Raw genomic sequence first — 57,671 nt, 5'->3', positions numbered from 1 at the left:
CCACGGCCCCGTCGTACCGCCTGTTCACGAGCCGCGTGCGCCGTCGGCGCAAGGCGTTGTTCGCTCGCTACCTGCGAGCGATCTCGCCGCTGTACTCGTCCTGATGGGCGGTCCGCTCCCGCTCGGAGACCCGGCCCCCGCCGACGGACGCCTGCCCGCCGACCTCGAGATCGACCCCACCGCCGACTTCGGTGTCTACCTGCACGTGCCGTTCTGCCGCGTGCGGTGCGGGTACTGCGACTTCAACACCTACACCGCCAGCGAGTTGCGCGGCGCCCGGCAAGACGACTTCGCCGACACGCTGAACGCCGAGGTGCGTCTGGCGGGGGCAGTGATGGATGCCGCGGGCGGTCGCCGCTCGGCATCCACCGTCTTCTTCGGGGGAGGCACGCCCACCCTGCTGCCGCCGGGGGATCTGGCGCGCATGCTCGACGCGGTGCGCGGGGAGTTCGGCATCCGCGACAACGCCGAGGTCACGGTCGAGGCCAACCCCGACACGGTCGACGACGCCATGGCGCGCACCCTCGCCGACGCCGGCGTGAACCGTCTGTCGATCGGCATGCAGTCGGCTCGGCCGCACGTGCTCGCCGCCCTCGACCGCACGCACGATCCCGCCAACGTGGCCACGGCCGTCGCCGCGGCCCGACGCGCGGGTCTCGACGTCTCGCTCGACCTCATCTACGGCGCGCCGGGGGAGTCGCTCGACGACTGGCGCGCCTCTCTCGAGGCGGCCACGGCCCTCGAACCCGACCACATCTCGGCCTACGCGCTGATCGTCGAAGACGGCACCAAGCTCGCTCGCCAGATCCGCTCCGGCGTGGTCGCTGAGCCCTCCGACGACCTGCAGGCCGACATGTACGAGCTCGCCGACGACCTGCTCGCCGCCGCCGGCTACGACTGGTACGAGGTGTCGAACTGGTCGCGCGGCGTCGAGCACCGCTCGCGCCACAACCTCGCGTACTGGCGGGGGACCGACTGGTGGGGCTTCGGGCCGGGCGCGCACAGCCACGTCGCGGGGCTGCGCTGGTGGAACGTCAAGCACCCCGCCGCCTACGCCCAACGCCTCGCCGCCGTCGAGTCGCCCGCGGCCGCGCGGGAGCGCCCCGACGAGACCGCGCGTCGGCTGGAGTCGGTGCTGCTGCGCAGCCGCATCCGCGAGGGTCTGGCGGTGTCGGAGATCCTCGGCGAGGGCCGCAAGAGTGTCGCCGCGCTCATCGCCGACGGGTTGATCGAGGGGGCGGATGCCGTGCACGGGCGCATCGTGCTGACCCGGCGCGGACGCCTGCTCGCCGACGCCGTGGTGCGGGCGCTCACGGTCTGAGCGTCGCGCGGGCGCTCCCGCGGCGGCCTCCGCGAGCCGCCCGGCGCAGTGTCGGGGCTATCCCGTAGAATTGGCACTCAAGAGACGCGAGTGCCAGACGGGAGGAGCATCGCATGGTGTCGGAACGTGGCCTTCAGGTGCTCCGCGCGATCGTGCAGGACTACGTCGACACGCGTGAGCCGGTCGGCAGCAAAGCCATCGTCGAGCGCCACGCCTTCGGGGTGTCGGCCGCGACGATCCGCAACGACATGGCCCTGCTCGAAGACGAAGACCTCATCGTCGCCCCGCACACCTCGTCGGGGCGCGTGCCCACCGACAAGGGCTACCGCGTGTTCGTCGACCACCTCGCCGAGCTCCGTCCGCTCTCGGGTGCACAGCGCAGCGCCATCACGTCGTTCCTCGACGAGGCCGGCGACCTCGACGACCTCCTCGCCCGCACGGTGCGCGCACTCACTCAGCTGACCGGTCAGGTCGCCATCGTGCAGTACCCCTCGTTCGCCCGGGCCAACGTCTCGCACGTCGAGCTCGTCGCCCTCGGCGGCCCCCGCGTGCTGGTCATTCTCGTGACCGACACCGGCCGTGTCTCGCAGCGCATCTCGTTCGTGCCCGTCGAGCCGAGCGAGGCCGACGTCACCCAGCTGCGGGCCCGCGTGAGCGGTCTGCTGGTTGGCCGCAGCGTCGCCGACAGCTCCCAGCGGGTGGCCGCGGCCCTGGCCGACGGCCCCCGCCCCGGGGTCGTCGTCGACGCCCTCGCCGACGCCGTGCTGCGCGTGGTCGGCGAAGAACTCGAGGAGTTCCGGCAGGATCGCCTCGTCATGGCCGGTGCCGCGACGCTCGCCAAGCGCGAGCAGGACTTCCGCGGCAGCATCTACCCGCTGCTCGAGGCCATCGAAGAGCAGGTGACGCTGCTGCGCCTCATGAGCGAGATGGTCGCCGACGAGCAGGGCCTGTCGGCCAGCATCGGGCGGGAGAACGAGCCGTTCGGCCTCGTCGAGGCCTCGGTGCTCGCCAGCCGCTACGACGGCTCCACCGGCGGAGCGCGCGTCGGACTCCTGGGTCCCATGCGCATGGACTACTCCTCGAACCTCGCGGCGGTCCGTGCCGTCGCGCACTATCTGACCCGGATGCTCGAAGACGACGACAGCTCTCGTTGACTTTCGAGAGATCGAGCACCCCAAAGAGAACAACCCCGCGTGAGCGGGCAGGAAGGCGATTGTGGCTGACCACTACGAGGTCCTGGGTGTCGAACGCGACGCCAGCCCCGAAGACATCAAGAAGGCGTACCGCCGTCTGGCGCGCCAGTTGCACCCCGACGTCAACCCGGGAGAAGACGCCTCCGAGCGCTTCAAGCTCGTCACGCACGCCTACGACGTGCTGAGCGACCCCGAGCAGCGCCGCCGCTACGACATGGGCGGCGACCAGAGCCCGTTCGGTGGCGGGGGAGCAGCCGGCTTCGGCGGCTTCAGCGACATCTTCGAGACGTTCTTCGGCGGCGCGCAAGCGGGCGGCGGCGGTCGCGGTCCCCGTCCGCGCTCGCGCCGGGAGCGCGGACAGGACGCCCTCGTGCGCGTCACGCTCCAGCTCGGCGACGTCGTCTTCGGCGCCCACCGCGACCTCGAGGTCGACACGGCGGTGCTGTGCGAGACCTGCAAGGGCGCGTGCACGCAGCCCGGCACGAGCGAGGTCACCTGCGACATCTGCCACGGCTCGGGTCACGTGCAGCGCACCGTGCGCAGCCTGCTCGGCAACGTCGTCACCAGCGCCCCCTGCACCGTGTGCCAGGGCCACGGCACGACGATCCCGTACCCCTGCGGAACATGCCAGGGCCAGGGCCGCGTGCGCGCGCGCCGCACGGTCTCGGTCGACATCCCCGCCGGCGTCGAGTCGGGCCTGCGCCTGCAGCTGCCCGGTTCGGGTGAGGTCGGCCCCGCGGGCGGACCCAACGGCGACCTCTACCTCGAGATCACCGTCGAGGCTCACGAGGCGTTCAGCCGCGAGGGCGACGACCTCGTCGCAACCCTCGAGGTGTCGATGCCGGATGCCATCCTCGGAGCAAACGCGACGATCGAGTCCCTCGACGGAAGCGTCGACCTCGAAGTGCGCCCCGGCGTGCAGTCGGGCGACGTGCTGACCATCAAGGGCCGCGGAATCACCCCGCTGCGCGGCACCCAGCGCGGCGACCTCAAGGTCGGCGTGCACGTGGTGACGCCCACGCGCCTCGACAACCGCGACCGCGCCCTCATCGAGGAGTTCGCCAAGCGCACCAAGGCTCCCAAGCCGCGCCTGGCCGAGCACCAGCAGGGCATGTTCAGCAAGTTCCGCGACCGCTTCCGGCACTGACCGTGGCGCTGCACTTCGTCACCGACGAGGCGGGTGGCGCCCAGCCCGGCGACACCGTCGAGCTCACCGGATCCGAGGCGCACCACGCCGCCGCCGTGCGTCGCGTGCGCGTCGATGAGGCGGTGACGCTCGGCGACGGCCGCGGAGCCTGGCTGTCGGGCGTCGTCACCGCGGCGTCGCCGAAGCAGGTCGAGGTGCGGGTGACCGGCCGCGAGGTCGTACCCGCGCCGTCACCGCGCTTCGTTCTCGTGCAGGCGCTGGCCAAGGGCGACCGCGACGAGCTCGCCGTGCAGGCGGCGACCGAGCTCGGCGTCGACGTGATCGTGCCGTGGCAGGCGTCGCGCAGCGTCTCGCGGTGGGATGCGAAGGCCGATAAGGGCCTCGCCCGCTGGCGCACGATCGTTCGCGAGGCGGCCAAGCAGGCGCACCGGGCGTGGATCCCCGAGGTCGAGACGGTGGCCCGCACGGCCGACCTCGTGCGTCTCGCCGAGACCTCGCTCGTGCTGGTGCTGGAGCCCTCGGCATCCGACCGTCTCACGTCCGTCGCGGCGGAAGCCTCCGACGGGCGCGACGTCGTGCTCGTGGTCGGCCCCGAGGGGGGCATCGCACCCGAGGAGCTTTCGGCATTGGCCGACGCCGGCGCTCGACTCGTGCGCCTGGGCGACACGGTGCTGCGCACCTCGACCGCGGGTGCCGCGGCGATCTCGGTGCTGTCGGCGGCGCACGGGCGCTGGTGACCCGACCCTCCGCTCGCGATCTCGGCGGTTCGCGGTCCTCTCTCCGGTTCAGGGCGGATTCCGCATGTCGGGGCGTGAATTGTGCGCCCCGCAAAACAGATCCCGCCCCGAACCAGCGGTGTCGGCGCCCGGCTCTCTCATCTCCCGGTTTGGGGCGGATTCCGCATGTCGGGGCGTGAATTCTGCGCCCCGAACGACGGAATCCGCCCCGAACCGCGCGAGGAAGCCACGCGCCGCGCATCGGCGCAACGGCCCCGCCTCGATGTCGGAGGCCCTCACTAGACTGGATGCCATGAGCGAACCGTCGATCTTCACGCGCATCCTGCAGGGCGAGATCCCCGCCGAGATCGTCGCCGAGACCGAGAACGCCTTCGCGATCCGCGACATCGCGCCGCAGGCGCCGGTGCACCTGCTGGTGATCCCCAAGACGCAGCAGTACCGCAACGTCGTCGAACTCGCCGCGGGCGACCCCGACCTGCTCACCGAGGTCATCGGCCTCGCGAACTCCGTCGCCGCGGAGCACTCCGACGGCGACTTCCGTCTGATCTTCAACACCGGCGAGGGCGCCGGTCAGACCGTCTTCCATGTGCACGCCCACGTCCTCTCGGGTGGCCTGAACGAAAAGAGCCTGGGTGGCTGATTCCCCCGAAGAAACCGTCTCCGACCGCATCGAGGTCGACGGCGTGGCCATGGTGCAACTGCTCGGCCCGCAGGACCGCCTGCTGCGCGTGGTCGAGAAGGAGCACCCCGACGTCGACGTGCACGTGCGCGGCAACGAGATCACGCTCTCGGGCACGCCCGACGCGGTGCGCGCCGCCCGCGGCCTCGTCGACGAGCTGCTCAGCATGACCCGCTCGGGTCACGGCCTCGACCCGGCCGACGTGACCAGCTCGAACCGGATGCTGCGCTCCGACGGCGGACCCCGTCCGTCCGAGGTCATGGGCGAGGCGATCCTGTCGTCGCGCGGAAAGACCATCCGGCCCAAGACCGCGGGCCAGAAGGAGTACGTCGACGCGATCGACGAGAACACGATCGTGTTCGGCATCGGCCCCGCCGGTACCGGCAAGACCTACCTCGCGATGGCCAAGGCCGTGCAGGCGCTGCAGCGCAAAGAGGTCACGCGCATCATTCTCACGCGTCCCGCCGTCGAGGCGGGGGAGCGGCTCGGGTTCCTCCCCGGCACGCTCACCGACAAGATCGACCCCTACCTGCGGCCGCTCTACGACGCGCTGAACGAGATGATGGATCCCGAGATCGTCCCCAAGCTCATGGCGACGGGCACGATCGAGGTCGCACCGCTGGCCTACATGCGCGGGCGCACGCTGAACGACTCGTTCGTCGTGCTTGACGAGGCGCAGAACACCACGCCCGAGCAGATGAAGATGTTCCTCACGCGCCTCGGCTTCGGCACCCGCATGGTCGTCACCGGCGACATCACCCAGGTCGACCTGCCGCAGGGCGCGTCCGGTCTTCGTCTGGTGACGCGTGTGCTCGACGACATCGACGACATCCACTTCTCGCGCCTCACCAGCGACGACGTCGTGCGCCACAACCTCGTCGGGCGCATCGTCGACGCGTACAGCGAATACGACGAGAAGCGTCTGGCCGCTCGACGCGAGCGCGACGAGGCCTCCGAATTCGCCACCCGTGCGGAGCGACGCGGCCCCGGTGCCGCCGGTCCCCGCGATCACCTCCCGAGACGAAACCGCTCATGACGATCGAGATCAACAACGAATCCGACCACCAGGTCGACGAACAGGTGCTGCTGCGCCTCATGGAGTACAACCTCCAGGAGCTGCACGTCAGCCCCGACGCCGACGTGGCCATCGTGCTCGTCGACGAGGGCGCCATGGAGTCCCTCCACGTGCAGTGGATGGACGAGCCCGGCCCCACCGACGTGCTGAGCTTCCCGATGGACGAGCTGCGTCCGGGATCCGAAGACGCTCCGACCCCCGCGGGTCTGCTCGGCGACATCGTGCTGTGCCCGGCGGTGGCCGAGACGCAGGCCGTCGCCGCCAAGCACTCCACGCTCGACGAGCTGATCCTGCTCACCACGCACGGGCTGCTCCACCTGCTCGGATTCGACCACGCCGAGCCCGACGAAGAACGCGAGATGTTCGGCCTGCAGCGCGAACTGATCACCGGCTTCCAGGCCGTCGAGCGCCAACGCCGCGCATGACCGAAGCACTGCTGCTCGTCGCGGCACTGCTGCTGGTGGCCTTCGGCGGTCTCATGGCGGCCTCCGAGGCGGCGCTGGGCGTGACCTCGCGCACCGACCTGCTCGAGCTCGGCTCTTCGGGGCGCAACGCGCGCTCGCTGCGCCGCATCGCCGACGACCCGAGCGCGCACGTGACGGCGGTGGTCTTCATCCGCGTGCTCGCCGAGACGACGGCCGCGGTGCTCGTCACGGCCGCCTTCATGCTCATCTTCGACAACATCTGGCTCGCGGTGATCACCGCGGCCGTGCTCATGACGGGCATGTCGTTCGTCGCGGTCGGAGCGAGCCCCCGGTCGGTGGGTCGCCAGCACGCGCGCGGCCTGCTGCGCGGGGCGTCTCCGGTGATCCGCGGCATGCGCATTCTGCTCGGCCCGCTCGCCCACGGCCTCGTGGCGGTGGGCAACCGGGTGACCCCGGGCGTTCCACACTCGACCTCGTTCGCGTCGGAGGAGCAGCTGCTCAGCATCATCGACGAGGCCACCGAGAACGAACTCATCGAAGAAGACGATCGCGAGCTCATCCACTCGGTGTTCGACTTCACCGACACGTACGTGCGCGAGGTGATGGTGCCGCGCATCGACATGGTGAGCGTGGATGCCGCGGCCTCGTCCCGCGAGGCACTCGCACTGTTCCTCGAGAAGGGCGTGTCGCGCGTGCCCCTCACCGACGACGAGGCCGACGACGTCGTGGGCGTGCTGTACCTGAAAGACCTGGTGCAGTTCGGTTTCCGCGACGAGGCGGGGTGGCGCGACGCGCCGATCCGCCGCATCGCGCGTCCCGCCGTGTTCGTGCCCGAGTCGATGAAGGCAGAGACCCTGCTGCAGCAGATGAAGAAAGACGCGGTGCACGTGTGCCTCGTCGTCGACGAATACGGCGGCGTCGCGGGCCTCGTGACCCTCGAAGACCTCATCGAAGAGCTCGTGGGCGAGATCGCCGACGAGTACGACGCCCCCTCGACCGAGGTCGTGGAACTGCCCGACGGCCGCTATCGCGTGAATGCGCGTCTGGGCCTCGACGAGGTCGGCGACCTGTTCGGCCTCGAGCTCGACGACGAGGAAGTCGACTCGATCGGCGGTCTGCTGGGTAAGGCCCTCGGCCGCATCCCGCAGCCCGGAGCCACCGCCGAGCACGACGGCCTCATCATGACCGGTGGAGCCTCGCGCGGCCGCAACCGCGGAATCGCGACGGTGATCGTGGAGCGGGCTGAGACGATGGACGATGAAGACGCCGAGGCCGACGCCTCGTCGCGTGAGAGGAACGACAGATGACCGACACCCGATCTGGTTTCGTGACCTTCGTGGGCCGGCCGAACGTCGGCAAGTCCACGCTGACCAACGCCCTCGTGGGCGAGAAGGTCGCCATCACCAGCGAGAAGCCGCAGACGACCCGCCGCGCCATCCGCGGCATCGTCAACCGTCCGGGCGGCCAGCTCGTGGTGGTCGACACCCCTGGCATCCACCGTCCCCGCACCCTGCTGGGGCAGCGACTCAACGACCTCGTCGAGCAGGTGCTCGGCGACGTCGACGTGATCGCGTTCTGCGCCCCGGCGACCGAGAAGGTCGGCCCCGGCGATCGCCGCATCGCCGAGTCGCTCTCGGGCTACCCGCGTGCGAAGAAGGTCGCCCTGGTGACGAAGACCGATGCCGCGACGCGTGATCAGATCACCGAGCGCCTCGTCGAGGTCGACGCGTTGCGCGAGGACTGGGCGGCGGTCATCCCGCTCTCGGCCGTGACGAACGATCAGCTCGACGTGTTGAGCGACGAGCTCCTCGCGCTCATGCCCGTGGGCCCCGCCCTCTACGCCGACGACGTCACGACCGACGAGACGCTCGAAGACCGCATCGCCGAGATGATCCGCGAAGCCGCCCTGCACGGCGTGCGCGACGAGCTGCCGCACTCGATCGCGGTGACCGTCGACGACGTGGCCAAGCGCGAAGACAGCGACCTCACCGACGTGTGGGCCAACATCGTCGTCGAGCGCGACAGCCAGAAGGCGATCATCATCGGCAAGAAGGGCTCGCGCCTCGCCGATGTCGGAGCCCGCGCACGCGCCGGCATCGAGCCGCTCGTCGGCGGCCGCGTCTACCTCTCGCTCCACGTCCGCGTGGCCAAGGAGTGGCAGCGCGATCCGAAGCAGCTGGGGCGCCTCGGCTTCTGAGCGCTTCCGCAGGACATCCGACGCCGGGGGCTACGCTCAGCGGCGACGACCCGAAACGAAAGGCGTGACCATGGCGAAGAGGTGGACGGCTCCGGCTCCCGGGCCCATCGATCAGTGGAGCTTCGACGAGGTCGAGGTCGCGGCCCCCGGCTCGGGCGAGGTCACGATCCGCGTCCACGCGGCGGGCGTCAACCCGGCAGACGCGAAGCACGTCGCCTCGGCGCGTCCCGGCGCCGAGTTCCCCGTGCCGATCGGCTACGAGCTCTCGGGCGAGGTCACGGCCGTCGGCCCCGATGCCCTCGGCGGCTCCGGTGAGCTGACGGTCGGCGATGAGGTCGTCGCTTTCCGCGTGCAGGGCGCCTACGCGACCGACATCACGGTTCCGGCCCGCGACGTGTTCGCCAAGCCCGCGGCCCTCTCTCACCCCGAGGCGGCGAACCTCCTGCTCGCGGGCACCACCGCGGCCGAGATGATCCAGGTCACCCGCGTCACCGAGGGCGAGACGGTGCTGTTGCACGCCGCCTCCGGCGCGGTGGGTGTGAGCCTCCTGCAGCAGGCGCGCGAGCTCGGCGTCCGCGTGATCGGCACGGTGGGTCCGGATGCCGAGGACTCGGCCGAACGCGTCCGTCGCTACGGCGGCATCCCGGTGGCCTACGGTGACGGCCTGCGCGAGCGCGTCGAAGAGGCGGCCGAGGGCGCTCCGATCGCCGCCGCGTGGGACGCCGTGGGCACCGACGAGGCCATCGACGTCTCGCTCGCCCTCGTGGCGGAGCGCGACCGCATCGTGACGATCGTCGATCCCGAGCGCGCGAAGGCCGACGGGTTCCTCTGGATCGCCGGAGCACGGCCCGAGAGCGCCCGCTTCCGCGACATCGCGCGTGCGCGGGTGCTGGAGCTCGCGGCATCCGGAGCCCTCGAGGTGCCCGTCGCGCGCACCTACCCGCTCGACGAGGCCGTCGAGGCCGTGCGGTTCGTCATGGACGGCCACCCGGGCGGCAAGGTCGCCCTGCTGCCGTGAGCGCGTCGCCGTTCGTCCTCCCGCCGGCGCCCGAGACCCTCGAGGTGACCCGCGAGCGGGTGCGCCTGCGCCCGTTCGAAGAGCGCGACCTCGACGCCATGGCGACGTACCGCGGTGACGCCGATGTGTGCCGCTACCTCCCGTTCCAGCCGCAGACCCCCGACGACATCCGGCACCGCAACGGTCATCTGATGGGCGGGACGAGTCTCGAGGGCGAGCGTGGCGGCGTGATGCTCGTGATCGAGCGCGTCGACGATGGCGCGGTGATCGGCGACCTCGTGCTCTTCCACCTCGACGCCGAGGCCGGGTCGGCCGAGGTGGGCTGGGTCGTCAGCCCCGCGGCATCCGGTCAGGGCCTGGCGACCGAAGCGGTGCGCGCGCTCATCGACACGGCCTTCGAGGTGTACGGCCTGCGCCGGCTCGTCGCACAGATCGACGCCGACAACCTCCGCTCCACGGCCCTCGCCGAGCGCCTCGGCATGCGACGCGAAGCGCACTTCGTCGAGAAGGAGTGGTTCAAGGGCCGCTGGAGCGACCTGCTCGTGTACGCCGTGCTCGACCACGAGTGGGCGGCCGCCCGACGGAGCGCCTCGTGAGGGACTGCTACGATCGCTGCATGCGCTTCGGTGGCCAGCTTCTTCTTAGTTGCCGCGACGAGTCCTCGATCTAAGGGCCTTCCTCGTCGCGGAGATCGTCGTCGGCCCCACCGAACGAATCTAAAGAAGCGACACATCATGAAGAACACCCAGAAGCCCACGTCCGCTCCGGTGCACAAGTACCGTCCCTTCCACGAGCAGATCCGGGTCGACCTGCCCGATCGCACGTGGCCGTCCAAGCGCATCGAGGTCGCACCCCGCTGGTGCGCCGTCGACCTGCGCGACGGCAACCAGGCGCTGATCGACCCGATGAGCCCCGAGCGTAAGCGGGTCATGTTCGACCTGCTGGTCAAGATGGGCTACAAGGAGATCGAGGTCGGGTTCCCGAGCGCGAGCCAGACCGACTTCGACTTCGTCCGTCAGCTCATCGACGAGAACCTGATCCCCGACGACGTCACCATCCAGGTGCTGACGCAGGCGCGCGAGCACCTGATCGCCCGCACCTATGAGGCGATCGCCGGCGCCAAGCAGGCCATCGTGCACCTGTACAACTCCACGAGCGTGCTGCAGCGCGAGGTCGTGTTCCGCACCGACGAGCAGGGCATCGTCGACATCGCGCTCGAGGGCGCGCGCCTGTGCAAGAAGTACGAGGCGACGATTCCCCAGACCGAGGTCTACTACGAGTACTCGCCCGAGAGCTACACGGGAACCGAGCTCGAGTTCGCCCTGCGCATCTGCAACGAGGTGCTCGAGGTCTTCGAGCCGACCCCCGAGCGCAAGGTCATCCTGAACCTGCCCGCCACGGTCGAGATGGCCACTCCCAACGTCTACGCCGACTCGATCGAGTGGATGTCGCGTCACCTGAACCACCGCGAGAACGTCATCCTGTCGCTGCACCCGCACAACGATCGCGGCACCGCCGTGGCCGCCGCGGAGCTGGGCTACATGGCCGGGGCCGACCGCATCGAGGGCTGCCTGTTCGGCAACGGTGAGCGCACAGGCAACGTCGACCTGGTCGCCCTGGGCGTCAACCTGCTGACGCAGGGCATCGACCCGCAGATCGACTTCAGCGACATCGATCAGGTCAAGCGCACCGTCGAGTACTGCAACCAGCTGCCGGTTCCCGAGCGCAGCCCCTGGGCCGGCGACCTCGTTTTCACCGCGTTCAGCGGGTCGCACCAGGACGCCATCAAGAAGGGCTTCGAGGCGATGGAAGCCCGCGCGGCCGCCGAGGGCAAGACCGTCGACGAGATCGAGTGGGCGGTTCCGTACCTGCCGATCGACCCGAAAGACCTGGGCCGGTCGTACGAGGCCGTCATCCGCGTCAACTCGCAGTCGGGCAAGGGCGGCGTCGCCTACCTGCTGAAGGCCGACCATGCGATCGACCTGCCCCGCAAACTCCAGATCGAGTTCTCGGGTGTCGTGCAGGCCCGCACCGACGCCGAGGGCGGCGAGGTCTCGAGCGCGCAGATCTGGGACATCTTCAACGACGAGTATCTGCCCTCGACGGTCGACGACCAGCGCTGGGGCCGCTTCGAGCTGCTGTCGACGCGCTCGTCGAGCGACATGTCGGGCGACGTGCACCTCGACGTCTCGCTGCGCGACGGTGACACCACGCACCCGGCTTCGGCCGTTGGCAACGGTCCCGTCGCAGCCTTCCTCGAGATCGTGCGCGCGCAGGGGTTCGATGTGACTCTGTACGACTACGTCGAGCACGCTCTCAGCTCGGGCGGCGACGCGCAGGCGGCCGCCTATGTCGAGCTGCAGGTCGACGACCAGCGCCTGTGGGGCGTCGGCATCGACGGTGACATCTCGACCGCGTCTCTCAAGGCGATCGTGTCGGGCGTCAACCGCGCGATCCGCACCCGTCAGGACTCGGGCGCCCTGGCCGGCGTCTGACCCGCACCGAAGAGAAGACGACCGTGGCCTACGCCCACGGACACCACGAGAGCGTGCTGCGCTCCCACGCGGTGCGCACCGTCGCCGACTCGGCGGCCTACCTGGTGTCTTCGTTGTCCGCCGGCACCCGCATCCTCGATGTGGGTGCCGGCCCCGGCTCCATCACCGTCGACCTCGCCGACCGGGTCTTCCCGGGAGAGGTCGTCGGGGTGGATGCCGCGTCCGACGTCGTCGAGGTGGCCCGCGCCGCCGCGGGGGAGCGCACGAACGTGACCTTCCGCACGGGCGACGCCTACGCCCTCGACGTGCCCGACGCCTCGTTCGACGTCGTGCACGCCCACCAGGTGCTGCAGCACCTCGAGCGGCCGGTCGACGCCCTGCGGGAGTTCTGCCGCGTCGCCGGGCCGGACGGCCTCGTCGCGGTGCGCGACGTCGACTACGGCGGGGTGATCTGGCATCCGCTCATCCCCGCCCTCGACGACTGGCTCGAGATCTATCACGGCGTGCACCGCGGGTCGTCGGGCGAGCCCGATGCGGGTCGGCGTCTCAAGGCATGGGCGCGCGAGGCGGGGTTCACCCGCATCGAGGCGAGCGCGAGCGTGTGGGTGTTCGACACGCCCGAAAAGCGCGCGTGGTGGGGCGGCATGTGGGCCGACCGCGTACTCGCCTCGGCGTTCGCCGGGCATGCGAAGCGGCTCGGTCTCGCCGACGACGCGCAGCTGCAGCGCATCTCGGACGCGTGGCGCGAGTGGGCCGAGCACCCCGACGGGTGGATCCTGCTGCCGCACGGCGAGGTTCTCGCCCGCTGGTGATCGCGAGGGGGCGTCGATGCGAGGATGAAACCGTGATCCGCGTCGACGCCCTCTACCGCTATCCCGTGAAGGGCTTCACGCCCGAGAAGCGCGACAGCCTCGTCATCCAGGACGACGGCCGCGTGCAGGGCGACCGCTCGCTCGTCTTCCGCTTCGCCGATGCCCTCGAGCCGGCGGATGCCACGTTCCCCAAGAGCCGCGGACTCGCGCTCATGACCTTCCCGACGCTGGCGCGCGTCGACCTCACCCTCGACGACGAGGCGCTGACGCTGCGGCTGCAGGTCGACGACATCGACGTCACCGCCGATCTCAGCGACGAGGGCCGTGCCCGACTCAGCGCGGCGATCACCGCCTACCTGCGCACGACGAGCGATGCGAAGCTGCTCGAGGCCGACGGCATCCTGCCCCTCGGTCTTCTCGGCGACGGCCGCACCGCACGCTTCCAGGACCGACCGCGCGGATTCATCTCGCTGCACGGCGCGGCCTCGGTCGAGGAGGTGGATGCCGCGGTGCCGGCGCCCGTCGACGACCGCCGCTTCCGCTCGAACATCGTCCTCGGCGGCACCGCGCCGTGGGCCGAGCTCGAGTGGCACGGCCGCGTGCGGATCGGCGAGGTGGAGTTCGAGGTGCAGAAGCCGATCAAGCGCTGCGCTGCGATCACCGCGAACCCCGACACGGGTGTGCGCGACGCCCGGCTGCTGCGGGTGCTGACGACGGAGTTCGGTCAGTCCGAGCCGACGCTGGGAATCCTGTTGCTGCCGGTCGCCGATGGGGGCACGATCCGGGTCGGCGACGAGGTCACGCCGCTCGGCTGACGCGCGCGGGGGTCAGAGCCCGGCTCACTCCGGCTCATCCATGCGGATGATCGGGATGCCGGTGGTCTCGACCGCGACCTTGCGGCGGTAGAGCTTGCGCTGCTCGGGCAGTGATAGGTCGAACAGCACGGCGAGCACGCGGATGACCGTCGTGACCGCCACGCCGATCACGGCGGCGACCGGCAGCGGCACGCCGAACGCCGCGACGGTCGCCAGCACCGCGCATCCGCCGCCGGCCGCCACGGCGTAGAGCGAGCCGACGTGCATGATGGCGACCGGCAGGCCCATGAGCACGTCGCGCAGCACGCTGCCCCCGGCCGCGGCGAGCACGCCGACGAACACCGCGGGCACGGCCGGCATGCCGAGGGCGAGCGCCTTCGAGGTGCCGAACGCGCCGAACAGCCCGATCACCACCGCGTCGAGCATGACGATCGCACGGTTCAGGCGTTGGAAGATCCCCGACAGCAGCATGCCGACGATCGAGGCGAGCGTCGCGGTGATGAGGTACCAGTTGCTCTGCAGGGTCGCGGGGGTGAGCCCCAGCAGCAGGTCGCGGATGAGACCACCGCCCATTCCGAGCAGGATGCCGATGATCGCCACCCCGAGCAGGTCGAGGCGCCGCTGGCCCTGGAAGCCGGAGGCGAACAGCGCACCCTGCACACCGCCCAGGGCGACGGCGGTGAGATCCGCCCACAGCGGGATGACGAAGACGGACTCGTTCACGGTATCCATTCTCCGGGACGCGCGCGATCGGCGTGCGGAGGCGCGTGCGCGGCGATGGAGATACGCGGGTCACCGTGGTGCCCGCGGTGTGTAGCACCCGGGCCGCGTCGCCGTCCAGCGAGAGCGCGAGCAGCTGGGATGCGTTTTCATCGAGGGCAGGGGGCCGATTCGGTGCGCCCGGAACGTCGATGCGACCACGAGTCGCCGGGGGAGACTGCAGATGCACTGGGGGGCGAATTCGAGCGTGGCGGTGGCCATGCTCATCGCGGGGGCCATCACCGCGATCGTGACGGCGATCATCCGACGTTCACCGTCGGCGGCGACGGCGCGGGCGACACGAGAGGGCGTGCTGTTCGTCGTGTCGACCCGGAAGTGGCAGCGCGTCCTGATCCGCACGGTCGGCATCGCGGTCATCGTGCTCGGCAGCATCCTGCTCCTGGCCGCGGCGGGGGTGAAGGATCCCGAGACGAGCATGGTCATCGCCGGGGCGGCGATGTTCGTCGGCGGCACCCTCTTCGTGTTCCTGGCGCGGGGGATGAAACGCATGCGACTGGAGGTCGCCCCCGACCTGGTGTGGTCGTTCGGTCTGGTGCGCGGACCGAACGCGGTGCCGGTGGCCGAGATCACCCGGTTGGAGCCCAACCCCGGCGACCGGTTCGGCGGCATCCTCGCGAAGACGGAGGGCACGACCCGATTCGGCGCGACCCGACTCATGCTGGGCTACCCTCAGCTGATCGACTTCCTGCAGCACACCCGCCCCGACCTGCCGATTCCCGACGGGTCGTGGCCCCTGCAGCAGAGAGCGGCGACCCCCCGCTGATCCAAGCGGCGCGCCACGGCGCTGCGCAGGCCGCTCACGGGTGGGCGGGCCGATAATGGACTGTGCCCACCTACCGCGACGAGGTCGTGGTCCTGCGTACCCACAAGCTCGGGGAGGCGGACCGCATCCTCACCCTGCTCAGTCGCCGCAACGGCAAGATCCGTGCGGTCGCGAAGGGCGTGCGCCGCACCTCGTCGAAGTTCGGGTCGCGTCTCGAGCCGTTCATGGTCGCCGACGTGCAGCTGTTCAAGGGACGCAACCTCGACATCGTGCAGCAGGCCGAGTCGCTGGGTTCGTACGGGGCCGAGATCGTGGCCGACTACGACGTGTACACGACCGCCAGCGCCATGGTCGAGACCGCCGATCGCCTGAACGAGGCCGAGGCGACGCCCCAGCAGTACCTGCTGCTGGTCGGTGGGCTGCGGTCACTGGCCCGCGGCGAGCACTCCGAGCGCAGCGTGCTCGACTCGTACCTGTTGCGCGCCATGGCCCTGTCGGGCTGGGCTCCCGGGCTCACCGAGTGCGCGCGCTGCGGCACCGTCGGCGACCACGACTACTTCCTCCCGCAGCTCGGCGGCGTCGTCTGCTCGACCTGCGCCCCGGCGGGCTCGCCACGCGTCGCGCGCGACACGGTCGACATGCTCCGCGCCCTCATGGCGGGGGAATGGGACACCATCGACGCCGCCCCCGGACGCACGACGGCGGCGGCCTCGGGCCTCGTGGCCGCCTACGCGCAGTTCCACCTGGAGCGCGGCATCCGTTCCCTCTCGCACCTGGAGTCCCATCGATGACACCCAAGCCGTTCACGCACCGCGACGCCGTGCCGTACCGCCCCCTCGACTGGACGGGCGAGTACCCGCCGGCCTTTCCGAAGGGCGCGGTTCCCGAGCACGTCGCGATCGTGATGGACGGCAACGGTCGCTGGGCCAACCGCCAGGGACTCACCCGCGTCGAGGGCCACCGTGCGGGCGAGGCGGCTCTGCTCGACGTCGTCGCCGGCGCGATCCAGGCGGGCGTGAAGCACCTGTCGGTCTACGCCTTCTCCACCGAGAACTGGTCGCGCTCACCCGACGAGGTGCGCTTCCTCATGGGGTTCAACCGCGAGGTGCTGCACCGCCGCCGCGATCAGCTCAACGAGTGGGGTGTGCGCATCCGCTGGTCGGGCCGCAAGCCGCGCCTGTGGGGCTCGGTCATCAAGGAGCTTCAGCACGCCGAGCGCCTCACCGAGGGCAACTCGACGCTGACGCTGACGATGTGCGTCAACTACGGCGGTCGGGTCGAGATCGTGGATGCCGTGCGCCGCATCGGCGACGACATCGCGTCGGGCAAGCTCAAGCCGTCGGCCGTGACCGAGAAGCTCATCCGCAAGAACCTGTACCAGCCCGACATGCCCGACGTCGACCTGTTCGTGCGCTCGAGCGGCGAGCAGCGCACCTCGAACTTCCTGCTGTGGGAGTCGGCGTACGCCGAGATGGTGTTCCTCGACACCCTCTGGCCCGATTTCCGCCGCACGCACCTGTGGGACGCCATCGGGCACTACCAGTCGCGCGACCGCCGCTTCGGCGGGGCGGTCGACAAGCCGACGGCGTGACGCACTAGGGGACGAGTTCCGCGCGCAGCGAGGCTGCCGCCTCCATCGCGACCCGACGCATGGCCTCTCGCGTCTGCCCCCCGATGTGCGGGGTCACGACGACGTCGGCGCGACTGCGGAGCGGATGATCGGCGGGCATCGGCTCGACCTCCGAGACGTCGAGACCCGCACCGGCGACCTCGTCCGTCTCGAGCGCCGCGAACAGCGCACACTCGTCGACGACTCCACCGCGCGAGGTGTTGAGCACGACGGCGTGCGACCGCATCCGCCGGAACTGCGCGGTGGAGAGCAGGCCGCGCGTCGCCGGGACGAGCGGCACGTGCACGCTCACCGCATCGGACTGCTCCAGCAGCTCGTCGAGCGACCGCGGCTCGGCGCCTGCCGTCCGCACCTCTTCGTCGCTGAGACCCGGGTCGTACGCGAGAACGCGCATTGCGAACCCGCCCTGTCCGATCCGCGCCACGTGCCGCGCGATGCGTCCGAAGCCGATGAGACCCAGCGTCGACCCGCTGAGCTCACCCCCGATCAGATCGGCGCGGTCTCCCCGACCGCTCACGGCGGCGCCGATGCCCCGCCGCACAGCCAGGAGCAAGGCGATGGCGTGCTCGGCGACCGAGAGCACGTTCGCCTCGGGGGTCGTCGTGATCCGGATGCCGTGTTCTCGAGCGAACGCCGTGTCCACGGTGTCGGTGCCGACACCGTGGCGCGCCACGATGCGCAATCGGGGCATGCGGCTCAGCTGCCGCGCGTCGAGGCGGGCCGTGCGCAGCAGAACCCCCTGCACGAGGGGAGCGACCGCGTCTTCGTTCGCGGGCTCAGCGCCCCAGCCGCGGCGCACGTCGGCCCACGTCTCGAGGTCGGCTACCGCGTCGGCGTGCACCTCGCGGGGGATCCACACGACCGGCCGGCCGGCACTGGTCTCAGCCACGGGGCGTCAGAGCGCGATTCGCGGCCCGGCGTTCGGCTTCGCCGCGCACGAGCTCGTCGGCGGCGGCGGTGACCTCGGCGATGCGCTCGCGCGGGACGACCGCGACTCCGTCGGCGTCGCCGACGACCCAGTCGCCCGGCGCCACGGGCACGCCGCCGAGCGCGACCGTCTCGCCCAGCCGGTAGGGACCGGTCTTCCAGGGCCCGGCGGGGGTCACCGACCGCGCGAACACGGGAACGCCCACCTCCCGCAGTTCGACGGCATCGCGGGCGGCGCCGTCGAGCACGATGCCGGCCACCCCGAGCGCCTTCGCCTTCTCGGCGACGAGCTCTCCGATCAGGGCCCGCGTGTCGTCGGAGCCACCGTCGACCACGAGGATCTCACCGGCGCGGATGACCTCGAACGCCGCGTGCACTCCCTTGTTGTCACCGGGTCGGGTGAGGACGGTGGCCGCGGGGCCCGAGACGACCGCACCCGCCCACAGCGGCGAGATGCCGCGCGCGATCCCGAAGCGCTCCATCGCATCGCCGATCGTGGCGGCAGCGTAGGCGCCGGGCGGGGGATACTCCGCGGTTTCGGAAAGAGTGCTCATCGTCGGGCGGTCCTCTCGTCGGGGTGGATTCAGTCGAGTGCGGGTGGCAGACCGGTGTGCTGCAGATCGGATGCCGCGGCCTCGAGCGCCTCGAGGAACACGCTCACGCGCTCCTCGGTGAAGCGCGCCGTGGGTCCGCCGAGACCCAGCACCACCGCGGGTCGACGGTCGTCGCCGTCGCGCACGATCACGGCGACGCCGCTGTTGCCGGGTTCGCGCGCCCCGTGCGAGACGGCGTGACGGTCGCGGGCGGCCTCTGTCACGGCCTTACGGAACGCCGCGGCCTCGACACCGGAGAGCTGGTCGACCGGGGCGGATGCGAGCACCTGCTCCGCGGCATCCGGACCGCTCGCGGCGACAAGCAGAGTCGACGAGGCGCCGACCAGGAGAGGCATCTCGTCGCCGACCTGCACGACGTGGCGGAGCGAGTAGGGGCTCGGCGACTGCGCGACGGCGACGCGGCGCATGCCGCTGCGCACGTAGAGACTCGCCGTCTCACCGGTCTCCTGCGCGAGGCGCGTCATGCGCTCCGCGGTCTCTTCGGGAACGGCCCACGCCGCCTCGGCGAACGCAGCGAGACGGATCAGGCGTGCGCCGACGGTGATGCGGCCGTCGGCCGCGTGTCGCAACATGCGCTCCCCGACGAGGGTGTCGATCATCCGCAGCACGGTGGTGCGGGGGAGGGCGCTGTCGCGCACGATCTCGGCGACCGAGAGCATCGGTCGATCGGCGGTGAAGCTCTGCAGCACCTGGAACGCCCGGGTCACGGCGCGGACGCCGCCACCCTCGGCGACGGACGTCTCGCCGCTCTCGTTGCTCGCCGACATCGTCATCCCTCTCGCGTCGCACCGGTTGCGCCCGCTCTGAGATCGAGTGTACCGTCAGGTGGACATCGGAGTCCACCAGATGGACACCCCAGTCTCCACCAGATCACGAAGGAGTGACGACGTGAGAACCAGACGCGTCCTATGGAACGCGCTCGGGATCGCTGCCACCGCCGCCCTCGTCGGCGTGGCCGCGGTGAACGCCAGCGGCTCGACCGCGGGTGCCGATCCACGGACCAAACTGACCATCATGGCCCCGGCTGCGCCCGGCGGCGGGTGGGATCTCGCTTCCCGCGAATCGCAGCAGGTCCTGCGCTCGACCTCGGTCGTCAACAACGTGCAGGTGGTGAACGTGCCCGGAGCCGGCGGCACGATCGGCCTCGGCCAGTTCGTGCAGCTCGGCGCCGATCCGACGAACCTCATGATGACCGGCACCGTCATGGAGGGCGCGATCACCGCGAACGGTTCGGCCGCAAGCCTCGCCGACACCACCCCGATCGCGCGGCTCGCGGAGGACTACATCGTCTTCATCGTCCCCGCGGATTCGCCCTTCCAGACGCTCGACGACTTCGTGCGGGCCTGGCACGAGAACCCCCACGGTCAGGCCGTCGGCGGCGGTGGCATCGGCGGCACCGACCACCTGCTCACCGGCCTCACGGCGAAGGCCGCGGGCATCGACCCGGCCGAGCTCAACTACGTCTCGTACGCCGGTGGCGGCGAGGTGCTCACCGCCCTGCTGTCGAACACGGTCGCGGTCGGCGTGAGCGGATACAACGACTTCAGCGACCAGATCGAAGCGGGCCGCCTGCGTGCGCTGGCCGTCTCTGCCGAGGAACCGGTGGCCGGTATCGACATCCCGACCTTCGTCGAACAGGGCGTCGACGTCAGCCTGCCGAACTGGCGCGGGCTGGTCGCCCCTCCCGGCATCACCGACGACCAGCGCGACGAACTCGTCGCCATCGTCGAACAGATGGCCTCGACTCCCGAATGGGAAGAGGTGCTGGAGCGCAATCGCTGGCGCGACGCGCTGCTGACCGGCACCGAGTTCGCGACCTTCATCGAAGAAGACCAAGCGCGCGTCGACGCCATCATCGAGGAGCTGGGTCTGTGAGCGGCGTCATCCCCACCGTCCCGCGCACGCATCGCGCCCGCGCCTCCGACGGGTTCTGGCGCCGTCGCACCGGACTCGTCGTCCCCGCGATCATGCTGCTGGTGGGCATCGGCCTCGTCGTCGGCACGCTCACCATGACCGTGCCGGCGAACACGGCTCCTCCGGGTCCGCAGCTGTTCCCCGCCATCGTCGCCGCCGCGGTGATCGTGCTGGCCGTGCTCCTCGCCCTCGACGTGATCCGCCGGCCCGAGCCGGTCGAGGTCGCCGACGCCGCAGCGCAGGAGAACGACGACGACATCGACGACGAGGCGCTCATCGCAGCCGTGGAGGGGCGTGAGCCGGAGGCGCCCACGGTGCGTCCGCGCAGCAACCTGTGGGCTCTGGCCGGCGCCGTCGGCACCGTCATCGTCTTCATCGCGGCCCTCACCCCGCTCGGATGGCTGCTCTCGGGCGCCTTCCTGTTCTGGGGCATCGCCCGATCGCTCGGCAGCCGCCGCCCGATCTTCGACATCTTCCTCTCCCTGGCGATCTCCGCCATCGTGCAGATCGCCTTCTCGGGTGGTCTCGGACTCAACCTGCCGCCTGGAATCCTGGAGGGCCTCTTCTGATGGATGCGCTGGTCAACCTGGGGGAGGGCTTCGCCGTCGTCCTCACCCCCATCAACATGCTGTGGGTGCTCATCGGCGCCGTCCTCGGCACCGCGGTCGGCGTCCTGCCGGGCCTCGGCTCGGCGATGGCGGTCGCGCTGCTGCTGCCCGTCACGTTCTCGCTCGACCCGATCGGCGCGTTCATCATGTTCGCCGGAGTGCTGTTCGGTGGGCTCTTCGGAGACTCCATCGCCGGCATCCTGATGAACACCCCCGGCAACAGCACCGCGATCGCGGGCTCCATCGAGGGTCATCGCATGGCCAAGAGCGGACGCGCCGCGCAGGCCCTCGCGACCTCTGCGATCGGTGCCTTCATCGGCGGCATCATCGCCTCGATCCTCGTGGTGTTCTTCGCCCCGCGTCTCGCCGAGCTGGCAACGCTCTTCGGACCCGCCGAGTACCTCGCCCTCGCCGTCTTCGCCTTCGTGGCGATCTCGGCCGTCGTCACCGACTCGGTGGTGCGGGGCCTCGCGGCCCTGGCGATCGGCCTCGCGATCTCGGTCGTGGGCATCGACGGAGCGTCGGGCGCATCGCGCTTCACGTTCGGCCTTCCGGAGCTGTTCGACGGCATCGACATCGTGGTGATCACGGTCGGCCTCCTCGCTCTCGGCGAGGTCTTCAGCGTCGCCGGACGCCGCGGCACCCCCGACGACACGAAGCTGCTCGCCTCGAGCGGGCGCCTGTGGTTGTCGTTCCGCGAGCTCCGCCAGGCGCTGCCCGCGTGGCTGCGCGGCACGGCGATCGGCGTGCCCTTCGGCATCATCCCCGTCGGCGGCTCCGAGGTGCCGACCTTCCTGGCCTACGGCACGGAGCGCAAGCTCGACGCTCGACGCAAGAAGCCCATGTTCGGCCGCGGAGCCATCCAGGGCGTCGCCGGCCCCGAGGCCGCCGGAAACGCCACGGCCGGTACCGCCATGGGCGCCCTCCTCGCCCTCGGCCTGCCCACCTCGGCGACGGCCGCCATCCTCCTGGCGGCGTTCCGTCAGTACGGTCTGCAGCCGGGACCGCTGCTGTTCGAGCGGGCGCCCGATCTGGTCTGGGCGCTGCTGGCGAGCTTCTTCGTCGGCATGGTCGTGCTGCTCATCCTGAACCTGCCGTTCGCACCCCTGTGGGCGAAGCTGCTGAAGGTGCCCAAGCACTACCTCTACGCCGGGATCACGGTGTTCGCGATGCTGGGCGTGTACGCCACGAGCAGCAAGATCCTCGACCTCGTGCTCGTCCTCGCCGTGGGTCTGCTCGGTTTCCTGATGCGCCGCTACGGTCTGCCGGTCGCCCCGATGCTCATCGCGATCATCCTCGGGCCGCTGGCCGAGACCGAGTACCGCCGCGCCATGGCGGTCAGCGAGGGCGACGCCGGCATCCTGGTGTCGAGTCCCATCTCGATCACGCTGTACGCGGTGCTCGCCCTGGCCATCGTGGGGGTCGTCTTCACGAGGGTGCGCGCGGCGCGGAAGCAGAGGGTCGCCGCATGACGGATGCCACGGCGTCGGGGCCCCTGGCGGGAGTGACCGTCCTCGACCTGACGAACGTGCTGGCGGGCCCCTACGCGGCCTACCAGTTGGCGCTGATGGGCGCCGACGTCATCAAGGTGGAGACCCCCGACGGCGGCGACCTGGCCCGCCGCCTCGGGACGTCGGCCGAGCTGAACGCCCAGCTGCTGGGCATCTCGTTCCTGGCGCAGAACGCGCAGAAGCGATCGATCACGCTCGACCTGAAGACGCCCGGCGGCGCCGAAGCCCTCCGTCGGTTGGTGGCGACGGCCGACGTGCTCGTCGAGAACTTCCGTCCCGGCGTGCTCGAGCGGCTGGGGTTCGGGTGGGATGCCCTGCGCGCACTGAACTCCCGCCTCATCCTGTGCCAGGTGTCGGGATTCGGCCAGACCGGCCCCATGCGTACGAAGCCGGCGTACGACCAGATCATCCAGGGGTACTCGGGGATGATGAGCGTGACCGGCACCGACGAGACGGGGCCGTTGCGCGCGGGCTTCCCGCTCGCCGACACGATCGGCGGGCTCGCGGCGGCGTTCGCGATCTCGAGCGCGCTCGCCGGGCGTGCCCGTACCGGAGTGGGCGCGGTGATCGATGTCTCGATGCTCGAAACCGCGGTCACCGCGATGGGCTGGGTGGTGTCGAACCTGCTCGTCGACGGTCACGAGCCGCGCCCGCTGGGCAACGACAACGGAACGGCCGCCCCCTCGGGGGCCTTCGCGACCGGTGACGGCATGCTCAACATCGCCGCCAACAAGCAGGAGCAGTTCGAGGTGCTGTGCACCCTTGTCGATCGGCCCGACCTCGTCGCCGACGAGCGCTTCGCCGAACGCGAGAGCCGCAAGGCGCACCGGGCAGCACTGACCGCCGAGCTCGAAGCGGCGCTGGCGGCACGGTCTGCCACGGAGTGGGAAGACGTGCTGAGCTCGGCGGGGGTGCCCGCAGCGGCCGTCCTCCGCGTCGACGAGATGCTCCGCAGTCCCCAGATCCGCGAGCGCGGACTCGTTCACGAGCTGCCCTTCCCGGGCGGCGGCGACGAACCGCTGCGCGTTCTGGGCAACGGCATCCGGATCGACGGGGTTCCTTCCGCGCCCGTCACCGCCCCGCCTCTGCTCGGCGAGCACACCGACGAGATCCTGGCTGCCCTCGGCTACACCGCCGACGAGGTCGCCGCCCTGCACGAGGAAGGCGCCGCATGAGCGACGATCAGCTAGCCCCCGTCACCGCGTGGTGGGCGACCGCCATCACCCGCATCCAGCCGGGGGAGATCGCCTTCCGCGGTCGACCCGTGCAGGATCTCATCCGCACAGCGGGGTTCGTCGAGACCATCTGGTTGATGGTCACCGGCGAGGATCTCGACCCGAAGCGCGGACGCCTGCTCGAGGCGACGCTCGTGGCCAGCGTCGATCATGGGCCCCAGGCGCCGTCGATCGCGAGCGCACGGATGGCAGCCACCTGCGGCGTCGGCATCAACTCGGCCATGGCGAACGGCATCAACGTGCTCGGCGACACCCACGGCGGTGCCGGTCAGCAGTGCGTCGCGATGCTCAACCGCATGGTCCGGGCGCACGTCGACGAGGGGCGCCCCCTCGACGACCTCGCCGCCGAAGAGCTCGCGCAGCACCGCGCCCGAAAAGCGTTCGTCCCCGGGTTCGGGCATCGCTTCCATCCGGTCGATCCGCGCCGCGATCCGCTCCTCGCCCTCGTGGAGGACGCCGTGGCATCCGGGGCCGTCTCCGGCGACCACCTGCGCGCGGGTCTCGCGATCGAGAAGGCGCTGTCGTCGCGCCGTGTGCCGATGAACATCGACGGCATCTCGGCGATCGTGTACGGCGAGCTCGGCGTCGAGCCCGAGCTCGCGCGAGGACTCTTCGTGCTGGCGCGATCCGTCGGCATCCTCGCCCACGCGTGGGAGGAGACCGGGTCGGGCCGACGCATCAAAGGCCCCCTGCCTCCTCCGCTGCTCGCCGACTACACCGGCCCCGCGGTGCCGTAGCGTCTCGGCATCCGGAGCGCGAGAATATCCGGAGGCACCGATGGATGCCGTTGACGGAATAGATCGATGATCCGAGAGGTTGCACGCGATATGACGGATGCCATCAAGATCGACGTGTGGAGTGACATCGCCTGCCCCTGGTGCTACATCGGCAAGCGGAACCTCGAGAACGGCCTGGCCGCCACGGCCGCCGACGACGACGCTCCGGTCGTCGAGATCGAGTACCACTCGTACGAGCTCTCGCCTGACACCCCCGAGGACTTCGACGGGGGAGAGGTCGACTACCTCTCGCAGCACAAGGGCATCTCGCCCGAGTCCGCGCGCGAGATGCTCGACCGCGTCACCGGCGTCGCCGCCGATGCCGGGCTCGCGTACCGCTTCGACATCCTCAAGCACACCAACACCGTGAAGGCGCACGAACTGCTGCACTTCGCGAAGGAGAACGGCAAGCAGCTCGAGCTCGCCGAGGTGCTCATGTCGGCGTACTTCCTCGAGGGCAAGCACGTGGGTCGCGACGACGACCTCATCGCCCTCGCCGTCGAGGTCGGCCTCGACGAGGCCGAGGCCCGCGAAGCCCTCTCGTCGCAGCGCTTCCGCGCCGCCGTGCGCGCCGACCAGGAGCAGGCCCGCCAGTTCGGAATCACCGGCGTCCCCTTCTTCGTCATCGACGGAAAGTACGGCGTGAGCGGCGCGCAGCCGGTCGAGGCCTTCAGCCAGATCGCCCGCCAGGTGTGGAGCGAGCGTCGCGAGGTCGCCGAGACCGCCGACGCGTGACCCCTTCTGCACAACCGGTGCCCGTTCCCGATCCGTTCGGGGGCGGGCACCGGTGCGTGCGACCGTCTGGGAGAATGGAACTGTGAATACGGCATTGGCTCCGGCGCGGACGCTCCGCATCGGCAACATCGAACTCGACGCTCCCGTCGTGCTCGCTCCCATGGCCGGCATCACGAACACGGCGTTCCGACGCCTGTGTCGCGAATACGGTGCCGGTCTGTACGTGAGCGAGATGATCACGACGCGCGCGCTCGTCGAACGCAACGACACCACGATGCGGCTCATCCGCCACCACGAGTCCGAGACCCCGCGCTCGATCCAGCTCTACGGCGTCGACCCGGCCACCGTCGAGGCGGCCGTGCAGATGATCGTGGCCGAAGACCACGCCGACCACATCGACCTCAACTTCGGCTGCCCCGTACCCAAGGTCACGCGTCGCGGCGGGGGAGCGGCCCTGCCGTGGAAGACCTCGCTGTTCCGCGAGATCGTCGAGCGCGCGGTGAAGGCGGCGGGCGACAAGCCGCTGACCATCAAGATGCGCAAGGGCATCGATGCCGACCACCTCACCTACCTCGAGGCCGGGCGCATCGCCGAGGGCGCGGGGGTCTCCTCCATCGCGCTGCACGCCCGCACGGCATCCGAGTTCTACTCCGGCCAGGCCGACTGGGCGGCGATCACGAAGCTGAAAGAGACGGTCACCAGCGTTCCCGTGCTGGGCAACGGCGACATCTGGTCGGCCGACGACGCCGTGCGCATGATGGACGAGACCGGCTGCGACGGTGTCGTCGTCGGTCGCGGCTGCCTCGGTCGTCCGTGGCTCTTCGGCGACCTGGCGCGCGCGCTGGGTGGCCCGGGAGCCGCCCACGGCGAGCCCGTCGACGCCACGCTCGGTTTCGTCGCGAAGGCCTTCCGCCGCCACGCCGAGCTGCTCGTGGAGTTCTTCGAAGACGAGGGGCGCGGATGCCGTGACATCCGCAAGCACGTCGCCTGGTACTTCAAGGGCTACCCCGTCGGCGGCGAGCTGCGCGCGAGCCTCGCGACCGCGTCGACCCTCGACGAGATCGACGAGCTGCTGGCCACGATGGAGCTCGACGCCCCGTACCCGGGCGCCGCGGCCGAGGGGCAGCGCGGTCGCGCCGGCACGCCCAAGCGCCCGGCCCTGCCCGACGGCTGGCTCGACTCCCGCGAGATCGGCCACGATGCCGGTCGCGCCCTCGCCGACGCGGAGTTGCACCACAGTGGCGGTTGAGGCGTCGCCGACGGTCGCCCGACCGCTCGGCTACGACGACGTAGACGCGGCGCGCTTCCACGTCGAGAACCACCGCTCCCAGCGCGACGACTTCGCGCGAGACCGCGCCCGCGTGCTGCACTCCGCGGCGCTGCGGCGCCTCGCCGCGAAGACCCAGGTGCTGAGCCCCGCGAGCCCCGCCGACTTCGCCCGCAACCGCCTCACGCACTCGCTCGAGGTCGCGCAGGTGGGTCGCGAGCTCGCGACGGCGCTGCAGCTGTCGCCCGACGTCGTCGACACGGCGTGCCTGAGCCACGACCTGGGTCACCCGCCCTTCGGCCACAACGGCGAACGCGCGCTCAACGAGTGGGCCGAGAACATCGGCGGCTTCGAGGGCAACGCGCAGACCCTGCGCATCCTCACGCGCCTCGAGCCGAAGTCGTTCGGCGCCGACGGCGAGCCGTACGGCCTCAACCTCACGCGCGCGAGCCTCGACGCCACGTGCAAGTACCCCTGGACGGTCGACGAGCCCGTGCCCGACCCGGGCGGTCGCCTGAAGTTCGGCGTGTACCCCGACGACGAGCCGGTGTTCCACTGGATGCGCGGCGGCGCCCCCGCCCGCCAGCGCTGCATCGAGGCAGAGGTCATGGACCTCTCCGACGACATCGCCTATTCGGTGCACGACTTCGAAGACGCGATGGTCAACCGCTACGTCGACCCCGCCCGCCTCGCGTCGCGCGTCGGTCGCGAGGGGCTGCTCGACGCGATCCAGCGCTGGGTCGGCTACGACTTCGTGCGCGACGACCTCGCCGCGGGCCTCGAGCGCCTCATGGCCATGCCCGAGTGGATCACGTCGTTCGACGGCACGCGCCCCGCCCTCGCGCGGCTGAAGAACCTCACCTCCGACCTCATCGGCCGCTTCGCCCGCGCCGCCACCGCGGCCACGCGCGAGGCCTACCCCGCCGACGAGCTCACCCGCTACCGCGCCCACGTCATCGTCCCGGCCGAGGTCGAGGTCGAGATGGCGGTGCTCAAGGGCATCATCGGTGCGACCGTCGTCTCGATCGACGGCCGCAAGGTGCTGTACCGCGAGCAGCGCCACGTGCTCAAGCGCCTGGCATCCGCCCTGTGGGAGAACCCCGGCGCGCTCGACGCCCTGCACGCCCCCGACTTCGCCGCGGCCACCGACGACGCCGCGCGCCGGCGGGTCGTGGTCGACCAGGTCGCGAGCCTCACCGACCAGCTCGCGATCGCGTGGCACGGCCGACTCGTCGGAGAAGTGGATGCCGCTGAGCTCGGCGTCTGGGCTCCCGGCGCCCGCGCGGCCCGAGGAGCGGATGCCTGATGCCCCGCATCCGCCAGTCCGACGTCGACGAGGTCAAGGCGCGGGTCAACATCGCCGACGTCGTCGGTGAGCGCGTCGCGCTGAAGTCGGCCGGCGTCGGGTCGATGAAGGGCCTGTGCCCCTTCCACGACGAGCGGAGCCCGAGCTTCCACGTGCGCCCGCAGGTCGGGTACTACCACTGCTTCGGCTGCGGCGAATCGGGCGACGTCTACTCGTTCCTGCGGGCGATGGACCATGTCTCGTTCACCGAGGCCGTCGAGCGCATGGCCGCGCGCGTCGGCTTCACGCTGCACTACGAAGACGGCGGGCCCGCGCCCGAGACGACCGGCCGCTCACGCCTGTACGCCTCGAACGCCGCGGCGGCGGAGTACTTCCGCGCCCAGCTCATGACGCCCGAGGCCGACACGGGCCGCCGCTTCCTCGGCGATCGCGGCTTCGACGCCGGTGCCGCCGCCCACTTCGGTGTGGGCTACGCCCCCAAGGGCTGGTCGCACCTCATGGATCACCTACTGGCCCAGAAGTTCACCCGCGACGAGCTGCTGCAGGCGGGGCTCGTGTCCCAGGGGCAGCGCGGCGTCTACGACCGCTTCCGCGGGCGCCTCGTCTGGCCCATCCGCGACATCACCGGGCAGGTCATCGGCTTCGGGGCGCGCAAGCTGTACGACGACGACCAGGGCCCGAAGTACCTCAACACCCCCGAGACGCCGATCTACAAGAAGGCGCAGGTGCTCTACGGCCTCGACCTGGCCAAGCGCGACATCTCGCGCTCGCATCGGGTCGTCGTGGTCGAGGGCTACACCGACGTCATGGCCTGCCACCTCGCGGGCATCACCACCGCGATCGCCTCGTGCGGCACCGCCTTCGGCAGCGACCACATCACCGTGCTCCGGCGGGTGATGGGCGATGACAGCTCGTCGGGCGAGGTCGTCTTCACCTTCGATCCGGATGCCGCCGGGCAGAAGGCGGCGCTGCGCGCCTTCGCCGACGAGAAGCGGTTCGCCGCGCAGACGTACGTCGCCGTCGCCCCCGAGGGCCTCGACCCGTGCGACCTGCGCCTGCAGCGCGGTGACGGAGCCGTGCGCGCGCTGATGGACAACAAGGCGCCGATGTTCGAGTTCGTCATCGATCAGCGCCTCAAAGACTTCGACCTCTCCAGCGTCGAGGGTCGGGCCGGCGCCCTGCGCGCGGCGGCGCCGATCGTGGCCGACATCCGCGACCCCGCGCTGCGCCCGGGCTACGTGCGCGTGCTCGCCCGCCGCCTCGGTCTCGACATGCCCGAGGTGCAGTCGGCCGTCGAGCGCGCGGCCCGCGGCGCCGACCGTGCCGAGAAGCGCGACGCGCAGCGAGGCGGAGAGACCGCCGCCCCCGTCGCGGTGTCGGTGACCATGGCGTCGCTGCCCAACACGCGCGACGTCGCGCTCGAGCGGGGCGCCATGATGGCGTTCCTCCAGTACGGGCACCGCATCGAGACCGACCTGTTCATTCGCGCCCTACAGACGCCGTTCGGGCACCCGGCTCTCGAGGCCGTGCGCGCAGCGCTGGCATCCACCGACCTCTCCCAACCCGGCTGGGCGGTCACCGCGGTCGAGGCCGTGCGCGAGCCGTTCCGCACGCTCGCCGTCGAGCTGCTCACGGCCGCGTTCCCCGCGCGCACCGAAGAGGGTGCGGTCGTGGCGGCCAACGACCTCGCGCGGGGCGTGCTGCTGCGCGAGATCGAGCGGCAGAAGGCCGAGCTGGTGCGCGGAATCCAGCGCGTCGCGCCGGGTTCCGAAGAGGGACGCAACCTCGGCCTGCAGCTGCGCGAGCTCGACGCCGACCGGCAGCGCCTGATCGCGTCCTGACGCGGAACCGCGAACGACCCGCGGGCGCAACGGCTGGCATCCGCCCCCTCCGTGGGCAAGGATGAAGGAATGCCCCGGCACCTCGACACCGACGTCGCCCTCCGCGCCGACGACCTCTCCCTCGCGCGAAGCGGGGTGCGCGTGATCGACGGGATCACCTTCACCCTCCCCGCCGCCGAGACCCTGATCGTGCAGGGGGCCACGGGTTCGGGCAAGACCTCGCTGGTCTCGCTGCTGGCCGGTCACCCCGACGACGGACTGACCGTGGTCGGGGGCGACGCGCGCGTGCACGGCATCTCCGCACGGCGTCCCGGTCGGGCGCGACGCGAGTGGATCTTCCACACCGGCTACCTGCCGCAGGGCGCCGGCGCAGCGCTCCCCTCGAGACTGACCGTGCAAGACGTCATCGCCGAGCCGATCACCAGCCGCGACCGCAAGGTCAACACGCGTGCCCTCGCGGTGCGCGTGGCGACGCTGCTCGACGAGATGGAGCTTCCGCTGGGCACGGCACCGAAGTATCCGTACGAGCTCAGCGCGGGCATGCGCCAGCGCGTGGCGCTCGCTCGCGCCCTGGTGCTCGAGCCGCGCCTGTTCGTCGCCGACGACCTGTACGCCAACCTCGACCTCGAGGTGCGCGCAGCCGCCCGCGCCTCGATCACGCGCCGCCGTGACGAGCGCGGGATGGCCTCGCTGATCGTCACGAACGACGCCGATGCGCCGAAGGATCTGGATGCCGATGTGCTCGTGCTGCACGCCGGTCACGCCATCGGCCTAGGCCATGGCGACGAAGCGCTGCAGTGGACTCCCGACGGCACGCCCGAGCGACGGATTTCGGCGGGCTGATTTTTCCGTCACCCTCGCGTGCTGTTAGTATCGTGGGGTTGCCCGCCGCGAGGTGAGCATGATCCTCGGTAGCTCAATTGGCAGAGCAATCGGCTGTTAACCGATAGGTTCTTGGTTCGAGTCCAAGCCGGGGAGCCACGAACGAAAGCCCGACGCACACGCGTCGGGCTTTCGTGTTTTCTGCATGGCGCGTGCAGCGCGGGATCAGATGCTCGGGTCGCGGTCCTCGGGATCGGCGCGGCTTTCGTCGAGGTCGTCCGTGCGTCGGGCTTTCGCCTCGACGGGGTCGGCCTCCATATCGGGCGCGATCGACGTGTCGTGTCGGTCGGTGTACTGGGCGGCGGGGTCGGGGACGGGGAGTCGGTCAGGATCGCTCATGCCGCCATCCCACCCCTCCCGGCACGCTTCGTCATCACGGTTGACAGACAGCGGTCGAGTCGCACTTCCGCAACGGCCCCACGAACGCGTGGCTACCCGTCAGACCCCCGTCACCGGCAGATCCTGGTCGCTGCGCGGCGGGTGCGCGACGAGCTCGCGCGCCTGGGCGGCGTCAACGTGCTGGGGGAAGAGCGACCGCGAGAACTTGCCCTTCGGGTCTTCCGGGGCGCGGGGGAGGGCGATCTGAGCGCCGTCGAGGGCGGCGAGGGTCGCGCGGCGCTGCTCGTCGCTCATCGCGAGGTCGCCGCGGCGGCGCAGAAGCAGGGGCGCGCGGAGCTTCTCGGGCCCCTCGAGCACGAGGAACAGCGACCGTGGGCCGCCGATGAACGTCGACGATGCCTGCAGACGGGCGGCGGTGAAGCTCGACCAGGGCACCTCGCGCGAGCCCGTGCGCACGAGGCCGGCGCCGACGTCGACCGAGACCTCGGGCAGCAGCCGCGCGACCCACATGCCCGCGCCGATCACGGCCGCGACGAGAGCGAGCACCACGATCACGAGACCGAGGGTGCTGGCGCGCGCGATCAACAGCAGGATCGACGTCATCTGCCACACCGCCACGACCGACAGGGCGAGACCGGGGAGCGCGAACAGCAGGATCGTGCCCCGGTCGCGGGGCGTCACGAGCACCCACCCGGTGGGCGCGGCATCCGGCTGCGTGTCGGGGGCATCGTCTTCGACCCGCGCCGCCGCGCGTCGCGAAGAGAACAGGCCGATCACCCCCAGCACCAGCACGAGCACCCCGATGACCGATGCGCGGAGCGTTCCGTCGTCGGTGGGGAACACCACGGCGACGGCGATCAGGCCGACGCCGAGAACGAGACAGATGATCCCCTGCAGGCGCGTCATGCGGCGCAGACGTTCGCGGTCGCGCGTGCGGTCGACGGGGGTCCATCCCGGGGCGGGCTCGGGCTCCCACGATCGGCGTCCGAGCCAGACGGCTGCGAGGGCGACGGCGGCGACGCACAGCGCGAGGCCGAGCGCGCTCACGACGCTGATCACGCCGCCGGCGGGGAGGAAGACGACGGATGCCACGACCCCGGCCAGAGCGAGAACGAGAAGGACCGCTCCCGAGACGCGTGGCGACGGCATCGGCCGAGGGTCAGTTCTTGCCGGCGCCGGTCGCGCCCTTGCCGTTAGCGCCCTTGCCGTTAGCGCCCTTGCCGTTCGACGAGCCCGGTCCGGTGCCGTTCTCCGACCCGTTGGCCTTCTCGCCGGGCGTGCCCTTGCCGTTCGACGACCCGTTGCCGTTGGACGAGCCGGGGCCCGTGCCGTTCGGCGAGGCGTTCTTCGCTGGGGGATCGGTCTGCTTCGCGGGCGTCTCGGGTTCGGCGATCTGCAGGGGAGTGTCGTCGGCGGGGGCCGGGGGCACGACCGCGGTCTCGTTCGGCGAGGTCTGGACGCTGCGAGACGACCCGCCACTGCTCTCTTCGGGTACGTTCACCGCGGGCTGCACGGCCGTGGTCCCCGCGGGCGCCGGGTCGACGGCCGGCGCGACCGACTCGCTCACCGTCGGCACGGGTGTGGGCGGGCCCACGGTGGTCGTGTCGCCCGCCGCCTGCAGAGAGAACCCGAGCAGCGGGAGTCCGATCACGACGACGACTCCGGCCGCGGCGCCGACCCACATCCAGCGGCGACGCAATGCGTCGTGGGAAGCGGCGGCAGAGGTGGGCATGAGTCGCGCGCGACGCCGACGCCCCACGGCATCCGTCGTGCTCGAGGCTGCGACCGGCACGGCCCACGGTGCCGTCTCGTCGAGCGAGTCCGAAGCCGGGTCGGACGCGGGTCGCGCGGCCGTAGTGGCGCGGGCCGCGACCGGCACGGCCCAGGGGGCGGTCTCGGCCAGCGCCGGATCCAGAGCAGCCGCGCCGGTGGACGCTAGAGGCGCGGATGCCGTCGGGGGAGAGCTCATGAGGGTGGCGGCGCGCTCGGCCACGGTGCGCGCATCGGGTCGCTCCGCGGCATCCGGTGCCGTCATCGCGGCCAGCAGCGACCGCCACTCGTAGCCGAGGTGGCCGGGGATGGTGGGCTGTCGAGCCAGACGAGCGAGGAGGGTCTCCTGCAGCGATCCGCCGCCGAACGGGTGCAGACGCGTGAGTGCCTCGATCGTCATGAGACCGAGGGCGTAGATGTCGGAGGCCGGCTGCGGCGTTTCGCCGCGCACCTGCTCGGGGGCGAGGTACGCGGCGGTGCCGATGATCGTTCCGGGGGTGGTGAGGCGGGTCGCGTCGAGCAGGTGAGCGACGCCGAAATCGGCGAGCACGGCCTCGTGGGTACGCGGGCCCTGCTGCATCGGACGCAGGAGGACGTTGGAGGGCTTCACGTCGCGGTGCACGATGCCGGCGTGGTGCACGGCGCCGAGGGCTGTGGCGAGATCGTGCAGGTAGCCGGCGACCTCGGCCGGCGGGATCTCGGCCTCTTCAAGGCGCCGCTGCAGGGAAGGGCCGGTGATGAGCTCCATGACGAGGTACACCTGGTCGTCGCCCGACAGGCGCGCGTCGTAGAGGGTGACCAGCGAGGGGTGGTCGAGAGCCGCGAGCACGCGGGCCTCCGACATGCGGCGCAGCGGGTCGGGCTCGGCGCTGGGATCGGTGAAGAAGACCTTGATCGCCACGTCGCGGCGCAGCACCTCGTCGCGCGCACGGAACACGCGACCCATGCCACCCGCTCCGATGCGTTCGGTCAGCACGTATCGCGCCGCCAAGACGTCGCCCACGTGGAGCATCGAGGGATCGGGGGCGTGGCTCATCGGGTCCTTCACGGGCGGCGTGCCGCCGGGTGGGCGAGAACGAGAATCGAGTTTCCCGTCGATCCGGACATTACGGGTGCCGCGGCTTCGGCGATCGGGGGTGGCGATTATTCGCGACGCGAACCATAATTGTGGTCCCTCGTCGTCGCCCCGGTCGGTTCCTACGACCCCGACTCCGACGACCACGTGGCGCGAGCCCCACTGTCGCCCACCTGCACGACGCTGACGGTGGTCGCGACGGCGACGACGATCGCCACGACGGCGATCACGACGGTGATGACGCGCGTGCGGGTCGAGCGCGCGTCGGTCGAGCGGGAGGCGGAGGCCCGGCGGCGGTTGCGGAAGAAGAACCACGCCCACTGGCCCGCGGCCACGACGAACAGACCGACAGCCCACGGCAGCAGCTGGTCGCCGAGTTCGGTGTGCTGCTGAAGGGCGGCCGACGACTCGACCTGCCGTTCGAGCGCCTCACCGGCCTCCTTCGCCAGTGGGACGAACGCGAGGGCGACGGCCGCGACGATCGGGGTCAGAATGCCGAGCTTGCGACGAGCAGCGGGCCACACGCTGCCGATGACGACCATGAGCGCCGCGAGGGGGATGAGGACCACCACGGCGTGAACCAACAGGGGATGGGCGGGAAGGCCCGCGATCTGCCACATCGCCACATCGAACCACCGTTGCGGATCGCGGCCGGGGGCTTGCGCGAAAGCGGGGTTTCGTGGTGCCCGATCTGGCTGACGTGGGAGCGGTTCCACTAAGCTTTCTCCGGCCGCGGGACGCCGGCTCGAAAGGACCCGACGTGACCGCCACCGCTTCGCCCGTGCGCCGCGATCTGCAGGGACTGCGCGCCGTCGCGGTCCTCGCCGTGGTGGCCGCGCACCTGACGGGGTGGCCGCGCGGCGGTTTCGTCGGCGTCGACGTGTTCTTCGTGCTCTCGGGCTTCTTCCTCACCGGGATCCTGCTGCGCGACCTCGCGCGCGACGGCGTCGTGCGGCTGGGGGCCTTCTTCGCGCGGCGGATCGCCCGCCTTCTGCCGGCCGCCCTCCTCGTGCTGGCCGCGGTCTGCGGGGCGTCGGCGCTCGTGTTCTCGCCGTCGCGGACCGAGAGCGTCTTCGGTGACGCGCTCGCGGCTCTGGGTCTCTCGTCGAACTGGCGCTTCGGGCTCGAGGGGCGCGACTACTTCGCGACGGTCGACGTATCGCCCCTCCAGCACTTCTGGTCGCTGTCGGTCGAGGAGCAGTTCTCGCTGGGGTGGCCGCTGCTGGTGATGGTCGCCGTCGTCGCGCTCCCGGTGGCCGCCCGTCGCGCCGCGGGCGGCCGGATCGCCGTCGGGGTGCTGTCGCTCGCCGTGGTGGCCGGGTCGGCGGCCGTGGCGATCGCGCAGACCCCGGCCGACGCGAGCCTGGCCTACTTCTCGACCCTCACGCGCGCCGGCGAACTCGCGGTGGGTGCGGCGCTGGCCGCGGCGGTCCCGCTCCTCGCCCGGGTGCCGCGCGCGGTGGGGGGCTTCGCGGGATGGGTCGGGCTCGGCGTCATCGCGTGCTCGTTCGTCGTGATCGACCCCGACTCGTCGTTCCCGGCGCCGTGGGCGGCGCTCCCGGTGGCGGGCGCGGCGCTCGTCATCGCCGGAGGGATCGGCGGTGACGCGCGTCAGCGTCACCTCTTCGTGCTCTCCAACCCTGTCGCGGTCGCGATCGGCGACGTGTCGTACTCGCTCTACCTCTGGCACCTGCCGCTGATCGTGTTCGCCGGAGTCCTCCTCGCGCCGGGACCCGCCGCCACGGCCATCACGGCGTTGGCGATCGTCGTCATGAGCGTCGCCACCTTCCTCGGCGTCGAGCAGCCGCTGCATCGCGCGCCGTGGCGTCGCGCGCCGCAGGGCCCGGCGGTGGTGGAGACGATTCCGGATGCCGCGCCCCCGGTCATCCGCGAGCCCGCGGCCGCGCCGCGTCGGTCCGCCCTCGCGTCCCGGCCGGCGGGCTGGGTCCCGGGTCAGCGCTACTACCCGGGCGCCCGGGGGTCGGCGATCGCGAGCGTCGACGAGGCCGTGCCCGCGGCGGTCGTGGCGGATGCCGTGCGGAGCTCGACGGCATCCGCCCCCGCCTCGTCACCGGCGGAGGTCGCCGAGCGTGTCGCGCAGCCCGCTCCCGCGCGGGACTGGGCGTCATGGCGCGCGCGCTTCGCCCCGCGGGTCGCCCTCGCCGGCGCCACCCTCGCGATCGGCGCGGGAGCGACCGTGCTCGCGGTCTTCGTCGCCTACGGCGCCCCGACCCTGCCGGGCCTTCCCGGCCTCCCGGGCCTCGGCGTGGTCGCGGCGCCGACCGCAGGAGACCCCGCCGACACCGCGGCCGAGGCGAGCGATGCCCTGGCGTCGCTGCAGGCCGAGCTCGCGTCGGCCGCGACCGCGACGACGTGGCCCGACCTGCATCCCTCGCTCGACGAGGCGATGCGCGCGTCGTCGAGCGACAACCGCGCCCACGACTGCTTCACCCCCGACGGCGTCCCCACTGCCGACCGCTGCACGTGGGGGAGTGCCGACGCTCCGCACCACCTCTATCTCGTGGGCGACTCGAGCGCGATGGCCTACGCCCCGGCCTTCGCCAAGCTGGCCGAGGATTCGGGGGGCACGTGGCGCGTGACGGCGGCGGGGCTCTACGGATGCCGCTTCACCGACGTGCTCGTCGAGAGCCGCGACCCTGCGGTGATGGCCGTGTGCGCGCAGCGCAAGGCCGACGTCGCGGCGATGATCGCGGCCGCCCCCGCCGACCTGCTGGTCGTCTCGAACGCCTTCACCCTGGGGCGGACGGTCGACGGACGCGATCTGGGCGCTGATGCGCTGGCATCCGCCGTATCGAACGAGGTCAGCGGATGGGCCCCGCCCGGTCGCACCGTGTACCTCGCGCCCCCGCCGCACGGGCTCGATCTCGGGCGCTGCTATTCGCCGTTGTCGGGCCCCTTCACCTGCCTGTCGGCCGTCGACGACGTGTGGACGCAGATGGAGAACGCCACCGAGTCCCGCGCCGCCGCGACCGGCGACGCGGCGATCAGCGCCCTGCCCTTCACCTGCTCCGGCGGCGTGTGCCCGGCCTTCGCGGGGGACACTCCGGTGCGGTACGACGACACGCACATCACCCCCGCCTTCGCCGAGCGGCTCACGCCGATCCTGCGCGGCGAGCTGCTCGCGCGCGGCCTGTACTGACGGGCCGCGGCCCGGCCGAAGCGATTCACTGCGAGGGTGGGGGAGTGACCTCTTCCCCAGATCCCCGCACGTACGACCTCGACGCCCTGCGCGAGCGGGTGGTCGACGACCGTCGCGGCGAGGTCGACGACAGCATTCCGCAGCTCGCCGAAGCCGACCCCGCGCTCTGTGCGATCGCGCTCGCCCTGCCCGACGGTGACGTGCGGTCCACCGCGCAGGCGCGCGACGCGTTCAGCGTGCAATCGGCGGTCAAGCCGTTCCTGTTCGCCCTGGCCCTGCTCGACACCGACGGTGCGGCGCTCGAGCGCGTCGGCATCGAGCCGACGGGGGAGTCGTTCGACGCGATCACGCTCGAGAGCGGCACCGGTCGACCGCCGAACCCGATGGTCAACGCCGGCGCCCTGCTCACCGCGTCTCTCGTCGACGGCGACGACCCCGAGGCGCGCAGCGCGCGGATCGCCCGGGGCCTCGCGGCTTTCGCCGGACGCGACCTCGATGTCGACGACGACGTCGCGCACGCCGAACACCTGCTCGGCGACCGTAATCACGCGCTCGCACACCTCATGCGCGCCGAGGGGACACTCGACGCCACCGCCGACGACGCCGTGGCCGTGTACGCCCGTGCGTGCGCGACGCTGGTCGACGCCGAGACCCTCGCCGTCATGGGCGCGACGCTCGCGTTCGGGGGAGTGAACCCGCGCACGGGCCAACGCGTCGTACCCGAGGGGGTCGCGCGCGACGTCGTGTCGGTCATGGCGACGTGCGGCGTCTACGACGGCTCGGGGCGGTGGATGCGCGCGGTCGGGATCCCGGCCAAATCGAGCGTGTCCGGCGCGATCGTGCTCTCCGCCCCCGGGCGGCTGGGCGCCGCCGTGGTCAGCCCGCCGCTCGACGCCCAGGGCACGAGCGTGCGCGGCCGCCTGGTGAGCGAAGCACTCAGCGACGACCTCGCCCTGCACGCCTTCGCGTCGTGAGCCCGGGCCCGCGACGGGCCGACGCACGAAGACGACGCCACCCACCCCGCGCGTGTGAGAACATCGGCGATGGCGTGCCGCACCGGCATCCGCGAAGGAGATCTTCATGCACACGGCCGCTCGTCGCCGCGCCTCGCGCACCGTGACCATCGGAGTGGTGGCCGCTCTTGCCGCGAGCCTCACCGGGTGCGGACAGGGCTCCAACGTGTCGGAGGACTACGCGCAGATCTGCCGCGACAACTCCACTGAGAAGCGCCTACCCGACGACGACTGCAACAACCACGGCGGCAGCGCCGGCTGGTACTACTACGCGCTCGGCTCGAGCAACCGGACGGTTCCCGCGGTGGGTCAGACCGCGACGGGTGGTACCGACACCCTGCCTTCCGGCAAGACGGCGGCCCGCGGCATCTCGAGCGAGGGCGCGAGCGTATCGCGCGGCGGCTTCGGCGGCTCGGGCTCCGACGGAAGCCACGGCGGCTGATGCGCCGCATCGAGCTCGACCCGCGCCCCGACTGGCAGCGCACGATAAAGCAGTCCGGCCTCATCTACTCACGCTCCGTGCGCGACGACGGCTCCGCGGTCGAGTACTGGAACGACGGCGCCGCCTACGTCTTCACCCTGCCCGAGGTCGAGCAGCTCGAGCGCGAGACCGAAGAGCTGCACCGCATGAGTCGCGAGGCCGCGCGCTACCTCGCGACGGGAGCCCTCGGACACCTCGGTCTCACCCCGCAGGCGTTCGAGTTCGCCCAGTGGTCGCTCGAACAGGACGAACCCGACGTCTACGCCCGCTTCGACCTCGCCTACACCGGCGACGGCAGCCCCGCGAAGATGCTCGAGTACAACGCCGACACCCCCACCGGACTCATCGAGGCCTCGGTCACGCAGTGGTTCTGGCTGCAGGACCGCCTGCGCACCGGAGCCCTGCCCGCCGACACCGACCAGTGGAACGGCCTGCACGAGGCCCTCGTCGAACGCTGGCGCACCCTGCTGCACCGCTCGCTCAGCGAGGGCGAGGGCGGGCGCCTGTTCGTGGCCCACTCCGACGCCGACATCTACGGCGAAGACTGGGACACCGTCGCCTACATGCGCGACCTCGCCGGCGAGGCCGGGTGGGAGCACACCGGCATCGAGATGAAGGACATCGGCTGGCACCACGGCGCCCGTCAGTTCGTCGGCGTACCCGAGCCGTGGGGCTCCTCGCGCAGCATCCAAGCCCTCCCCGGAGACGAACCGGGCACGCAGTACCCCGTGATCCGCAATCTGTTCAAGCTCTACCCGTGGGAAGACGTCGTCTCGGGCGACGATCGCGTCGTAGGCGATCAGGAGTTCGGCGCCTTGCTCATCGCCGGGCGCGGGCTATTCGGCCGGTGGTACGAGCCCGCGTGGAAGATGTTCCTCTCGAACAAGCTCCTACTCGTCGCCCTCTGGCGGCTCTACCCCGACCACCCGAACCTGCTGCCCGCCTACGCCGACGGTCCGAACGGCCTGGCCGACTTCGTCGTCAAACCCGTCTTCGGACGTGAAGGAGACGGCATCCGCGTCCATCGCGCCGACGGCAGCGTCACCTCGAACGGGCAGGAGTACCGCCGCGAGGGCCTCGGCCGCGAACGCGTGTGGCAGCAGTACCACGAACTGCCCGACTTCCCGGGCGCGAACGGCAGCAACCACCCCGTGCTCGGATCGTGGGTGGTGAACGACGAGAGCTACGGCGTCGGCATCCGCGAATCCGACGGACCCATCACCGACTACTTCTGCCGCTTCGTCCCCAACGTGATCGAGGGCTGACGGGCGCGGTTCCGGATGCCGGCTCCCGGCCGGTCATCGCGCGCGAGCGCTCACGCCTCGATGTCGTCGACGCCCGGGGTCCACGACGCGCCGGGCTTGCCCCACTTGCGCTTCTTGGCGATCTTGGCGACCACCCGGGAATCCTCCTCGTCGAGACGGTCGACGTAGAGGATGCCGTCGAGGTGGTCGAACTCGTGCTGCAGAATGCGCGCACGCCACCCCGACACCTCGACGCGCACGGCGTTGCCGTCGAGATCGGTGCCCGTCATGAGCGCCGCCTCCGAGCGGCGCAGCGGGAAGCGCTCGCCGGGGAACGACAGGCACCCCTCGCTCTCGTCGTCGGGGTCGGGGTAACCGGGCTCGAGCGGGCGGATCCACAGCTCGGGGTTGATCACCACTCCGCGCCAGGGCTGCCCCTCGTCGTCTTCGTACGTGTACGTGAAGATGCGCAGGCCCACCCCCACCTGAGGAGCGGCGAGACCGACGCCGGGAGCGGCGTCCATCGTCTCGAACATGTCGGCGACGAGCTGACGCACCTCATCGGTGATCGCGTCGACGCGGGAAGCGGGAGCGTGCAGCACGGGATCGCCCATGATGCGGATCGGGAGTACGGCCACGTCACCAGCCTATCCAGCGGGCGTGCGGCTATCGTCGGAGGGTGACTCCGCTCGATGCATCTCTCAGCGACGGAATCGACCAACTCGTCGGCGTCTTCCGCGACCCGCGCATCCTCCTGGGAATCCCGCTGGCGCTGCTCGGCGCGGTCTTCATGTCGTTCGGCGCCCAGTACCAGCACCGCGGCGTGCAGAAGGTCGAGCGCCTCTCGGGCGGCAAGACCACCGGCGGCCTGTCGCGCGCGCAGCTCACCTCGTTGCTGACCCGCCCGTCGTGGATGGCGGGAACGGTCATGCTCGGCCTGGCGATCGTGTGCCAGCTGTCCGCCCTGTCGGTCGCGCCGCTGATCCTCGTGCAGCCGCTCGGGGCCATCGCCCTCGTCATCACCACGGTGCTGAACGCCCGCGTCTCGCACCACAAGCCGACCAGGCAGTCGCTCATCGCGATCGCGCTCTGCGTCGGCGGCATCCTCGTCTTCGTCACGATTGCGGCGTTCTTCGCCACCGAGCACGTCGTCACCGAGCGCGAACTGCTGATCATCCTCGGCATCCTGGCCGTGGTCGTCGTGGTGTTCGGCATCTTCTGGGTGCTCGTGCGCCGCCGCGCGCAGGCGCTGTTCTACATCATGGCCGCGGGCGTCATCTACGGCTTCGTTGCCACGCTCGCCAAGGTCGTCATCAGCCGCGCCCAGGCCGGCAACTTCGAGTGGCTCACGCTGCTGTGCCTCGTCGCGCTGCTGGCCGCCGTCGCCGTCGGCGCCTACTTCGTGCAGACCGCCTACTCGGTCGGGCCGCCCGACCTCGTGATCGCCGGCCTCACGGTGATCGACCCGATCGTCGCGGTTCTCATCGGCCTGCTCGTGCTGGGCGAGGCCTCGTCGGCTCCCGCGTGGGCGCTCATCGGCTTCGTCATCGCCGGCGCGATCGCCACGTGGGGCGTCATCCAGCTCACCAAGCACCACCCGCAGATCACCTCCGACGGCAAGCCCGCCACCCCCCGCGTGCACTGACGGGTCGTCACGTGCCCGGGCGTGAGGGTCGTCGCCCCGCAGCCCTCGCGCGCGGGTACTTCGCGCTGCAGGCCGCGGGAGGCGCCGCCTGGTGGGTCGCCGTGTTCACCGTGCCGTTCGTGCGCGAGGCGACTCTGGGCGACCTCGACCCGGTGATCGTGGCCGCCCTCGACATCCCGCTCTTCGTCGTGGCATCCGCCCTCGTCGTCGTGCTGTCCGCCCGCGCCGCGCGGGGGGCCGCCGGCGTGACGACCCTGTGGACGCTGCTGGTGACGATCTCGCTCGCGCTGTACGCGACGGTCACGACCCTGGCCGGGTGGGGCGTGATCATCATGATCGCCGCGAGCGCCGGATCGGTCGGGGCGTTGCTGCTCCTCACCCTCGGGCGCATCCCGACCGAGTGGCTGCTGGTCGGGCCGTTCGCGTTCCGCCGCGCTCCCTCCCGCCGTTCGCCGGTGGTGCACATCGTGACAACCGTCGGGCAGATCGTTGTCTTCTGGGGACTGTTCCTCGTGGTCTTCCCGCTGATCATCACGACGCTCGAGCAGCGCTGGATGCTGGCCCTGCCCGCGCCCGGGGGCGTGAGGGTCGTCGGCGTCGTGCTCGTGGTCGCCGCGAGCGTCGTGGGGCTGTGGTCGGCCGCATCCCTCACGACGAAGGGCGACGGAACGCCCCTGCCTTCGGCCGCCACCAACCGCCTGGTGATCGCGGGACCGTACCTGCTCGTGCGCAACCCCATGGCGGTCGCCGGCATCGCGCAGGGCGTCGGGGTGGGGCTGATGCTCGGCTCGTGGATGGTGGTCGTCTACGCCATCGCCGGCTCGCTCGTGTGGAACTACGCCATCCGCCCGCACGAAGAGGCCGATCTGATCGCGACCTTCGGCGACGACTACCTCGCGTACCAGCGGGCGGTGCGGTGCTGGGTGCCGCGATTCACCACCCGCTGAACGCGTCGCGTCGTTCGATGGCGCCCGACGGATGCCGGTAGGCTCGACGGCGCTGGGGGCGGTGGCCAAGCTGGTCAAGGCAGCGGGCTCATAACCCGACGATCGTGGGTTCAAGTCCCACCCGCCCTACCGACGCCCTCCCTCAGGTCCTCCTGAGCGGAGGGCTCTCCCTTTCCCGCCGGGCTTCGCGTCGGCGGGCTGCGGCCGGATGTCGGAGGTCGTCGCTACCTTCATCCGCGTGGCGGAACGAGTGCAGGCCTGGTGGGCGCGACGGCAGTGGTCGAAGGGGGTCGACGTGCCCTACGCGGTGGGGTCGTACCGCGAGTCGTGGGCGGCGTTCCCCGCGCTGATGCGGCAGTACCACCCCGACCTCAACGCCGGCATCGCGCTCAGCCAGGTGCCGCCCGCCGCCGACGTGCTGTTGCTGTGGCAGTGCGACGCGGGGCACCGGTTCGCCGCGACCCCCAGCGAGCAGCGCCTGCGGCCCGGCCTCGAGCGGCGGCGCAGCGCGTGGTGCCCCGAGTGCAGCGAGCAGGCGAATCCGACGCGCACCGCGGCGCTGCCCATGCGCGACTCCGTCACTGCGCCCGCCGTCACCGCGAACGCCGTGTTGCGCCCGCGCCGTGCCCGGCAGGCACCGCCCGTGTGCGACAAGACGCCGTCCCTTCCCGTCGGCGAGGCCTTCGTCTCCCCGTGTGCGCCGAAGCCCGCGTCGGCCGTCGAAGACCGACTCCGCGCCGACCTGTACGAGCGGCTCGCCCTCACCCCGGGTCTCAACGCCGTGCGGGTGGCGCGACCGTTCTTCCAGCACCTCGAGGTGTGGCCCGACCTGGTGTTCCCCGAGCTGCGCATCGCGGTCGAATACGACTCGATCGGCCGGCACGGCCTCGAACACGTCGGAAAGCGCGAGCAGGCCGACCGCCGCAAAGACCGAGCCCTGCGATCCGCGGGGTGGGAGGTCGTGCGGTTGCGCACCGGCAAGCTCGAACCGCTCGGCCCCCACGACCTGCAGCTCGCGACCTGGAACCGCGGGGCGCTCGATCGGCTGGTCGAGGCGTTCCGCGGCATCCGGGGATCACTCCTCGTCGACGCCTACGTGCGATGACGTGCGGTGACGGCCGGAGCCGCGATCCCACTCCAGCGAGCGGAACTGCAGGTAGGTGCAGAGGCGAGCGGCGTCGAGCACCACCGAGGCCAGCCCGCCGAGCTCGAGCGCGCTCATGGTCACGTCGTAGTCGCGCGAGGGGATCGTCAGCTCCCACAGCGGATCGTCGAAGCCGCGCGGCTGCATGTAGACCGACAGGCCCGAGCCCTTCGGCCGCATGATCACGAGGCCGGTGTCGGTGTCGTCTTCCGCGTCCTGTGGAGCGACGTCGATGCGGGCACCGTTGAGCGTCGACGTCTGCAGGTAGTCGTCGACCCACGACCGGAGGAGTTCCCGGCTGCGCCGCGGGGGGAAGCCGGCATCTGTGTTCACCGGCCCCTCATCGCATTCTTGTCGGCTGCGGCCGGGGGCGTCGGTTCGACGTCGTGAGGGAACAGGGCGCTCCCGTGCGCCGGGGCGGTCGCGGGACGCAGACTGCACGGATCGCGCCCGGAGGGTCCCTGCGACCGGGGGAGCGGGTGCCCTCCCGGCCCCGCTTCGGGTCCGGGGCCAGGAGGGGCGGACGGATCGTCGTCCGCATCGCCAGGTTAGGGGCCGGATCGGCCGTCTTGAGCGACCGGGGCGAATCTTCGGCTCACCTTGCGGGGGCCGACGCCCGGTCGGCCGGGGAGCGCAGGCCGTTGCGGAGATCTTGAGGGTCCTGTGCGCGCCGCGTCCCGAGCGATTCCCCTCCGATCAGGTCGATTCGCGCGTGTGCAGCACCGGCAGCACGTACGTGCGCTGCACCGGCCGGCTCGCCCCCTCGGTCAAGCGCCCGACAATCGTCTCGACCGCCAGACGCCCGACGTGCTGCTTCGAGGGTCGCAGGGCCGTGATCGGCGGTTCGGCGCTCTCGGCGACCTCGTCGTCGTAGGCGAGGATCGCGAGGTCCCCCGGAACGTGCCAGCCGTGATCGCGCGCGTACTGCTGCACGAGCACCGCCTGCGGGTCGGAGTGCACGAGCAGCGCCGTGGTCCCGGTCGCGCGGCACTGCGCGAGCAGGTCGGCCACGACCTCCTCGCGGGCGGTGCCGTCGAGCGCGTCGAGCGAGGCGTCGACGTCGACCGGGCACTCGAGTCCGAGTTCGGCGATCGAGCGCTCCCACCCGCGCCGCAGCTGCGACGAGGTGGGCGATCCCGCCGAGGTGAGGATTCCGACGCGGGTGTGTCCCCGCGTCGCGAGGTGGTCGGCCGCGAGCGACCCGCCGAAGACGTGATCGGTCGTGACCCATTCGAGCTTGGTGAGGGCGAGGGCGGATGCCGCTCGGCGTTCGGCGAGCACGACGGGAAGCGGAAGCGACTCGAGCCAGTGCAGGAACGCCCTCCCGTCGGCGCCGGTGGTCTCGGGCGCGACGATGAGGCCGTGGAGGCTCCCCGAGTCGACGAGCGAGGCGATCTGCCGTCGCTGGTCGGCGACCGAGTAGCTCGCGCCGCGGAGCACGAGCTGCACGCCGAGCTCTGTGGCGGCGGCGCGGGCACCGACGATGATGTGCGGCCAGTAGTAGGTGAGCGAGGGGGTGACCATGCCGACCCGGAAGCGGATGGGCGCCGACGTCCGCGCGTCGACGGGAACGCTGGTGTCGAGCCGGCTCCGCAGCGTCGCCCCGCCGTGCACGCGCGTCAGGAGCCCGCGGTCGGCGAGGTGGCCGATGTCGCGTCGGATCGTCAGCTCGGCGACGCCGAGGTCGCGGGCGAGGTCGGCGACCCGAACTGATCCGGTGCGCCGCAGCTCGTCGAGGATGCGTTCGCGGCGCGACAGCCCGAAGGGCGGAGAACCTGCGCTCATGATCGGACAGCGTAGGGCGATGTACGTATCGATTCAAGAATGATCGATCGTGTTCGTTTCGCTTCCGTTCGACGCCGAGGGTGACCGACGATGTGGGCGGGCACACGGGCGTGCCCCCGCGGCGATCGGAACGGACCGACGCCGCGCCCCCGTCGAAGGAGACTCCCCATGGTCACGGCACCGATCCCCCCGGTTCGACCTCATCCCCGTCGTACAGGCCGCGTGGCGGCGGCGGCGCTCGTCACGGCGACGATGGTCGGCGCGCTTCTCGTTCCGACCGCGGCGCAGGCGGCGGGGGCCGATCCGGTCACCGTGACGGTGCGCGGCACCGACGTGGCCGCGGCCGCGAAGAACGTCAACGGCCTGACCTTCAAGGGCTTCGGCGTGCTCAGCGCGAACTCCACGAGCGCCCTGCTGCTGGACTACAAGTCGCAGCATCCCGAGAAGTACTGGGAGCTCATCGAGACGCTGTTCGGCGGGGACTTCCCGATCATGAACACGGTCAAGATCGAGATGGGCAACGACCGCAACACCTCGACCGGGCCGAACGCCTCGACGATGCGTTCGCGCGACGAGTACCCCAACGTGCTCCGCGAGCCCGGATTCCAGCTCGCCGCGGATGCCAAGACCGTCGCGCACGGCCCGGTGCACGTCAGCATCCTCCGCTGGAACCGCCCGACGTGGGTGACGAACCACCAGGACCAGTACGTCTGGTTCAAGAACACCACCCTGGCCGCGTACCGGCAGTTCGGCTACATGATCGACTCGATCAACCCCGATGCGAACGAGACCTCCAACCCCGACCTGCAGCTGTACAAGGACTTCTCCGGGTGGCTGCGCAACGACACCAAGGGCTACGAGGGCGCCACCGCTGGTGACCCGAACAACGGCTTCGCCTCGGCGACCGAGCGCGACCTCTACACCTCGATCCGCACGATCGCCGGCGACACCGTCGGCACTCCGCCGGTCGCCCTGGGCGACGGGATGACCGGCAGCGACTCTTCTCTGCGTGACGCCGTCGACATCGTCGGGTTCCACTACAGCAGCGCCGACGATCGCAACGGCAACATGAAGAAGATCGCCGAGCAGCTCGACCGCGAGGTGTGGAACTCCGAGGGCCAGTCGACGTTCTCGAACTCCGCCGACCGCCCGAACAACACCAACAGCAACGAGCAGGGCGGGGTGGGCACCTCGATGGGCGGCCCCGGCAGCGCGCTCGAGATGGGCAACTGGGTCACCACGGGCTTCTCGGCGTCGCGCCGCACACTCAACATCTTCCAACCCGCGATCGGGTCGTTCTACGACGGCTTCCAGTACTCCTCGAAAGAGCTCGTGAACGCGCGCGAGCCGTGGTCGGGCTGGATCTCGTACGACGGTGGACTCGCGGTGCTCGAGCAGTTCACGCAGTTCGCGAAGCTCGGGTGGGAGAACTCCGACAACACCGCTGGCATCTGGCGGGCGATCCCGCAGGCCTCGGGCAGCGAGCTCGGCACGGGCAACCCGCCCAGCGGCGCCCGGGCGGGTGGGGCGTCGTACACGACCCTCGCCGCCCCCGACGGTGCGGACTTCTCCACCGTCATCGTGAACGACAGCTCGTTCACCAAGACCTACCGCGTCGCCGTCGACGGGATGCCGCTGGGTGACGACGAGACGCTCGAGGTGTGGGAGACGCGCGCGGCCGACGCGGGGCAGGCGGCGGATGCCAACTACGTCCGTCCCCTCGCCGAGATGGCGCCCGCCGCCGACGGAAGCTACACGGTCACCGTGAAGCCGTGGTCGACGGTGACGGCCACCACGCTCGATCACGCGCAGACGCGTGCCGGGGTGGTCTCGCCGCGAGAGGGCTTTGGACGCACCGCCCCCGCGACGACGGAGTACACCGCACCCGACGGCGGCCGCGACGTGCTCGACACCGATTCCACCGGCGACGTCAACGGCGTGACCGACGACGGCTACCTGTACGCCGACGACTTCGATTACCGCGGCACAGGCGACATCCAGGGCTACGACCCCGACACGCGCACCCTCGTCGACAGCGGCGAGGGCTATCTCTCCAGCAGGGGAGCGGCCGACAAGCCGTCTGGCACCCCGAGCGTGCAGGCCGAGGATCAGGGCGCGACCCCGCGCTACACCAACGACACGAACGGCGCGTTCGAATCGGTCGCGACTTCCGACGCCGCGCACGGGCGCGTGCTGCGCCAGCAGATCGGTTCGGGCATGGCCGGCGGCGCCTGGAACGGCGGCGACCCAAAGACGACCATCGGCGACGCCCGCTGGGCGAACTACGTGGTCGGCGCCGACGTGATGTTCGAGGCCGACGGGGCGCAGTACGCCACCATCGGCGCGCGCGAGCAGGGCGGCACCGCGAACGGTCAGGCCGTCTCGGCCGCCGAACTGCGCGTCGAGCCCACCGGGGCGTGGTCTCTCCAGCGCTACGGCACGGTGCTCTCCACCGGCAACGCCTTGACGACGGCGGGTGTCGACTTCCGCACCGGCGCCGGCGTGTGGAACCGCATCGCCGTGAAGGTCGCGGGCGATGTGTACACCGCGCAGATCAACGGGGTCGACGTGGCTTCGTATACGGATGCCGCGCCCCAGGCGACCGGACGCATCCAGCTCGGGTCGAGCTTCACCTTCGTGCGCTTCGACAACCTCACCGTCGAGACGGTGCCCGGCTACACGCCGTATTACACCCAGATCATCGACGGCATGCACCAGACCAGCTGGAGCGACACCTCGGCATCCGTCCTGCGCTTCGACGACGGGTGGAGCCACGTCAACGGCCAGGGCATGTTCGAGTGGCAGCGCACCGCCTCGAAGAGCACCCGGCAGGGCGCCACGATGGCCTACACGTTCGAGGGAACCGGGCTCGACATCATCGGCACCAACTCGGGTGCTCCGACCCTCGACGTGATCGTCGACGGCGAGCAGCTCGTGGCCGCGGCGCCGACGCTGGCCGCGGGCAGCGAACGCACCGCGTACATGCTGCGGGGGCTGCGCAACGGCACCCACACGGTCGAGGTGCGCACCGCCACTGCCGACGCGCTGAACGTCGACGCGGTGGGAGTCGTCACGGCCAACGCCGACGCGAGCACGGTCGACACCACGGCCCTGGCGGCTCGCGTGGACACGGCATCCGCCCTCGACGAAGCCGAGTACAGCGTCGACTCGTGGGCGCGGCTGCGGTCGACGCGCGACGCCGCGCGCGACGCGGTCGCCGATCCGGGCGCGTACGGGCTCGACGCCGAGGGCGCCCGCGCTCTGGGGGCGCGTCTGGCGGCAGCCGTCGATCAGCTCACCCCGCGCGACGTCAGCGACGACGTGAAAGACGTCGGAACCGTCTCGATGACCCTCCCGGGTCGGACCCTCCCCGCGACGGTCTCGCTCGAAGGCGCGGATGCCGCTGTCACCTGGACCGCGGGTTCGGTGACCGCGGCGGGCTCCGCTGCCGAGCTGAGCTCGTTCACGGCGACAGGACGCACCACCGAGAAGACCGCGGCGGGCGTGTACCAGCGCCTCACGGCGACGGTGCTGACCCTCCCGGCCGATCTGACGTACTTCATCGATTCCGGTTCGTCGGGTGCGACCGCCGGCTCGGCGTTCGCCACCGCGAAGGCGGCGTTCCCCGACCTGCGCAACGACAGCGCCGACCAGAAGTGGGACGGCAGCAGCACGGCCGCGACCTGGGGCTACGCGACCTCCGCGACGACCGTCGCGGCCGGTTCACCCACCGATTGGAGCACCTCGTACGTCGGCGCCGACTTCACCAAGCCGATCGTCTACAGCCTCACCCTGCCCGCCGGCTCGTACAACATCGTCGCCGTGCAGGCTCCGCGGACCGGTCTGACGACCAACGTCTACAGCAAGGTGCGGGCACCCGGGGCCGCCGAGACCACGCAGTCCGCGGTCTCGAACGGCTCCGCGACCCCGGTCGCGCAGCGGGTGAACGTGTCGGCCGACGGAGTGGTGCGTCTGGAGTTCGGCACCACGGGTACCTCGGGCTACAACGCCCGTCTCGCCCTCGTCTACGTGCAGGCGCTTCCCCGCGATCTGGGCGTGGTCGGCACGCTGAAGGCCGACGACGAGCTGCCCGCGACGGTCTCGGTCGACGGCGTCGACACGGCCGTGACCTGGGACGCCGACTCGGCCGCCCAGAAGCGCACCGAGCTGCGCAAGCTCGTGCTCACCGGTCGCTTCACCGAGGGCGGTCAGAAGGTCGTCGCCGCCTACGAGGTGATCCCCGCGGGGCTCGTGTACTACATCGACTCCGGAACCGGCTCGACCCCCTCGCCGCAGTTCACCGCGGTCCAGAAGGCCGTACCGACGCTGCGCAACGACAAGGTCGATCAGGTCTCGACCTCCGCCGATCAGTGGGGATACGTCGCCGACGGCATGAAGGTGAAGGGCTCGACCGACATCACCGACAAGTTCTCGACCGGCCTCTATCAGGACACCACGCGGCTCACTTACCGTCTGCCGCTGCCCGCGGGGCAGTACACGCTGACCGGCGGGTTCACCGAGTGGTGGGGTCTGAACCGCACGATGAACCACACCGTGTCGGTGGGCGGAACCGAGCTCGCCAAGGGCAACGTGCCGCTGATCGGGGTGAGCGGACCGCTCACGAGCGACCTCACCTTCACCCTCACCGAGGCGGCGACCGTCGACTACGTCATCACCAACGAGGGCGCGGGCAGCGAGAAGCCCGTCATCTCATGGCTCGCCGTGAAGGACACGACCCGGGCGACGGCGCCGCAGAACGTCTCCGCGGCCGCGGCATCCGACACGTCGATCACCGTCTCGTGGGAGGCCCCGGCACAGACGGGTGCCGAGCTGTCGGGCTACCGGGTCTACGAGGCCGGCGGCACCGAGCCCGTGTGCGAGGTCGCCGAGACCACCTGCACGCTGTCCGACCTCGCGCCGGGGTCGACCCACGCCTTCGAGGTGGCGGCCGCCAACGCCGTCGGCGAGGGCGACCGCTCGGCCGCGACGCCGACGATCATCCTGCCCGAGGTCCCCTCGAACGACGGGGCCACCGCCGCCCCCGGCACGGGCGTGCTCTCGTCGAACGACGGCTGGGACACGGGTCTGAAAGACGGCACGTTCCAGCTGACGATGAACCTGTGGTGGGGCTCGAACGGCTCGCTGTTCAGGCTGTACCGCGACGGCGAGCTCGTCGCGACCATGCCCCTGTCGATGGCGACGCCCAACGCGCAGAAGAGCGTCGTCGAGATCGCCGGGCTCGGCAACGGCACCTACCACTTCACGGGTGAGCTGGTGAACTCGAAGGGGACGACGGCGACCAAGCCGCTCACGGTGAAGGTGACGGATGCCGCTCCGGGCAAGCCCGTGCTCTCGTCCGACAACAGCGACCGCGACGGGGCGTACTCCCTGACGGCGAACCTGTGGTGGGGCACGAACGCCACCTCGTACCGCCTGCTCGAGAACGACGTCGAGATCGCGTCGGGGGCGCTCGCCGCGGCGACGCCCGCCGCGCAGAAGGTGGTCGTGCCCGTCTCCGGCCGCGCGATCGGCACGTACACGTACACGGTCGAGTTCGTGAACGCCGGGGGAGCGACCACGAGCGCTCCGCTGAAGGTGGTCGTCGCGAAGTAGCGCGACGCGAGATCGCCCCGCGGGTGCCTGCTGAGGCTCCCGCGGGGCGATCTGCGCGGACAGGGGTGCGTCCTGTGACGCCCTAGACGCAGGGTTACGAGCCGTGCGCCTCCTCCGACACCGGCTGCCACTCGCGCCACGTCTTCAGGCGCGACTCGTAGTCGCGCTCGGCGATGCCGAGGGGCGCCTTGCCGAAGAAGATGCGCAGCGGCGGGTTCTCGGCATCCACCACCTTCAGAATGGCGGCACGCGTGGCCTCGGGCTTTCCGGGATCGGCGGCCGACGGACGCTTCGCCGCCTGCTCGCGCACCGCCGCGTACGCCTCGATCTCGTCGCTGCGCTTAGCCGACGGACCCGACCAGTCGGTGGAGTATCCGCCGGGCTCGATCAGGGTGACGTGGATGCCGAAGTCGGCGACCTCCTGCGAGAGCGACTGCGACAGTCCCTCGAGGGCCCACTTCGACGCGTGGTACGCGCCGACGGTCGGGAACGCGCTGATCCCGCCGATGCTCGACACCTGGATGATGTGGCCCGAGCCCTGCGCGCGCATGATCGGCAGAGCGGCCTGGGTGACCCACAGGGCGCCGAAGAAGTTCGTCTCGAGCTGCGCGCGCACCTCGTCTTCGGTGAGCTCCTCGACCATGCCGAAGTGGCCGAACCCGGCGTTGTTGACGACCACGTCGAGCGCGCCGAACTTCTCGTGCGCCTTCCGGATCGCGTCGATGTCGGCCGCGCGGTCGGTGACGTCGAGCTGCAGCGCGAGGAACGCGTCGGGGTAGGCGTCGACGAGCTCCTGCACGTCGTCGAGGTTGCGGGCCGTTCCCGCGACGTTGTCGCCGCGCTCCAGGGCCGCCTCGGCCCATTCGCGGCCGAAGCCCTTGGATGCGCCGGTGATGAACCAGGTCTTGCTCATGAGTGTCCTCCGAAGAGATGAGGGGGGTGAACGCGAGCGACGCTACGCCGCGTTCTTCAGCCCTCGTGACGGCTTGACACCCCGCCGCGGGCGGTCGCGCTCCCGCTCTCGACGGCTCGGGGCGGAATCCTCACCTCGGGGCGTGAAAATCACGCCCCGAACGGAGGATTCCGCCCCAAAACCTCTTATTGAGCGGCCACCGCCGCGACCTCGCCCGGCCCGGGCAGGATCTCGCGCAGCAGGTCGTCGACCGTCACCACACCGAGCAGGCGCTCATCGTCGACGACCGTGGCCAGCTGCACGCGACCGCGGCGCATGCGCGCGAGGGCGTCGTACGCGGATGCCGTGGGTTCGAGCACCAGCGGTTCGCGGGCGATCTCGAGGGCCGGGGTCGACGGGTCGACGGCCAGGGTGTCGCGCACGTGCGCGACGCGCGAGCTCGCGCCCGCCCCGACCAGGATGCGCAGGTGCGTCGACGAGGCGGCGACGGCCTGGATGTCGGCCGCCGTGGCATCCGCCGAGACGGCCGTGGGGGAGCGGTCGGTGCGCACGATGTCGCCGACGGTGAGCGTGCCCAGGGCGATCGCCTGCGCGATCGGCTCGGAGTACTGCTTCTCGAGCGTTCCGGCCTGTCGCGAGTGCGCGACGAGCTCGCGGATCGTGTCGGCGTCTTGTCCACCGGCGGCGGCCTTGTCGACCGGCTCGACACCCGAGGCCTTCACGAGCCGGTTCGCGATGTGGTTGATCCACAGCAGGAACGGGCGCAGCGGCCAGGTGAGGGCACGGGCCAGGATGCCGGTGGCCTTCGCCGCCGTCTCGGGGTGGGCGATCGCCCACGACTTCGGCGCCATCTCGCCGATGACGAGGTGAAGGAAGGTGACCACGATCAGCGCGAGCATGAACGCGATGATGTCGGCCAGCACGTAGGGCAGGCCCCACGCCTCGAACACGGGCGCGAGTGCGTAGTCGATGGCCGGCTTGGTGATGGCACCGAGCAGGAAGGTACAGGCCGTGATGCCGAGCTGCGCGAACGCGAGCATGACGGTCAGCTCGTTCACTCCGCGCAGGGCGGCGCGGGCCGAGGCGCTGGTCGCGGCTTCCTCTTCGAGGCGGTGGCGACGGGCGGCGAGCAGGGCGAACTCGACGATGACGAAGAAGGCGCTCGCGATGATGAGCGCGGTGGTGATGAGGGCCACGGTCCAACCGTTCATCGGGTCACCTCCTCATCGCGGGTCGGCTCTTCGACCGCGTCACGATCCACCTCGTGCAGCTGCACCCGCAGTTGCGAGGGCACGTGCCGGTCGACGGCGACCACCTCGACGGCGAGCCAGCGGTCGATGTCGAGGCCCTGGATGGTCTCGCCGGCCCGCTCGGGCAGGTCGATGCGCACGACGCGGCCCACGGCGGGGAGATCGCCGTGCGCGTCGATCACGAGCCCGGCCACGGTCTCGATGTCGCTCTCGGCGAGGTCGTGCCCGATGAGGCGCTCGAGCTCGTCGAGGTGCAGGTCGCCCGGAACGCTCCAGGCGTCGTCGCCGACGGACGAGACCTCGCTCACCTCGGCGTCGTGCTCGTCGGAGAGCTCGCCGATGACCTCCTCGGTCAGGTCTTCGATGGTCAGAATGCCGTCGAAGTTGCCGTACTCGTCGACCACGCACGCGAGTTCGTTGCGCGAGCGTCGCATGCGGTCGAGGGCCACCGGCAGCTGCATCGAGGTGGGGATGACGACGGCGGTGCGCATGACGGATGCCACGGGGGCGTCGTCGGCGGGCTGCTCACGCAGCAGGTCGATGAGCTCGACCACGCCGACGGGGGAGTCCTCGTCGCCGATCACGGGGTAGCGGGTGTGGCCGGTGGCCATCAGCGCGCGCACCTCGCCGACGGTCGTGTCGGGGGTGACCGAGTCGACCTGGGAGCGCGGCACCATGGCGTGCTCGACGTCGCGCTGGGGGAAGTCGAGGATGCGGTCGATGATCATCGACAGGTCGTCGGGCAGGTCGCCGCTCTGGCGCGACTCCTCGATGATCGCCTCGAGGTCGCGCGCGGTGGCGCTCTCGTCGACGTCTTCGAGCGGCTCGATGCGCAGCAGGCGCAGCAGCGCGTTGGCCGCCAGATCGAACACCGTGATCAACCAGCCGAACATCAGCAGGTAGATGCGGGTGGGCACCGCAAGGGCCCGGGCCAGGGGCTCGGGGTTCGCGATGGCGAGGTTCTTGGGGTACAGCTCGCCGAAGATCATCGTCACCACCGTCGCCAGTAGCAGCGCACCGACGGTGCCGATGAGCACCGAGACGGTCGGGTCGACGCCCACCCCGCCCAGCAGCGTGCCGATCGACTGACCGATGAGGGGTTCGGCGACGTATCCGATCAACAGGCCGGTAACGGTGATTCCCAATTGGGCGCCCGAGAGCATGAACGACGTGCGCTTGGTGATCGCCAGAACGCGCTTCGCCTGCGCGTCGCCCTTTTCCGCTCTCGCGGTCAGACGCGAGCGGTCGACGGACATGTAGGCGAATTCCTGCGCGACGAAGAATCCGCAGGCGACGATGATCGCCAAGGTCACGATGATCCCCAACAGAAGCGTCAGGGCCGCAGCCAGCATCAGATCTCACCCCCTCTCCGGAAGAGGGGGCTCGAAGATCGGCCCTCCTGGTCGGTGGAGGTGCGGTGAGGGCTCACGGGGTTGTCTCTCTCGTGGGTCGGTGATCGCTGATCTCTTCGACTTTATCGAGCGACGCGAAGCCGATTCTGAGGATTCACCTCGATGATGGAGAAAGGGATACACCGTAAGTCCAGATTGGTGCCACAATGATGAGGCCCCCATTGCTGCGCTTCCCGGCGCGGTCCCCCCGCAACACAGGTGCGATTCGTCGCGCCGGAAAAGGACCAGTAATGGGACGCCTCATCTACCGCGACCGTGCCGCGTTCGACATCGACGACCGCATCCTCGCCCACCTCCGCATCGTCGTGATGAACAAGCTGCGACGCAACGAGGGATTCATGCTCCAGCTGCCCGTCAATGAGGGCGTGCGGCAGGCGAGTCTGTGGATCCACGCCTCGAACGCCCTCGTTATGCAGTTCTACGGCGGTCGCGAGCCCGTGATCGATCGCGCTCTCGTCGACCAGATGATGCACGACGCCAGCGGCGCCGACGGCCTCACGCTCACCGCGGCGGGCATCGCCCCGCAGACCGCACCCGTGCGTCAGCCCGTGGGTCGAACGGCGCACTGACGCTCAGGCGAGCGGGAGCACGACCTCGAATCGGGCTCCCGTCGCCGCCGGTACGCATCTGACGTCGCCGCCGTGTGCGCGGGCGATTCCGCGCGCGATCGGCAGCCCGAGTCCGACTCCGGCCGCCGACGTGCGCGAGGAGTCGAGCCGCACCATGCGGTCGAAGATGCGATCGCGCTGATCCGCGGGCACCCCGGGTCCGTCGTCGCTCACGGCGACCTCGGCGACGTGATCCCGGATGCCGAGCTCCAGCGTCAGCGCACCGGTGCCGCCCGTCGCCCGTGCGGCGTTCTCGACGAGGTTCGACAGCACCTGCGTGAGGCGGTCCACGTCGACATGGGCGGGGACAGCGGCATCCGGGATCCGCAGGTCCACCCGCAGCGAGGGATGCACGAGGGGGATCCGTTCGGCTTCGGTGCGCACGACCTGACGAAGGTCGACGTCGACCCGTTCGAGTTCGAGCCCGCGGTCGACGCGGGCCATCGTGAGCAGGTCGTCGACCAGGCGCGACGCGCGCGCGGCCTCGCGCGCCACCTGCGTCGCGAGCACCTCGCGCTCGGGCCCGTCGAGGTCGGCGCGAACGAGCGTGTCGGCCGCGGCCCGGATGCCGGCGACCGGCGTGCGCAGCTCGTGCGCCGCGTCGGAGAGGAAGGCGCGCAGCCGCGCCTCGGCCTCGCGTGCGGTCTGCTCGGCACCCACGACGTCGTCGAGCATGTCGTCGAGCGCGGTCGCCACGCGCCCGATCTCGGTCTCGGGGCGCGTCGGCCGCAGACGCCGCTCGCGCTCTCCCGCCCCGATCGCCCGCGCGACGTCGGACACCCGGTCGAGAGGTCGCAGACTCCGGCGCACCACGATCGTGACGGCGCCCGCGGCGATCACGAGCACGCCCACCGAGGCGATCGCGAGGATCCAGCGCACCTGCGCGAGCGTGTCGCCGACGCCGACCGCCGACGCCGTGAGCGTGAGGGTCGAGCCGTCGCTCAAGGTCGACTGCAGCGTCACCAACTGGTCGTCGCCCGAGAGGGCGGAGGCGGTGACGGTCACGTCGCTCGAGGCGCTCGGCTGCGGCTGCGACCGCTCGCCGGGACTCCCGCCGGGGCCGCCGCCCGGGCCCGGAGGACCGTCGCGCAACTGCTCGGGGCTCGGTCCCGCCACGACCGAGTCTCCGCCGGCGCTGTCGATACGCACCGCGAGTCCTTGGTCCGACAACCGCTCGGCGAGGTCGGTGTCGTCGACGACCCCCACGAGAGAAGCGGCCGCGGCAGCCCGGTCGCGCAAACGGTCTTCGATCTGGCCGCGCAGGCGCGCCCCGAGGGCCACGTCGACGACCACCGCGAGCACGACCAGCAGCACCGCGACCAGCGCGAGCACCGCGACGATCGTGCGGCGCCGCAGCGATCCGGTGCGCAGGGGAGAGCCCTCGCGGCCGACGGCGGCGCTCACGCGGCACTCAGTCGGTAGCCGAGGCCGCGAACGGTGTGGATCAGGCGCGGACCGTGCTGCTCCATCTTGCGACGCAGAGCGCTCAGGTGCACCTCGACCAGATTGGGGTCGTAGTCGTCGAATCCCCACACCTGCGTGAGGATCTGCGCCTTCGACAGCGTGCGACCGCGACTGTCGGCGAACAGGTGCAGCAGGCGGAACTCCGTCGCCGTCAGATCGAGCAACGATCCCGCTCGATGGGCCGTCGCGGCATCCGGATCCACGACGAGATCGCCCACCGCGATCGTCTGGGGCAGCCGCCCGCGACGGCGCAGCACCGCCCCCGTCCGCGCGACCAGCTCGGCCATGGTGAACGGCTTGACGACGTAGTCGTCCACTCCCTCGGCGAATCCGCGCAGGCGGTCGTCGACCTCGTCGCGCGCCGTCAGCATGATGACGGCGGTATCACCCGCGGTGTGGATGACGGGCAGCAACCGGATGCCGCTGGGCCCCGGCATCATCCAGTCGAGCACCACGAGGTCGGGGCGAAAGGCGGCCAACCGCTCCGAGAGATCGAGGCCGTCGGGCGCGGCGTCGACGACGTAGCCGTCGGCGCGGAGGGCGACCGTGACGGCGGTGCGGATCGTCTCGTCGTCGTCGAGGACGAGCACGCGGGCAGGAGCGGACATCCGCCCGACGCTACGGCCCGGCGCTGAACGGGCGTTATGGCTTGCGTATGCGATGCCCCGACCCTCACCGACTTCAGGTTCGCTTCAGTCCCGCCGCGAAATGTGGAACTCGAGCCGGTGAACGCCACCGGCGGAGAGCGAGAACCATGAACGACGACAACCCCACCCAGCCGTTGCCGCGGTTCGACGAGGCCCCCGAGCCCCGCCGCCGCTCGTGGCGTCGCCCCGCGCTGATCGCGGGCGCGGTCATCGTCGCCGCGGGTCTGACGGGCGGTTCAGCCGCCCTCGCCGCGCAGACGAACACGCCGCTGACGCTGGCGACCTCGGCACCGAGCGCCGACGGCGGATCCACCGGACCCGGCGCTGCGACCCCGGGCACGGGCGCCGCCACGCCCGGCTCGAGCGCCACCCCCGGCGCCACGCCCAGCGACGCGCCCACCGGAGCCCCCGCCGACGGCACGGCCCCGGCCGCCCCGACCGCCCCCGCCGACGGGTCC

At 71.1% G+C, this 57,671-nt stretch carries 53 protein-coding genes, 2 tRNA genes and 1 pseudogene (1 of these 56 running past the window's edge); 40 read left to right on the top strand and 16 right to left on the bottom strand.

What is annotated here, in order from left to right; genetic code table 11:
- From RWH43_RS07510 to RWH43_RS07440, 15 genes are all read left to right on the top strand, one after another.
- Window positions 1-104, top strand: the end of a protein-coding gene (locus RWH43_RS07510; protein ID WP_144833709.1) for a DUF1990 domain-containing protein. Its footprint begins 541 nt before the window's first position; the window shows 104 of its 645 coding nt (coding positions 542-645); the start codon falls outside the window, past its left edge; the stop codon is at window positions 102-104.
- On the top strand, window positions 104-1,321 hold the full coding sequence (hemW, locus tag RWH43_RS07505; RefSeq protein ID WP_316001143.1) for a radical SAM family heme chaperone HemW: 1,218 nt from the start codon (window positions 104-106) through the stop codon (window positions 1,319-1,321). The genes RWH43_RS07510 and hemW overlap by 1 nt, the downstream gene beginning before the upstream one ends.
- A 113-nt stretch (window positions 1,322-1,434) precedes the next feature.
- The gene (gene hrcA / locus RWH43_RS07500; protein WP_316001142.1) at window positions 1,435-2,475 is read left to right on the top strand and encodes a heat-inducible transcriptional repressor HrcA; all 1,041 of its coding nucleotides are present in this window, start codon (window positions 1,435-1,437) and stop codon (window positions 2,473-2,475) included.
- 61 nt (window positions 2,476-2,536) lie between these two features.
- A complete protein-coding gene (dnaJ, locus tag RWH43_RS07495; protein ID WP_144833702.1) occupies window positions 2,537-3,661 on the top strand; it encodes a molecular chaperone DnaJ in 1,125 nt (374 codons plus the stop codon).
- A 2-nt stretch (window positions 3,662-3,663) separates the two neighbouring features.
- Window positions 3,664-4,398: a 16S rRNA (uracil(1498)-N(3))-methyltransferase gene (locus RWH43_RS07490; protein WP_154096578.1), complete on the top strand. Its 735-nt coding sequence runs from the start codon at window positions 3,664-3,666 to the stop codon at window positions 4,396-4,398.
- A gap of 292 nt (window positions 4,399-4,690) precedes the next feature.
- Window positions 4,691-5,038, top strand: coding sequence for an HIT domain-containing protein (locus tag RWH43_RS07485; protein WP_316001141.1), 348 nt, complete (start codon window positions 4,691-4,693; stop codon window positions 5,036-5,038).
- Between the two features lie 49 nt (window positions 5,039-5,087).
- Entirely contained in the window at window positions 5,088-6,113 is a 1,026-nt protein-coding gene (locus tag RWH43_RS07480) for a PhoH family protein (RefSeq protein ID WP_230704932.1), read from the top strand.
- Complete coding sequence (gene ybeY / locus RWH43_RS07475) at window positions 6,110-6,577, top strand: rRNA maturation RNase YbeY (RefSeq protein WP_144833696.1); 468 nt, start codon at window positions 6,110-6,112, stop codon at window positions 6,575-6,577. Before RWH43_RS07480 ends, ybeY begins: the two co-directional genes overlap by 4 nt.
- Window positions 6,574-7,884: a hemolysin family protein gene (locus RWH43_RS07470; RefSeq protein ID WP_144833694.1), complete on the top strand. Its 1,311-nt coding sequence runs from the start codon at window positions 6,574-6,576 to the stop codon at window positions 7,882-7,884. The genes ybeY and RWH43_RS07470 overlap by 4 nt, the downstream gene beginning before the upstream one ends.
- The gene (gene era / locus RWH43_RS07465; RefSeq protein ID WP_144833692.1) at window positions 7,881-8,774 is read left to right on the top strand and encodes a GTPase Era; all 894 of its coding nucleotides are present in this window, start codon (window positions 7,881-7,883) and stop codon (window positions 8,772-8,774) included. The genes RWH43_RS07470 and era overlap by 4 nt, the downstream gene beginning before the upstream one ends.
- A 70-nt stretch (window positions 8,775-8,844) precedes the next feature.
- The gene (locus tag RWH43_RS07460; RefSeq protein WP_316001140.1) at window positions 8,845-9,792 is read left to right on the top strand and encodes a quinone oxidoreductase family protein; all 948 of its coding nucleotides are present in this window, start codon (window positions 8,845-8,847) and stop codon (window positions 9,790-9,792) included.
- Window positions 9,789-10,388, top strand: coding sequence for a GNAT family N-acetyltransferase (locus RWH43_RS07455; RefSeq protein ID WP_316001139.1), 600 nt, complete (start codon window positions 9,789-9,791; stop codon window positions 10,386-10,388). The genes RWH43_RS07460 and RWH43_RS07455 overlap by 4 nt, the downstream gene beginning before the upstream one ends.
- Window positions 10,389-10,526: 138 nt before the next feature.
- Entirely contained in the window at window positions 10,527-12,287 is a 1,761-nt protein-coding gene (gene leuA / locus RWH43_RS07450; protein ID WP_154096583.1) for a 2-isopropylmalate synthase, read from the top strand.
- Between the two features lie 23 nt (window positions 12,288-12,310).
- A complete protein-coding gene (locus tag RWH43_RS07445) occupies window positions 12,311-13,099 on the top strand; it encodes a methyltransferase domain-containing protein (RefSeq protein ID WP_316001138.1) in 789 nt (262 codons plus the stop codon).
- Between the two features lie 32 nt (window positions 13,100-13,131).
- Window positions 13,132-13,914 carry an MOSC domain-containing protein gene (locus tag RWH43_RS07440; protein WP_316001137.1) on the top strand — a complete coding sequence of 261 codons (783 nt, stop codon included), beginning with the start codon at window positions 13,132-13,134 and terminating at the stop codon, window positions 13,912-13,914.
- 24 nt (window positions 13,915-13,938) lie between these two features.
- Here RWH43_RS07440 and RWH43_RS07435 read toward each other — a convergent pair whose 3' ends face one another.
- Window positions 13,939-14,637: a trimeric intracellular cation channel family protein gene (locus tag RWH43_RS07435; RefSeq protein WP_144833682.1), complete on the bottom strand. Its 699-nt coding sequence runs from the start codon at window positions 14,635-14,637 to the stop codon at window positions 13,939-13,941.
- A 244-nt stretch (window positions 14,638-14,881) separates the two neighbouring features.
- Here RWH43_RS07435 and RWH43_RS07430 point away from each other — a divergent pair, with 244 nt between their 5' ends.
- The 3 genes from RWH43_RS07430 (at window position 14,882) to RWH43_RS07420 (ending at window position 17,048) form a co-directional block, all read left to right on the top strand.
- Window positions 14,882-15,457 (top strand): hypothetical protein, encoded by a 576-nt coding sequence (locus tag RWH43_RS07430; RefSeq protein ID WP_316001136.1) that lies wholly within the window; start codon window positions 14,882-14,884, stop codon window positions 15,455-15,457.
- A gap of 62 nt (window positions 15,458-15,519) precedes the next feature.
- On the top strand, window positions 15,520-16,248 hold the full coding sequence (gene recO / locus RWH43_RS07425) for a DNA repair protein RecO (RefSeq protein WP_144833678.1): 729 nt from the start codon (window positions 15,520-15,522) through the stop codon (window positions 16,246-16,248).
- Complete coding sequence (locus tag RWH43_RS07420) at window positions 16,245-17,048, top strand: isoprenyl transferase (RefSeq protein ID WP_307211247.1); 804 nt, start codon at window positions 16,245-16,247, stop codon at window positions 17,046-17,048. The genes recO and RWH43_RS07420 overlap by 4 nt, the downstream gene beginning before the upstream one ends.
- A 4-nt stretch (window positions 17,049-17,052) precedes the next feature.
- On the opposite strand, the gene RWH43_RS07415 is transcribed toward RWH43_RS07420, so the two are convergent.
- From RWH43_RS07415 to RWH43_RS07405, 3 genes are read right to left on the bottom strand one after another with little or no spacing between them, the layout of a single operon-like run.
- Window positions 17,053-17,976, bottom strand: a complete 924-nt coding sequence (locus RWH43_RS07415) for a hydroxyacid dehydrogenase (RefSeq protein ID WP_316001135.1) — start codon at window positions 17,974-17,976, stop codon at window positions 17,053-17,055.
- The gene (locus tag RWH43_RS07410) at window positions 17,969-18,568 is read right to left on the bottom strand and encodes an RraA family protein (RefSeq protein WP_144833677.1); all 600 of its coding nucleotides are present in this window, start codon (window positions 18,566-18,568) and stop codon (window positions 17,969-17,971) included. The genes RWH43_RS07415 and RWH43_RS07410 overlap by 8 nt, the downstream gene beginning before the upstream one ends.
- 29 nt (window positions 18,569-18,597) lie before the next feature.
- The gene (locus RWH43_RS07405) at window positions 18,598-19,395 is read right to left on the bottom strand and encodes an IclR family transcriptional regulator (protein ID WP_222123932.1); all 798 of its coding nucleotides are present in this window, start codon (window positions 19,393-19,395) and stop codon (window positions 18,598-18,600) included.
- 121 nt (window positions 19,396-19,516) lie between these two features.
- On the opposite strand from RWH43_RS07405, the gene RWH43_RS07400 reads away from it, so the two are divergent.
- The 11 genes from RWH43_RS07400 to RWH43_RS07350 all read left to right on the top strand — a co-directional run bounded on the left by RWH43_RS07400 (window position 19,517) and on the right by RWH43_RS07350 (window position 30,802).
- Window positions 19,517-20,503, top strand: a complete 987-nt coding sequence (locus RWH43_RS07400; RefSeq protein ID WP_316001134.1) for a Bug family tripartite tricarboxylate transporter substrate binding protein — start codon at window positions 19,517-19,519, stop codon at window positions 20,501-20,503.
- Complete coding sequence (locus tag RWH43_RS07395; protein ID WP_316001133.1) at window positions 20,500-21,111, top strand: tripartite tricarboxylate transporter TctB family protein; 612 nt, start codon at window positions 20,500-20,502, stop codon at window positions 21,109-21,111. The genes RWH43_RS07400 and RWH43_RS07395 overlap by 4 nt, the downstream gene beginning before the upstream one ends.
- Complete coding sequence (locus RWH43_RS07390; protein ID WP_154096587.1) at window positions 21,111-22,622, top strand: tripartite tricarboxylate transporter permease; 1,512 nt, start codon at window positions 21,111-21,113, stop codon at window positions 22,620-22,622. Before RWH43_RS07395 ends, RWH43_RS07390 begins: the two co-directional genes overlap by 1 nt.
- A complete protein-coding gene (locus RWH43_RS07385; protein ID WP_316001132.1) occupies window positions 22,619-23,836 on the top strand; it encodes a CaiB/BaiF CoA transferase family protein in 1,218 nt (405 codons plus the stop codon). Before RWH43_RS07390 ends, RWH43_RS07385 begins: the two co-directional genes overlap by 4 nt.
- Window positions 23,833-24,633 (top strand): citryl-CoA lyase, encoded by an 801-nt coding sequence (locus tag RWH43_RS07380; protein WP_316001131.1) that lies wholly within the window; start codon window positions 23,833-23,835, stop codon window positions 24,631-24,633. Before RWH43_RS07385 ends, RWH43_RS07380 begins: the two co-directional genes overlap by 4 nt.
- A 90-nt stretch (window positions 24,634-24,723) precedes the next feature.
- Window positions 24,724-25,407 (top strand): DsbA family oxidoreductase, encoded by a 684-nt coding sequence (locus RWH43_RS07375; protein ID WP_144833665.1) that lies wholly within the window; start codon window positions 24,724-24,726, stop codon window positions 25,405-25,407.
- 82 nt (window positions 25,408-25,489) lie between these two features.
- Window positions 25,490-26,656: a tRNA dihydrouridine synthase DusB gene (gene dusB / locus RWH43_RS07370; protein WP_144833663.1), complete on the top strand. Its 1,167-nt coding sequence runs from the start codon at window positions 25,490-25,492 to the stop codon at window positions 26,654-26,656.
- Complete coding sequence (locus RWH43_RS07365) at window positions 26,646-27,980, top strand: deoxyguanosinetriphosphate triphosphohydrolase (protein ID WP_144833661.1); 1,335 nt, start codon at window positions 26,646-26,648, stop codon at window positions 27,978-27,980. The genes dusB and RWH43_RS07365 overlap by 11 nt, the downstream gene beginning before the upstream one ends.
- On the top strand, window positions 27,980-29,821 hold the full coding sequence (dnaG, locus tag RWH43_RS07360; RefSeq protein ID WP_316001130.1) for a DNA primase: 1,842 nt from the start codon (window positions 27,980-27,982) through the stop codon (window positions 29,819-29,821). Before RWH43_RS07365 ends, dnaG begins: the two co-directional genes overlap by 1 nt.
- 69 nt (window positions 29,822-29,890) lie before the next feature.
- On the top strand, window positions 29,891-30,664 hold the full coding sequence (locus RWH43_RS07355) for an ATP-binding cassette domain-containing protein (RefSeq protein WP_230704682.1): 774 nt from the start codon (window positions 29,891-29,893) through the stop codon (window positions 30,662-30,664).
- A gap of 62 nt (window positions 30,665-30,726) precedes the next feature.
- A tRNA-Asn gene (locus RWH43_RS07350) sits at window positions 30,727-30,802 on the top strand.
- A 66-nt stretch (window positions 30,803-30,868) separates the two neighbouring features.
- Here RWH43_RS07350 and RWH43_RS07345 read toward each other — a convergent pair.
- From RWH43_RS07345 to RWH43_RS07330, 4 genes are all read right to left on the bottom strand, one after another.
- On the bottom strand, window positions 30,869-31,042 hold the full coding sequence (locus RWH43_RS07345; protein WP_316001129.1) for a hypothetical protein: 174 nt from the start codon (window positions 31,040-31,042) through the stop codon (window positions 30,869-30,871).
- Window positions 31,043-31,141: 99 nt separating this feature from the next.
- Entirely contained in the window at window positions 31,142-32,191 is a 1,050-nt protein-coding gene (locus RWH43_RS07340; RefSeq protein WP_154096591.1) for a hypothetical protein, read from the bottom strand.
- 10 nt (window positions 32,192-32,201) lie between these two features.
- Window positions 32,202-33,848 (bottom strand): serine/threonine-protein kinase, encoded by a 1,647-nt coding sequence (locus tag RWH43_RS07335; protein ID WP_316001128.1) that lies wholly within the window; start codon window positions 33,846-33,848, stop codon window positions 32,202-32,204.
- A gap of 161 nt (window positions 33,849-34,009) precedes the next feature.
- Window positions 34,010-34,507, bottom strand: coding sequence for a DUF2231 domain-containing protein (locus RWH43_RS07330; RefSeq protein ID WP_316001127.1), 498 nt, complete (start codon window positions 34,505-34,507; stop codon window positions 34,010-34,012).
- Between the two features lie 140 nt (window positions 34,508-34,647).
- Between RWH43_RS07330 and RWH43_RS07325 the strand changes: the two genes are divergently transcribed.
- From RWH43_RS07325 to RWH43_RS07310, 4 genes are all read left to right on the top strand, one after another.
- Entirely contained in the window at window positions 34,648-37,047 is a 2,400-nt protein-coding gene (locus RWH43_RS07325; RefSeq protein WP_316001126.1) for an acyltransferase family protein, read from the top strand.
- A gap of 44 nt (window positions 37,048-37,091) precedes the next feature.
- The gene (gene glsA / locus RWH43_RS07320; RefSeq protein WP_316001125.1) at window positions 37,092-38,021 is read left to right on the top strand and encodes a glutaminase A; all 930 of its coding nucleotides are present in this window, start codon (window positions 37,092-37,094) and stop codon (window positions 38,019-38,021) included.
- Between the two features lie 106 nt (window positions 38,022-38,127).
- Complete coding sequence (locus RWH43_RS07315; protein ID WP_144833646.1) at window positions 38,128-38,502, top strand: tRNA-dihydrouridine synthase; 375 nt, start codon at window positions 38,128-38,130, stop codon at window positions 38,500-38,502.
- On the top strand, window positions 38,502-39,806 hold the full coding sequence (locus tag RWH43_RS07310; RefSeq protein ID WP_316001124.1) for a glutathionylspermidine synthase family protein: 1,305 nt from the start codon (window positions 38,502-38,504) through the stop codon (window positions 39,804-39,806). Before RWH43_RS07315 ends, RWH43_RS07310 begins: the two co-directional genes overlap by 1 nt.
- A 50-nt stretch (window positions 39,807-39,856) precedes the next feature.
- On the opposite strand, the gene def is transcribed toward RWH43_RS07310, so the two are convergent.
- The gene (gene def, locus RWH43_RS07305; RefSeq protein WP_251507074.1) at window positions 39,857-40,423 is read right to left on the bottom strand and encodes a peptide deformylase; all 567 of its coding nucleotides are present in this window, start codon (window positions 40,421-40,423) and stop codon (window positions 39,857-39,859) included.
- A gap of 41 nt (window positions 40,424-40,464) precedes the next feature.
- On the opposite strand from def, the gene RWH43_RS07300 reads away from it, so the two are divergent.
- The 4 genes from RWH43_RS07300 (at window position 40,465) to RWH43_RS07285 (ending at window position 43,482) form a co-directional block, all read left to right on the top strand.
- Window positions 40,465-41,430 carry a DMT family transporter gene (locus tag RWH43_RS07300; protein ID WP_187358406.1) on the top strand — a complete coding sequence of 322 codons (966 nt, stop codon included), beginning with the start codon at window positions 40,465-40,467 and terminating at the stop codon, window positions 41,428-41,430.
- 11 nt (window positions 41,431-41,441) lie between these two features.
- Entirely contained in the window at window positions 41,442-42,377 is a 936-nt protein-coding gene (locus RWH43_RS07295) for a methyltransferase family protein (protein WP_316001123.1), read from the top strand.
- 55 nt (window positions 42,378-42,432) lie between these two features.
- Window positions 42,433-42,506: transfer RNA gene (locus tag RWH43_RS07290), tRNA-Ile, on the top strand.
- Window positions 42,507-42,615: 109 nt separating this feature from the next.
- Window positions 42,616-43,482: a zinc-ribbon domain-containing protein gene (locus tag RWH43_RS07285; protein WP_230704673.1), complete on the top strand. Its 867-nt coding sequence runs from the start codon at window positions 42,616-42,618 to the stop codon at window positions 43,480-43,482.
- On the opposite strand, the gene RWH43_RS07280 is transcribed toward RWH43_RS07285, so the two are convergent.
- Window positions 43,453-43,854, bottom strand: coding sequence for a hypothetical protein (locus RWH43_RS07280; protein ID WP_316001122.1), 402 nt, complete (start codon window positions 43,852-43,854; stop codon window positions 43,453-43,455). The genes RWH43_RS07285 and RWH43_RS07280 overlap by 30 nt on opposite strands.
- Before the next feature lie 363 nt (window positions 43,855-44,217).
- Entirely contained in the window at window positions 44,218-45,306 is a 1,089-nt protein-coding gene (locus tag RWH43_RS07275) for a substrate-binding domain-containing protein (protein ID WP_316001121.1), read from the bottom strand.
- A 222-nt stretch (window positions 45,307-45,528) separates the two neighbouring features.
- Between RWH43_RS07275 and RWH43_RS07270 the strand changes: the two genes are divergently transcribed.
- On the top strand, window positions 45,529-50,919 hold the full coding sequence (locus RWH43_RS07270; RefSeq protein ID WP_316001120.1) for a fibronectin type III domain-containing protein: 5,391 nt from the start codon (window positions 45,529-45,531) through the stop codon (window positions 50,917-50,919).
- A gap of 94 nt (window positions 50,920-51,013) precedes the next feature.
- On the opposite strand, the gene RWH43_RS07265 is transcribed toward RWH43_RS07270, so the two are convergent.
- From RWH43_RS07265 to RWH43_RS07255, 3 genes are all read right to left on the bottom strand, one after another.
- Complete coding sequence (locus RWH43_RS07265; protein WP_230704670.1) at window positions 51,014-51,832, bottom strand: SDR family oxidoreductase; 819 nt, start codon at window positions 51,830-51,832, stop codon at window positions 51,014-51,016.
- Window positions 51,833-52,017: 185 nt separating this feature from the next.
- On the bottom strand, window positions 52,018-53,043 hold the full coding sequence (locus RWH43_RS07260; protein WP_144833629.1) for a CNNM domain-containing protein: 1,026 nt from the start codon (window positions 53,041-53,043) through the stop codon (window positions 52,018-52,020).
- Window positions 53,040-54,434, bottom strand: coding sequence for a hemolysin family protein (locus RWH43_RS07255; protein ID WP_316001119.1), 1,395 nt, complete (start codon window positions 54,432-54,434; stop codon window positions 53,040-53,042). Before RWH43_RS07255 ends, RWH43_RS07260 begins: the two co-directional genes overlap by 4 nt.
- 290 nt (window positions 54,435-54,724) lie before the next feature.
- Between RWH43_RS07255 and RWH43_RS07250 the strand changes: the two genes are divergently transcribed.
- Window positions 54,725-55,063 (top strand): DUF7882 family protein, encoded by a 339-nt coding sequence (locus tag RWH43_RS07250; RefSeq protein WP_154096604.1) that lies wholly within the window; start codon window positions 54,725-54,727, stop codon window positions 55,061-55,063.
- A gap of 3 nt (window positions 55,064-55,066) precedes the next feature.
- Here RWH43_RS07250 and RWH43_RS07245 read toward each other — a convergent pair whose 3' ends face one another.
- Both RWH43_RS07245 and RWH43_RS07240 read right to left on the bottom strand, forming a co-directional pair.
- Window positions 55,067-56,506 (bottom strand): sensor histidine kinase, encoded by a 1,440-nt coding sequence (locus tag RWH43_RS07245; RefSeq protein WP_316001118.1) that lies wholly within the window; start codon window positions 56,504-56,506, stop codon window positions 55,067-55,069.
- Window positions 56,503-57,174, bottom strand: a complete 672-nt coding sequence (locus tag RWH43_RS07240) for a response regulator transcription factor (RefSeq protein ID WP_144833623.1) — start codon at window positions 57,172-57,174, stop codon at window positions 56,503-56,505. Before RWH43_RS07240 ends, RWH43_RS07245 begins: the two co-directional genes overlap by 4 nt.
- 146 nt (window positions 57,175-57,320) lie before the next feature.
- Here RWH43_RS07240 and RWH43_RS07235 point away from each other — a divergent pair.
- Window positions 57,321-57,671: pseudogene (locus RWH43_RS07235) on the top strand (hypothetical protein); the annotation flags it as partial.

The organism is Microbacterium algihabitans, from assembly GCF_032464975.1.
In the GTDB taxonomy this organism is placed as follows: Bacteria; Actinomycetota; Actinomycetes; order Actinomycetales; family Microbacteriaceae; genus Microbacterium; species Microbacterium algihabitans.
The sequence above is the reverse complement of the archived record's forward strand: the minus strand, read 5'-3'. Positions and strand labels throughout refer to the sequence as shown.

Coding starts and splice junctions, on each gene's coding strand:
- leuA (WP_154096583.1), top strand. CDS start 10,527: ATGAAGAACACCCAGAAGCCCACGTCCGCTCCGGTGCACAAGTACCGT.
- RWH43_RS07390 (WP_154096587.1), top strand. CDS start 21,111: ATGGATGCGCTGGTCAACCTGGGGGAGGGCTTCGCCGTCGTCCTCACC.
- RWH43_RS07485 (WP_316001141.1), top strand. CDS start 4,691: ATGAGCGAACCGTCGATCTTCACGCGCATCCTGCAGGGCGAGATCCCC.
- RWH43_RS07335 (WP_316001128.1), bottom strand. CDS start 33,848: ATGAGCCACGCCCCCGATCCCTCGATGCTCCACGTGGGCGACGTCTTG.
- ybeY (WP_144833696.1), top strand. CDS start 6,110: ATGACGATCGAGATCAACAACGAATCCGACCACCAGGTCGACGAACAG.
- RWH43_RS07255 (WP_316001119.1), bottom strand. CDS start 54,434: ATGCTGGCTGCGGCCCTGACGCTTCTGTTGGGGATCATCGTGACCTTG.
- RWH43_RS07480 (WP_230704932.1), top strand. CDS start 5,088: ATGGTGCAACTGCTCGGCCCGCAGGACCGCCTGCTGCGCGTGGTCGAG.
- hrcA (WP_316001142.1), top strand. CDS start 1,435: ATGGTGTCGGAACGTGGCCTTCAGGTGCTCCGCGCGATCGTGCAGGAC.
- RWH43_RS07375 (WP_144833665.1), top strand. CDS start 24,724: ATGACGGATGCCATCAAGATCGACGTGTGGAGTGACATCGCCTGCCCC.
- RWH43_RS07460 (WP_316001140.1), top strand. CDS start 8,845: ATGGCGAAGAGGTGGACGGCTCCGGCTCCCGGGCCCATCGATCAGTGG.
- RWH43_RS07250 (WP_154096604.1), top strand. CDS start 54,725: ATGGGACGCCTCATCTACCGCGACCGTGCCGCGTTCGACATCGACGAC.
- RWH43_RS07260 (WP_144833629.1), bottom strand. CDS start 53,043: ATGAACGGTTGGACCGTGGCCCTCATCACCACCGCGCTCATCATCGCG.
- dnaG (WP_316001130.1), top strand. CDS start 27,980: ATGCCCCGCATCCGCCAGTCCGACGTCGACGAGGTCAAGGCGCGGGTC.
- RWH43_RS07355 (WP_230704682.1), top strand. CDS start 29,891: ATGCCCCGGCACCTCGACACCGACGTCGCCCTCCGCGCCGACGACCTC.
- RWH43_RS07405 (WP_222123932.1), bottom strand. CDS start 19,395: ATGTCGGCGAGCAACGAGAGCGGCGAGACGTCCGTCGCCGAGGGTGGC.
- RWH43_RS07275 (WP_316001121.1), bottom strand. CDS start 45,306: ATGAGCGCAGGTTCTCCGCCCTTCGGGCTGTCGCGCCGCGAACGCATC.
- RWH43_RS07470 (WP_144833694.1), top strand. CDS start 6,574: ATGACCGAAGCACTGCTGCTCGTCGCGGCACTGCTGCTGGTGGCCTTC.
- RWH43_RS07340 (WP_154096591.1), bottom strand. CDS start 32,191: ATGCCGTCGCCACGCGTCTCGGGAGCGGTCCTTCTCGTTCTCGCTCTG.
- RWH43_RS07345 (WP_316001129.1), bottom strand. CDS start 31,042: ATGAGCGATCCTGACCGACTCCCCGTCCCCGACCCCGCCGCCCAGTAC.
- RWH43_RS07240 (WP_144833623.1), bottom strand. CDS start 57,174: ATGTCCGCTCCTGCCCGCGTGCTCGTCCTCGACGACGACGAGACGATC.
- RWH43_RS07315 (WP_144833646.1), top strand. CDS start 38,128: ATGCACACGGCCGCTCGTCGCCGCGCCTCGCGCACCGTGACCATCGGA.
- era (WP_144833692.1), top strand. CDS start 7,881: ATGACCGACACCCGATCTGGTTTCGTGACCTTCGTGGGCCGGCCGAAC.
- RWH43_RS07310 (WP_316001124.1), top strand. CDS start 38,502: ATGCGCCGCATCGAGCTCGACCCGCGCCCCGACTGGCAGCGCACGATA.
- RWH43_RS07330 (WP_316001127.1), bottom strand. CDS start 34,507: ATGTGGCAGATCGCGGGCCTTCCCGCCCATCCCCTGTTGGTTCACGCC.
- RWH43_RS07420 (WP_307211247.1), top strand. CDS start 16,245: ATGACACCCAAGCCGTTCACGCACCGCGACGCCGTGCCGTACCGCCCC.
- RWH43_RS07265 (WP_230704670.1), bottom strand. CDS start 51,832: ATGAGCAAGACCTGGTTCATCACCGGCGCATCCAAGGGCTTCGGCCGC.
- RWH43_RS07380 (WP_316001131.1), top strand. CDS start 23,833: ATGAGCGACGATCAGCTAGCCCCCGTCACCGCGTGGTGGGCGACCGCC.
- RWH43_RS07410 (WP_144833677.1), bottom strand. CDS start 18,568: ATGAGCACTCTTTCCGAAACCGCGGAGTATCCCCCGCCCGGCGCCTAC.
- hemW (WP_316001143.1), top strand. CDS start 104: ATGGGCGGTCCGCTCCCGCTCGGAGACCCGGCCCCCGCCGACGGACGC.
- RWH43_RS07385 (WP_316001132.1), top strand. CDS start 22,619: ATGACGGATGCCACGGCGTCGGGGCCCCTGGCGGGAGTGACCGTCCTC.